This is a genomic window from Paraburkholderia sp. RL17-383-BIF-A, assembly GCF_046028015.1.
Classification (GTDB): domain Bacteria; phylum Pseudomonadota; class Gammaproteobacteria; order Burkholderiales; family Burkholderiaceae; genus Paraburkholderia.
The window spans coordinates 1-57671 of record NZ_JARESR010000039.1 but is presented as its reverse complement, the minus strand read 5'-3'; the positions used below and the strand labels follow the sequence as shown (position 1 = coordinate 57671).

Annotated in this window: 48 protein-coding genes (1 of these 48 running past the window's edge); 29 read left to right on the top strand and 19 right to left on the bottom strand. The window is 63.1% G+C overall.

What is annotated here, in order from left to right; genetic code table 11:
• From P0D71_RS31270 to P0D71_RS31195, 16 genes are all read left to right on the top strand, one after another.
• Positions 1 to 4, top strand: the end of a protein-coding gene (locus P0D71_RS31270; protein ID WP_408483437.1) for a fimbria/pilus outer membrane usher protein. 2096 nt of this gene lie to the left of the window's left edge; the window shows 4 of its 2100 coding nt (coding positions 2097-2100); its start codon lies off the left edge, out of view; it ends in the stop codon at positions 2 to 4.
• Positions 5 to 469: 465 nt separating this feature from the next.
• Complete coding sequence (locus P0D71_RS31265; protein ID WP_408483436.1) at positions 470 to 1423, top strand: lysophospholipid acyltransferase family protein; 954 nt, start codon at positions 470 to 472, stop codon at positions 1421 to 1423.
• 60 nt (positions 1424 to 1483) lie between these two features.
• On the top strand, positions 1484 to 2689 hold the full coding sequence (locus P0D71_RS31260) for an HlyD family secretion protein (RefSeq protein WP_408483435.1): 1206 nt from the start codon (positions 1484 to 1486) through the stop codon (positions 2687 to 2689).
• A gap of 12 nt (positions 2690 to 2701) precedes the next feature.
• The gene (locus tag P0D71_RS31255) at positions 2702 to 4819 is read left to right on the top strand and encodes a peptidase domain-containing ABC transporter (RefSeq protein WP_408483434.1); all 2118 of its coding nucleotides are present in this window, start codon (positions 2702 to 2704) and stop codon (positions 4817 to 4819) included.
• Entirely contained in the window at positions 4812 to 6116 is a 1305-nt protein-coding gene (locus P0D71_RS31250; protein WP_408483433.1) for a TolC family outer membrane protein, read from the top strand. The genes P0D71_RS31255 and P0D71_RS31250 overlap by 8 nt, the downstream gene beginning before the upstream one ends.
• A gap of 203 nt (positions 6117 to 6319) precedes the next feature.
• A complete protein-coding gene (locus P0D71_RS31245) occupies positions 6320 to 6742 on the top strand; it encodes a MarR family winged helix-turn-helix transcriptional regulator (RefSeq protein WP_091807027.1) in 423 nt (140 codons plus the stop codon).
• Positions 6743 to 6823: 81 nt separating this feature from the next.
• A complete protein-coding gene (locus tag P0D71_RS31240) occupies positions 6824 to 7240 on the top strand; it encodes a MarR family winged helix-turn-helix transcriptional regulator (RefSeq protein WP_091807029.1) in 417 nt (138 codons plus the stop codon).
• A gap of 91 nt (positions 7241 to 7331) precedes the next feature.
• Positions 7332 to 8441: an HlyD family secretion protein gene (locus P0D71_RS31235; RefSeq protein WP_408483432.1), complete on the top strand. Its 1110-nt coding sequence runs from the start codon at positions 7332 to 7334 to the stop codon at positions 8439 to 8441.
• Positions 8442 to 8448: 7 nt separating this feature from the next.
• Positions 8449 to 10020 (top strand): DHA2 family efflux MFS transporter permease subunit, encoded by a 1572-nt coding sequence (locus tag P0D71_RS31230; protein ID WP_091809163.1) that lies wholly within the window; start codon positions 8449 to 8451, stop codon positions 10018 to 10020.
• A gap of 10 nt (positions 10021 to 10030) precedes the next feature.
• Positions 10031 to 11464, top strand: a complete 1434-nt coding sequence (locus tag P0D71_RS31225; protein WP_408483431.1) for an efflux transporter outer membrane subunit — start codon at positions 10031 to 10033, stop codon at positions 11462 to 11464.
• Between the two features lie 46 nt (positions 11465 to 11510).
• Positions 11511 to 12698, top strand: coding sequence for a thiolase family protein (locus P0D71_RS31220; protein ID WP_408483430.1), 1188 nt, complete (start codon positions 11511 to 11513; stop codon positions 12696 to 12698).
• Positions 12699 to 12890: 192 nt separating this feature from the next.
• On the top strand, positions 12891 to 14168 hold the full coding sequence (locus P0D71_RS31215) for a NupC/NupG family nucleoside CNT transporter (protein ID WP_408342376.1): 1278 nt from the start codon (positions 12891 to 12893) through the stop codon (positions 14166 to 14168).
• A gap of 15 nt (positions 14169 to 14183) precedes the next feature.
• On the top strand, positions 14184 to 14573 hold the full coding sequence (locus P0D71_RS31210; protein ID WP_408483429.1) for a cytidine deaminase: 390 nt from the start codon (positions 14184 to 14186) through the stop codon (positions 14571 to 14573).
• Positions 14570 to 15535: a nucleoside hydrolase gene (locus tag P0D71_RS31205; RefSeq protein ID WP_091807041.1), complete on the top strand. Its 966-nt coding sequence runs from the start codon at positions 14570 to 14572 to the stop codon at positions 15533 to 15535. Before P0D71_RS31210 ends, P0D71_RS31205 begins: the two co-directional genes overlap by 4 nt.
• Before the next feature lie 223 nt (positions 15536 to 15758).
• Complete coding sequence (gene panE / locus P0D71_RS31200; RefSeq protein ID WP_408300040.1) at positions 15759 to 16694, top strand: 2-dehydropantoate 2-reductase; 936 nt, start codon at positions 15759 to 15761, stop codon at positions 16692 to 16694.
• Positions 16695 to 16757: 63 nt separating this feature from the next.
• Positions 16758 to 17057, top strand: coding sequence for a hypothetical protein (locus P0D71_RS31195; RefSeq protein WP_091807045.1), 300 nt, complete (start codon positions 16758 to 16760; stop codon positions 17055 to 17057).
• A gap of 85 nt (positions 17058 to 17142) precedes the next feature.
• Here the strand turns inward: P0D71_RS31195 and P0D71_RS31190 are convergent, their stop codons facing one another.
• Genes P0D71_RS31190 through P0D71_RS31160 form a run of 7 tightly spaced genes read right to left on the bottom strand, consistent with a single transcriptional unit; the run spans position 17143 to position 23996 of the window.
• Entirely contained in the window at positions 17143 to 18189 is a 1047-nt protein-coding gene (locus P0D71_RS31190; protein ID WP_091807047.1) for an ABC transporter substrate-binding protein, read from the bottom strand.
• Between the two features lie 20 nt (positions 18190 to 18209).
• Complete coding sequence (locus P0D71_RS31185; RefSeq protein ID WP_408300038.1) at positions 18210 to 19349, bottom strand: NAD(P)/FAD-dependent oxidoreductase; 1140 nt, start codon at positions 19347 to 19349, stop codon at positions 18210 to 18212.
• A complete protein-coding gene (locus P0D71_RS31180; protein WP_408483428.1) occupies positions 19342 to 20775 on the bottom strand; it encodes an FAD-dependent oxidoreductase in 1434 nt (477 codons plus the stop codon). Before P0D71_RS31180 ends, P0D71_RS31185 begins: the two co-directional genes overlap by 8 nt.
• A complete protein-coding gene (locus tag P0D71_RS31175) occupies positions 20772 to 21164 on the bottom strand; it encodes a (2Fe-2S)-binding protein (protein WP_408483427.1) in 393 nt (130 codons plus the stop codon). Before P0D71_RS31175 ends, P0D71_RS31180 begins: the two co-directional genes overlap by 4 nt.
• Positions 21164 to 21958: an ABC transporter permease gene (locus P0D71_RS31170; protein ID WP_091807057.1), complete on the bottom strand. Its 795-nt coding sequence runs from the start codon at positions 21956 to 21958 to the stop codon at positions 21164 to 21166. Before P0D71_RS31170 ends, P0D71_RS31175 begins: the two co-directional genes overlap by 1 nt.
• A gap of 39 nt (positions 21959 to 21997) precedes the next feature.
• Positions 21998 to 22912, bottom strand: coding sequence for an ABC transporter permease (locus P0D71_RS31165; RefSeq protein ID WP_408483426.1), 915 nt, complete (start codon positions 22910 to 22912; stop codon positions 21998 to 22000).
• Complete coding sequence (locus P0D71_RS31160) at positions 22905 to 23996, bottom strand: ABC transporter ATP-binding protein (protein ID WP_408185119.1); 1092 nt, start codon at positions 23994 to 23996, stop codon at positions 22905 to 22907. The genes P0D71_RS31165 and P0D71_RS31160 overlap by 8 nt, the downstream gene beginning before the upstream one ends.
• A 303-nt stretch (positions 23997 to 24299) precedes the next feature.
• Between P0D71_RS31160 and P0D71_RS31155 the strand changes: the two genes are divergently transcribed.
• Positions 24300 to 25175, top strand: coding sequence for an IclR family transcriptional regulator (locus P0D71_RS31155; protein WP_091809165.1), 876 nt, complete (start codon positions 24300 to 24302; stop codon positions 25173 to 25175).
• A gap of 97 nt (positions 25176 to 25272) precedes the next feature.
• Here the strand turns inward: P0D71_RS31155 and P0D71_RS31150 are convergent, their stop codons facing one another.
• From P0D71_RS31150 to P0D71_RS31120, 7 genes are all read right to left on the bottom strand, one after another.
• Positions 25273 to 26853, bottom strand: a complete 1581-nt coding sequence (locus P0D71_RS31150) for an OprD family outer membrane porin (protein ID WP_408483425.1) — start codon at positions 26851 to 26853, stop codon at positions 25273 to 25275.
• A 155-nt stretch (positions 26854 to 27008) separates the two neighbouring features.
• On the bottom strand, positions 27009 to 28055 hold the full coding sequence (locus P0D71_RS31145; protein ID WP_408483424.1) for an ABC transporter ATP-binding protein: 1047 nt from the start codon (positions 28053 to 28055) through the stop codon (positions 27009 to 27011).
• Complete coding sequence (locus tag P0D71_RS31140) at positions 28052 to 29050, bottom strand: ABC transporter ATP-binding protein (protein ID WP_091807068.1); 999 nt, start codon at positions 29048 to 29050, stop codon at positions 28052 to 28054. The genes P0D71_RS31145 and P0D71_RS31140 overlap by 4 nt, the downstream gene beginning before the upstream one ends.
• Position 29051: 1 nt before the next feature.
• On the bottom strand, positions 29052 to 29966 hold the full coding sequence (locus P0D71_RS31135) for an ABC transporter permease (RefSeq protein WP_408185123.1): 915 nt from the start codon (positions 29964 to 29966) through the stop codon (positions 29052 to 29054).
• Between the two features lie 3 nt (positions 29967 to 29969).
• A complete protein-coding gene (locus tag P0D71_RS31130; RefSeq protein WP_408483423.1) occupies positions 29970 to 30908 on the bottom strand; it encodes an ABC transporter permease subunit in 939 nt (312 codons plus the stop codon).
• A 16-nt stretch (positions 30909 to 30924) separates the two neighbouring features.
• Positions 30925 to 32541, bottom strand: a complete 1617-nt coding sequence (locus P0D71_RS31125; RefSeq protein WP_091807072.1) for a peptide ABC transporter substrate-binding protein — start codon at positions 32539 to 32541, stop codon at positions 30925 to 30927.
• Between the two features lie 181 nt (positions 32542 to 32722).
• Positions 32723 to 33295, bottom strand: coding sequence for a cupin domain-containing protein (locus P0D71_RS31120; RefSeq protein WP_007177972.1), 573 nt, complete (start codon positions 33293 to 33295; stop codon positions 32723 to 32725).
• A gap of 899 nt (positions 33296 to 34194) precedes the next feature.
• Between P0D71_RS31120 and P0D71_RS31115 the strand changes: the two genes are divergently transcribed.
• The 9 genes from P0D71_RS31115 (at position 34195) to P0D71_RS31075 (ending at position 46098) form a co-directional block, all read left to right on the top strand.
• Complete coding sequence (locus tag P0D71_RS31115) at positions 34195 to 35736, top strand: peptide MFS transporter (RefSeq protein ID WP_408483422.1); 1542 nt, start codon at positions 34195 to 34197, stop codon at positions 35734 to 35736.
• Positions 35737 to 35949: 213 nt separating this feature from the next.
• The gene (pdxR, locus tag P0D71_RS31110; protein ID WP_408483421.1) at positions 35950 to 37422 is read left to right on the top strand and encodes a MocR-like pyridoxine biosynthesis transcription factor PdxR; all 1473 of its coding nucleotides are present in this window, start codon (positions 35950 to 35952) and stop codon (positions 37420 to 37422) included.
• A 241-nt stretch (positions 37423 to 37663) separates the two neighbouring features.
• Positions 37664 to 39661, top strand: coding sequence for a bifunctional 2',3'-cyclic-nucleotide 2'-phosphodiesterase/3'-nucleotidase (locus P0D71_RS31105; RefSeq protein WP_408483442.1), 1998 nt, complete (start codon positions 37664 to 37666; stop codon positions 39659 to 39661).
• Positions 39658 to 40413, top strand: coding sequence for a tetratricopeptide repeat protein (locus P0D71_RS31100; protein WP_408483420.1), 756 nt, complete (start codon positions 39658 to 39660; stop codon positions 40411 to 40413). The genes P0D71_RS31105 and P0D71_RS31100 overlap by 4 nt, the downstream gene beginning before the upstream one ends.
• A gap of 430 nt (positions 40414 to 40843) precedes the next feature.
• Positions 40844 to 41296, top strand: a complete 453-nt coding sequence (locus P0D71_RS31095) for an HU family DNA-binding protein (protein ID WP_007177969.1) — start codon at positions 40844 to 40846, stop codon at positions 41294 to 41296.
• A 403-nt stretch (positions 41297 to 41699) separates the two neighbouring features.
• The gene (locus P0D71_RS31090) at positions 41700 to 43109 is read left to right on the top strand and encodes a circularly permuted type 2 ATP-grasp protein (RefSeq protein WP_091807082.1); all 1410 of its coding nucleotides are present in this window, start codon (positions 41700 to 41702) and stop codon (positions 43107 to 43109) included.
• Between the two features lie 174 nt (positions 43110 to 43283).
• Positions 43284 to 44234, top strand: coding sequence for an alpha-E domain-containing protein (locus P0D71_RS31085; RefSeq protein ID WP_091807083.1), 951 nt, complete (start codon positions 43284 to 43286; stop codon positions 44232 to 44234).
• 12 nt (positions 44235 to 44246) lie between these two features.
• On the top strand, positions 44247 to 45059 hold the full coding sequence (locus P0D71_RS31080) for a transglutaminase family protein (protein ID WP_408185128.1): 813 nt from the start codon (positions 44247 to 44249) through the stop codon (positions 45057 to 45059).
• A 166-nt stretch (positions 45060 to 45225) separates the two neighbouring features.
• The gene (locus P0D71_RS31075) at positions 45226 to 46098 is read left to right on the top strand and encodes a proteasome-type protease (RefSeq protein ID WP_091807085.1); all 873 of its coding nucleotides are present in this window, start codon (positions 45226 to 45228) and stop codon (positions 46096 to 46098) included.
• Positions 46099 to 46375: 277 nt separating this feature from the next.
• Here P0D71_RS31075 and P0D71_RS31070 read toward each other — a convergent pair whose 3' ends face one another.
• Together P0D71_RS31070 and P0D71_RS31065 are read right to left on the bottom strand one after the other, a co-directional pair.
• Positions 46376 to 47557 (bottom strand): porin, encoded by a 1182-nt coding sequence (locus P0D71_RS31070; RefSeq protein WP_408185129.1) that lies wholly within the window; start codon positions 47555 to 47557, stop codon positions 46376 to 46378.
• A 416-nt stretch (positions 47558 to 47973) separates the two neighbouring features.
• Positions 47974 to 49302 (bottom strand): YihY/virulence factor BrkB family protein, encoded by a 1329-nt coding sequence (locus P0D71_RS31065; protein WP_408483419.1) that lies wholly within the window; start codon positions 49300 to 49302, stop codon positions 47974 to 47976.
• A gap of 216 nt (positions 49303 to 49518) precedes the next feature.
• On the opposite strand from P0D71_RS31065, the gene P0D71_RS31060 reads away from it, so the two are divergent.
• Together P0D71_RS31060 and P0D71_RS31055 are read left to right on the top strand one after the other, a co-directional pair.
• Positions 49519 to 50058 (top strand): YbaK/EbsC family protein, encoded by a 540-nt coding sequence (locus P0D71_RS31060; RefSeq protein ID WP_408185169.1) that lies wholly within the window; start codon positions 49519 to 49521, stop codon positions 50056 to 50058.
• A 226-nt stretch (positions 50059 to 50284) separates the two neighbouring features.
• Positions 50285 to 51844: a methyl-accepting chemotaxis protein gene (locus tag P0D71_RS31055; protein WP_091807089.1), complete on the top strand. Its 1560-nt coding sequence runs from the start codon at positions 50285 to 50287 to the stop codon at positions 51842 to 51844.
• 35 nt (positions 51845 to 51879) lie between these two features.
• Here the strand turns inward: P0D71_RS31055 and P0D71_RS31050 are convergent, their stop codons facing one another.
• From P0D71_RS31050 to P0D71_RS31040, 3 genes are all read right to left on the bottom strand, one after another.
• Positions 51880 to 53367 (bottom strand): SulP family inorganic anion transporter, encoded by a 1488-nt coding sequence (locus tag P0D71_RS31050; RefSeq protein WP_408483418.1) that lies wholly within the window; start codon positions 53365 to 53367, stop codon positions 51880 to 51882.
• A gap of 260 nt (positions 53368 to 53627) precedes the next feature.
• A complete protein-coding gene (locus P0D71_RS31045; RefSeq protein WP_091807092.1) occupies positions 53628 to 54218 on the bottom strand; it encodes a BPSL1445 family SYLF domain-containing lipoprotein in 591 nt (196 codons plus the stop codon).
• A gap of 210 nt (positions 54219 to 54428) precedes the next feature.
• Positions 54429 to 55817 (bottom strand): FAD-binding oxidoreductase, encoded by a 1389-nt coding sequence (locus P0D71_RS31040; protein ID WP_408300012.1) that lies wholly within the window; start codon positions 55815 to 55817, stop codon positions 54429 to 54431.
• Positions 55818 to 57319: 1502 nt separating this feature from the next.
• Here P0D71_RS31040 and P0D71_RS31035 point away from each other — a divergent pair.
• Positions 57320 to 57671, top strand: a 352-nt coding sequence (locus P0D71_RS31035; protein WP_408483417.1) for a hypothetical protein, incomplete at its 3' end; no start/stop codon positions are given.

The window sequence follows — 57671 nt, the reverse complement described above, 5'->3', positions numbered from 1 at the left end:
CTAGTTTCACCCGGGGACGCGCCAACAGGAATGACCGGTAGCTGAAGAATTGAAGGATTGGCCGAGCTTCGCAAGAGGCAAAGCCATGTTTTGCAGGGCGTAGTTAGAAGTAGACGTAGAAGGTGTAGTTATCCTAATTTTAAATTTTTTATCTCAAGGCAAGAAAATGCAAAAGATCGATCGTAACGCACTGGCTCAATCGGAAATCGCCGGCGGCTGCTGCAAGTGCTGCTGTGCTCCGGCAAGCTCGGCGTCGAAGTCCGCAGCACCGACCGCGGCGCCGGCAGCAGCTCCGGCAGCCAAGCCGGTCGCGCGCAGCTAAGCAGCGTCGCAATGACGGTGTAAGGACGGGCTGATTGCCCGCTCACCGTCTCGCGAAGCCCGGTCGTTCGAGATCGGGCTTCGCGTCCGGACAACGAATCATGGCGTTCCCGTGGAACGGCTGTATCACCGTGACGAAGGAACGAGCATGCGGTTATTCATAGCGTTGCGTGGGTTGCCTGCCGCTTTCAGGCGCGGCGCGAGACAGAGCCGCGACCGCCTACAAGGCGCTTGCCTGTCGCGCATTCCTTTGCGCGCGATCGAGCCGCTTGCAATGACCGCCTGGTATGTGCGCAGTCGCTTCAATGCGAGGCTCCGCTGGAGCGGTATCGAGCGGCGGGAAGTCGGGCGCGACGTATTGAAGCTCGACCATCTCGACAATCGCCGGGTGCTGCCGGGCAGGATGCTCGAGAAACTGATCGATCAACGGCTTCATTTTGGCCGCCAGCGCAATCGCGCGGAAGCGTGGCCGGATTTGCAGCGTGCCGCGACCGTGCTGGCGCAGATCATCAGGAAGGTGAAGGCCGCGACGCCTGATCGGCCAGTCATCGTTTCGCCATTTCACTACGTCTCGCAATACGCCAATATCTACTTGGTCGACGAACTGCGCAAACAGCTCGGACTTGCGTCGATCGGCGTCGTATCGGGCGTGCCGCAGAATATCTACGGAAGCGATGAGGCGATGATTCCGCACATCGACATCCTCCACACCTATAGCGAAACGAATCGCAGCGGATTGGGTTTGCGCGCGGCGCGCTCGCTCAAACGCAACGGTGTCGTCGTGCTGTTTTCGGATGCGCCGCCGTTCACGCTGAGCGGGTATCCCATGGAGACCGTCGGCGTTTCCATTTTCGGCCGTCCGGCGCGGATTCATAACGGCGTATTTCGCATGGGCGCGCCGCTCGACGCGCTGCTGCTGCCGTTCTATCTGCGCTTTGAGCATGGGCGTTTTGGCGTTTTCGTATTCGATCCGCTCGAACTGGCGCAACGCGACGCGCCTCAACGTCTCGCCGATTGCATCGAGCAGGCGTTAAGAGACAACTATGCACGTGCGTTGGCCGCCGGACATCCTTCAATGTACGCATTCGCGCCAGTCAGATAACACACGCAGTCACCGCTAGAAAAAACAGCTCGTCTCCAGCAGAGAGGCGGCAGGACAGTCATGGACCCAACCAGTATCCCGCAGTACAAAGACATTTCCTGGCGATGGATCGCCTATGCCGCGTCGGCGATCGTGGTGGTTGCCGTCGGCTTCGGCTTCCTGCATGAAGTGGAACTCAAGCAGGACGTGCAGTGCGAAATCGTGTCGCCATCGGAAGTGAAGGTACGCGGTTTGAGCGGACTCGTGACCTCGGTATACGTGCGCCCGTCGGAGCGCGTGGCAGCCGGTGCGCCCTTGTTCACGCTGCAGCGTGACCTGTCGCTGTCGAGCGACGGCCGTCAGCGCACCGTGTTCGACTCGCAAATGCGCGACGAACAGATTCGCGTCGCAGACGAACAATACGCCCAACGCAAGGCGCAATTGACCGCACAGCGGGATGCTTCGTTGCTGACGGGTTCGAGCCGTAAAGCGGAGCTCATTGCGCTGGATGAACAGATTTCCCAGAACCGCCAGCTTTCCGACGAATCGCAGCAGAAACTCGTGCGGCTCAAGTCGGTGTCGGACTACGTCACCGCGGATCGTATCGAGCAGGCGAGTGCCGATGAGCACCAGGTCAAGGTTTCCATCGCCCAAGGTTTGGCGCGCCGCGAACAGTTGCGCGGCGAGATGTCGACGCTCAACGGCGCGCTGATCGACCTCAACGCGCAGCTGAAAGAGAACGACGCGCGGCACGAACAAGGCATTCAGGAAATCCGGATGCGCTTCGAACAGTCGCGCCAGGACGCGACGATCTCGGCGCCACAAGCGGGCGTCGTCACGTTTTCGAAACTCGTGACGGGCCACACGCTGGAGGCGTCCGACGTCGCGCTCGTGATTGCGACCGACGACAAGGGCGCATTGCGGGCGGCGCTGCGCATTCCGTCGCGCCGTCGCGGGTTTGTCGAAAAAGGCCAGATCGTGCGGCTCAAATTCGACGCGTTTCCTTACGCGAAATTCGGCAGCTACGAAGCACGCATCGACGCCATATCGGACACGACGATGCAGTCGTCCCCCTTGCTTCCGGGCATGCCCGGCTCGCTCGCCGCTCAAGGCGGCGGAGACGGCGACTACCTGGCGTGGGCGACGCTACGGGGCAAGACCTTCGACTACGGCAAGCAGCATTTCGACATCTTGCCCGGTATGCGGGCTACGGCGAGCATCGTCGTCGAGCGTAGAACGATTGCCGAATGGGTGTTGGCGCCGCTTTTCCGCATGATCAGAGGCTAATCAGGGGGCCCAGTGCGAACGATTTATCAGAACGAAGTCGCGGAATGCGGCTATGCCTGCCTGGCAATGGTGCTCTCGCATCTTGGCCGCGCAACCGAGGTGCGCGAATTGTCCGCCTTCAGGCCGATCTCGGCGAACGGTCTGTCCTTGATGGACCTGTACGACGTGGCGACCGAATTCGGCCTCGCCGTGCAGGCTTACCGGTTCGACGTGGCGGATCTGCCCTCGGTCAAGCGAGGGTCGATTCTTCACTTTGGCGGTGCGCATTTCGTGGTGTTCGAGAAATGCGGGCATGGCTATGTTCAGGTTGTCGATCCAGCCAGCGGCCGGCGGCGCGTCTCCATGGATACTTTCGTGGCGAGTGTGTCGGGCTATCTGCTCGAATGTTCCGCTACGCCTTCCATGCCGCGCATTCGCGCGAAGTCGCAGGTGCCCGGCGCGCTTGCCCGCGTACGGGCGTTGAACCCCGCACTGCGCAAGCAACTGGCGAAAGTGCTGTTCGTCGCACTGGGCAGCCAGTTCGCGATCCTCGCCATGCCCTATCTCGGCAACCTCGTGCTCGATTATGTGGTCTCGGCGGACAACATCAATCTGCTGAGCGTGCTTGTTCTGACGTTTGCCGGCATCTTCGCGGTCGGTGCGCTCAGCCAGTACGTGGAGACTCGTCTCGTCGAATTGCTGCATCAGCTTACGCAAATCAACATGACCGAAGGCTTGCTCGGTCATCTGTTGCGCAATCCGATGTCGTGGTTCGAGAAGCGCCACGTCGGCGACATCTTTGCGCGCATCAAGGCGCAGGACGAGATCAGCGTCCATGCGACCCGAACCGTGACGGCAATGTGCATCGATATCGCTGTGGGGACGCTCGCACTCGCGCTGATGCTCGTGCAAAGCCGGATGCTGACGGCCGTGGCTCTCGGCATGTTCATCGTCTATCTTGCGGTCGCATTGGGCATGTTCGCTCGCATGCGGGACAACCATGCACTCGTGCTCGAGACGTCGGCACGCTGCGACGATGCGTTGATCGAGACGATCCGGGCAGCGAGCCTGATCAAGCTTGCTCAGGGCGAAACGCGCCGCACGGCGCCCTTCATGATCAAGTACAAGGAATATGTCGCGGCGCTGCTGACGAGTAACCGGCTGACCAGCGCTCGCGACGCCATCCTCAAGTTGGTCCAGTATGCGGACACGATTGTGATCACCTGGTTTGCCGCGCGGCTGATGCTGGCCGGCACGGTATCCGTGGGCGTGTTCTATTCGTTTCTGATCTACAAGTCGCTCATGTCCGAGCGTCTTGCCCACGCCGTCAATGGTGCGTTTGCGTATTTCATGCTGAGCGTGCCGACCGCACGGGTGGCGGACATCGTCGAGTGTGAAGAAGAGCGCTACACGCCGCTTGCCGACTGCAACCGTGTGACCGAGATACGCATGTTCGAGCGTATTGAAGTGCGCCATGTCACGTTTCGCTACGGCGTGTCCGACCAGCCGGTGCTACGCGATGTGAGTATCGATATCCGGCACGGCGACAAGATTGCCATTACGGGGCCTTCGGGCGCCGGAAAATCGACGTTGTTCAAACTGCTGTCGGCCGCCGAGCCGCTCCAGGAAGGCCAGATCGCGCTCAACGGCATTGCGTGGCCCAATCTGACGGTCGACGAGATCCGGCGGCACGCCGCGCACATGCGTCAGGGGGATCTGATTCTGCACGGCTCGATCGCCGAAAACATCACGTTGTTTGCTGCGAGTATTGACGAAGATCGCGTGCATGCGCTCCTCGAAGACGTCGGCTTGTTGCAGGACGTCATGCGCCTGCCGATGCGCACACGCACGGTGATTAGCGACACGATTGCGAACATTTCGGCGGGCCAGCGGCAACGATTGCTGTTGGCGCGCGCGCTCTATCAGGGCCGCAGTCTCCTGCTGCTCGACGAGCCGACGTCCAATCTCGATCCGGCTTCGGTGCAGCACGTGGCCGCCTTGCTGCGCCGGCTGACCTGTACGGTCGTGGTGATTACACACGACCGGTCCCTCGCCGCCGCGTTCGATGTTCGATATCGACTGATGGACGGCGCGCTGGTGCCCGAGACGCCTGATCACGCGCACCGTTTGCCGGAGCCGACCTATGTTTGAGTTCCGCCTCGCGCGCCTGGCCGCCGGCCTGTTGTGTGCCATTGCGAGCCCCGCGTTCGCAACGGACCTTCTCACGGTCACGCAACAGACGCTAGGCCGCGACTCCACCCTTGCGCAGGCACGCGCCGGCTACGCGGCGGCACAGCAGGCCGTTCCCCGGGCGCGCGCCGGCCTGCTGCCGCAGATTTCGGCGGGTTGGGGACGCACTTATAACAGCATAGCGGCCGATGGTTTTCCGAAGACCACATACTGGCAGTCGGGATGGACCATCAATATTGCGCAGCCATTATTCGACTGGACGAAGTGGAGCACCTACAAGCAGGCGGATTATGTCGAAGCGCGCGGCACGGTCGAATTGAACGCTGCGCAACAGGCCGCGATTCTGCGGGCCGTGCGCGTGTATTTTGAAGCGCTGGTTGCCGAGGACGAACTGCGGCGCGTCAGCGAATACGCAAGCGCGGTCGATCAGCAACTTCAATTGATCAACCGGAGTAAAGCCGGTGGGGAAGCGACGCTGATCGATCTGCGCGACGCCCAGACCGCGCGCGAGAAGGTGGCGCTCGAACAGATGGATGCTGAAAATACGCTGGCAGCCAGGCGCCGGGCGTTCGAGCAAGCCACGGGCGTGCCGTTCGAGACGCTCGCGCGATTGCCTGACTCGTTGCCCATGCCGCGCCTGCAGCCTGAGGACATCGACGCGTGGGCCGGCCAGGCGAAAGATCACGCGTTTGAGGTCCAATTGAAGCAACTGGATTGGCAGATTGCCAGAATGGAGGTGAGCAAGGCCACCTCGGCGCATCTGCCGTCTGTTTACCTGACCGGAAGCTATACCCCGGCGGGCGCGGCATCCGGCTACTCGCGTCCCACGACGACAACCACAGGCATGCTCGCCATCTCGATACCGGTTTTTTCCGGCGGTGAGACGCAGGCAAAGGTACAGGCGTCATCTGCTCTGGAAGACAAGGCGCAAGAGGGTCTTGCAGGCGCCTCGCGTGACGCCGAGGCGGCGGCGCGTGACGATTACAGCCGCTATCAATATGGGCGCACGCGAATCGATCTGCTCACGCATCTCGTGGCGTCATCGCGAGAGGTGCTGGCGGCGACTCGGGTCGGCTTCCGGGTGGGTAGTCGAACAGCCAGCGACGTCCTCAGAGCGATCGATGCGCAGTATTCCTCGCAACGCGATTTGCTGGCCGCCCGCTATAGCGCCATCGTCGCGTTGATGCAACTCAAGGGCGACACGGCCGCGCTGAGTATCACCGACGTGGTCCAGATCAACGACATGCTGGTGCGCTGAACCCGAACGGCCTCGACACGAGACAAGCCTCACTGCACGAGCGCGCCGATCGGCACGCGCGCATGCCATGAGGCTTGCATCGACAATTCAACCCACGCCGGGCAGGCACACGCCTCGGAAGCCGAGGTTGACCGGATTGTGCAACACAGTGTTCAATCCAGCTAAACTTGACTCTGTGCGTATGCACATATAGACTGCCCTTCATGAACCGTCCTCTCTCTTACGACGAATGCAACTGTTTCGCGCTGCGCCAGGCGGCGCGCCACGTCACGCAAATCTATGAGCGCCATCTCGGCGCCGTTGGCCTGACGGCTGCGCAGTTCACGATTCTCGCCAAACTCGCGCGTACGCCGAATCTGCCCATGGTGGATCTGGCGGACGCCATGGTGATGGAACGCACCACGTTGGTCCGCGCCATGAAGCCTTTGCAGCGCGAGGGGCTGGTAGTGGCGGAATCGGCGGAGCATGACGGCCGCACGTTGCTGTTCAGCCTGACGGACAAGGGCGAAGCGACTTTCGACCAGGCCGCCATCGCGTGGCGTGCGGCGCAGGAAGAGTTTGAAACGAAGTTCGGCCATGCGCGTGCCAAAACGTTGCGCGCCGAGTTGTTCAGCATCACAGGATAGTTGAGGCGCACGCGCTCGTTGATACGAGCTTTAGCGCGCCTGCTTATGTGCATACGCACTCACAAACGAGGAAGTGCCGCAATGGAAGGCCTAATCGACGACGACTGCTTTGCGATCCGCCAGGCCGCGCGATATGTCTCGCAGATTTACGACCGGCACCTGGCGAATGTTGGACTAACCATTACGCAGTTTTCGCTGCTGGGACGGCTCAAACGCACCGGCCCCATGACGATGAGGCAAATGGCCGAGGCCATGCGCATGGAACGTACGACGCTGGTTCGCACGATTCAGCCGCTGCGCCGCAACGGTCTGGTGTCGAGCGAGGCACTCGGCGCCGACGCGCGGGCGCTGACGATCACGCTGACAGCCGCAGGGGAAGAGCGGTTGAAGGCAGGCCGTGAACATTGGTATGCCGCGCAGGCGGAATTCGAGCATCGTTTTGGCGAGCGGCGCGCGGCCGCTCTGCGTAGCGAGCTGTTCGCCATGACTCGGGATTGAATCCAAGGCCGCGAGTGCGGCACCGGCCCACCGGCGCAATCCAAGCGCCGTTTTTTTCACCTTAACGAGTGCATACGCACATATCGACATCATGTCCACTACTCCAGCGACTATCGCCCCGCCGAGCGCGGCGCAGACCGCCAAACCGGCACGGCGTATTCCGTGGATGTTGCTCGCGATTATCACGGTCCTCGTGGTGCTGGCGCTTGCTGCGTCGTATTGGTTCTTCGCCGGCCGCTTCGTCGAAACGACGGACGATGCATACGTGGGCGGAGATGTCACGGTAATGGCGCCGAAGGTGAACGGTTTCGTCACGGACGTGCTCGTGCATGACAACCAGTTCGTCCACGCGAACGACGTGCTGATCCGGCTCGACTCACGCGATTACGACGCGCGGCTCGCGCAGGCCACGGCGGAAGTGCAGAGCGCGCAAGCCGCGGTGACCGAACTGCAGGCGAAGAAATCCTTGCAGCTCGCCACCATCAACGAGCAGGCCGCGGAAGTCCGCGCGTCCGGCGCCGAATTGACCCGCAGCGCCGCGGACCAGACGCGTTACCGCGAACTGGTGAAGGACGAGGCGGTATCGAATCAGGTCGTCGAACGCGCGGATGCCGATCTGACCAAAGCACGCGCCGCGGTCGATCGCAGCGGCGCCGCGCTGATCGCGGCGCAACGCCAGATTGCCGTGCTCGACGCGCAGATCGGCGACGCCGAGGCGCGCATCGCCACGGCGCAGGCTGCCCAGCGTGTGGCGGCCCTGAACGTGGAGTACACGACGATTCGCTCGCCGATCGACGGGCATGTCGGCAATCGCACCGCGCGAGTCGGCTTGCTGGCGAACACCGGCGTGTCGCTGCTGACCGTGGTGCCTTCGAGCGGACTCTGGATCGACGCTAACTTCAAGGAGGACCAGTTGAAGAAAATGCGCGTCGGCGACAGCGTCGACGTCGATCTCGATGCGTCCAGCAAGCGCATTCACGGCGTCGTGGAAAGTCTGGCGCCGGCCACCGGTGCGACCTTCAGCGTGCTGCCCGCCGAAAACGCCACCGGCAACTTCACGAAGATCGTGCAGCGTGTGCCGGTGCGCGTGCGGCTCGAAGTGCCGAAGGACATGCAAGGCGTGCTGCGCCCGGGCCTCTCGGCAACCGTGAAAGTGCATGTCGATGCCGCTCCGGTCGGCAATACGCCGGCGCGCGGATGAGCCGATCATGACTCAAGTTCTCGCCAACCCCGCCGACCTGCCGACACGCACCAAAGTGGCGGCATTCACGTTGATGTGTCTAGGGTTCTTCATGGCGACGCTCGATATTCAGATCGTGGCGTCGTCGCTCAAGGATATCGGCGGCGGTTTGTCCGCGAGCCAGGACGAACTCTCGTGGGTGCAGACATCGTATCTGATTGCTGAAATTCTCGTTATTCCGATGTCCGGCTGGCTGACCCGCGTGTTCTCGACGCGTTGGGTGTTCGCGTTTTCCGCGCTCGGCTTCACGATCACCAGCATGTTGTGCGGTCTCGCGTGGGACATCAATTCGATGATTCTGTTTCGCGGTTTGCAGGGCGCGCTCGGCGCAGCGATGATCCCGACTGTGTTCACCACGGCGTTCGTGCTGTTTCCCGGCAAGCAGCGGCTGATTGCGTCCACCACCATCAGCGCGCTCGCCACGCTCGCGCCGACAATCGGCCCGGTGATCGGCGGCTGGATCACGTCGCAATGGTCGTGGCACTGGCTGTTCTATCTGAACCTCGTGCCCGGCGCCGTCGTCACGGTGATGGTGCCGAAATACGTGCACTTCGACGAGGTCGATCTGTCGCTGCTAAAAAAAGGCGACTACCTCGGCATTCTTCTGATGTCCGGGTTTCTCGGTTGCCTTGAATACGTGCTGGAGGAAGGGCCGCGCAAAAACTGGTTCGGCGACGACCTGATCCTCACGTGTACATGGGTGGCGGCGATCTGCGGATTCCTGTTCATCGTGCATGCGTTCACAGCGAAAGAGCCGATCGTCGACTTGCGCGCATTGGCGATCCGCAACTTCGGCATAGGCAGTCTGCTGTCGTTCATCACCGGGATCGGGATTTTCTGCGCGGTGTTCCTGACGCCGGTGTTTTTATCGCGTGTACGCGGGTTTGATTCGTTGCAGATCGGCGTGGCGTTGCTGTCGGTAGGCTGTTTCCAATTGGTCGCGATGGTGGCGTACTCGGTGGTCGCGCGCTTTGTCGATATGCGCGTGCTGCTGGTGTTCGGGCTGGTGCTGTTCGGTGTCGGCTGTTATCTGTATGTGCCGCTGACCAATCAGTGGGGCTGGCAGGAGTTGCTGATCCCGCAGGCGTTGCGAGGCATCGGCCAGCAGTTCTGCATTCCGCCCATCGTGACGATGGCGCTGGGTTCATTGCCGATGTCGCGGCTTCGTTCCGCCAGCGGCCTGTTCAATCTGATGCGCAACCTCGGCGGCGCGATCGGCATTGCGGTGAGCAGCACGATGCTCAACGACCGCCTGAACCTGCACTACGAGCGGCTCGACGAGCATCTGAACGTAGGCCGTCCGGTGGTCGAGTCAATCTTGCAGCAGCAGAGCGCGCACTTCGCGGCAGTGGGGGGCAACGTGCTGAATGCGGCAAACGCCGGGCTCGGCGAACTGCACGCGCTGCTGTTGCGCGAAGCACTCGTGCTCACGTTCTCCGACACCTTTTTCGCCCTGTCGCTGTGCTTCCTGGTCGGCCTGCTGAGCGTGCTGTTCTCGCGCCCGTTCGGCAACTCCGCGCCGCCGCCCGACGCTCACTGAGGAATTCACCATGAAACCGATCCTTCTCAAAGTACTGGCGAGCGCCGCAATGCTGACGCTTGCGGCGTGCGCGGTGCAACCGGAAACGCACGCGGATTTGCCGCAGACCGTGAAGACCGTTGCACCCGCTGCGTGGAATGTCGAAGCGCCGCAAGACAGCGTGAGCGCAAACGCGTGGTGGACGCAATTCGGCGACCCTGTCATGCATCAACTGGTCGAAACCGTGTTGACCGGTAACCTCGACGTGCAGGCGGCAGTGGAGCGCGTCAAGCAGGCGCAGGATCTGGCGACGCAAAACCGCGCGGCCTTGCTGCCCGAGTTGAATGCGAGCGCGACTGCCTCCGACTCGCGGCAGAACACGCCGCCGCCGCTCGGTTACGTGCGTCAGGCCGGTGTCGGCCTGACGGCCAGTTGGACGCCCGACGTATTCGGTGGCGAACGTCTCGCCGTGCTCGCGGCGCAGGCGCAGGTGTCAGGACGCCAGGCGGCACTGAACGAGGTGCGCCTCGCGCTTGCGGCGAATACCGCCGCAGCGTATATCGACCTGCGCTGGGCACAATCGCAATTGCAGATTCTGAGCGACAACGAGCAGATTCGCGCGCGCGCATTGAAGCTCACACAGCAGCGACTGCATTACGGGCTGTCGACACAACTGGATGTCGCACGCGCGCAGAACCAGTTGCAAGATTTGCAGGCGCAGATTCCGCGCGTGCAATCGGCGGTGCAGCACGAGTTGAGTCTGATCGCGGTGTATTCGGGGCGCACGCCGGAAAGCGTGGACGGGTTGCTGCTCGCCAATGCACGCGATATTCCGGTGCCCGCGCAAAGCGTGCCGCAGATGCTGCCCTCGCAAGCGCTGTTGCAGCGTCCCGACGTACGCACCGCGTACGCGACGGTCGAACAGCGCGCGGCCGAGGTGGGTGTATCGAAAGCGCAGCGCTATCCGCAGTTCAGGATCAATCTCGCCGACGGCCTGCTGGCCTCGTCCTATCTCGGCTTGCCCACGCTGACCGACAACCTTTTTAGCGCCGCCCTGAACGCGACGAGTCCGATCTTCAACGCAGGCCGCATTACCGCGAATATCGACGCGAGCGAAAGCCGCATGCGCGAATCGCAGCTCGGTTTGCAGCAAACCATGCTGCAAGCCCTCAAGGAGATCGAGGACAACCGCAGCGATCTGGTGAGCGGCGCAGTGCAGGTTCAACGGCTTGGCGGCGCGCTGGACGCGTCGGACCATGCGCTGCGTCTATCCACCGAACTGTACAAGGGCGGCGTGTCGAGCTTTCTCGATGTGCTCGCGGCGCAGGAAGCCTTTCTGCGCGATGCCGAATCGTTGAACCAGGCCAAACGCGAGCATGCGCTCTCGGCGGTCGCGTTGTACCGCTCGCTCGGCGGCGGCTGGGATGTGCCTGACGCGGTCACGGCGGTATCGGCGAATAACTGATGCATGCGTGTGACCAATGAGGTGTTGAACCAACAGGAGAGAAGCAATGGCGAAGCAGCGCGAAGTAGTGATCTGCAATCCGGTGAGAACGCCGATCGGCGCATTCGGCGGATCGTTGAAAGAGGTGCCTGCAACCGAACTCGGCGCAATCGCCGTGCGAGAGACCTTGCGGCGCAGTGGGCTCGACGCGGCGGCGCTGGCATCGGTCGTGATGGGTAACGTGATTCAGGCGGGCAACAAGATGAATCCGGCGCGCCAGGCGTCGATTGGCGGCGGCGTGCCGGTAAGCGTGCCGGCGTTGACGGTCAATCGTGTGTGCGGCTCGGGTGCTCAGGCGATCGCGTCCGCAGCGCAGGAGATCCTGCTGGGTCTCGGCGATGCCGCCGTGGCCGGTGGCATGGAGAACATGGACCGCGCGCCGTATCTGCTCGACGGCGGCCGCTGGGGCTACCGCATGGGCAACGCGCAAATCCACGACAGCCTGTTGCGCGACGGCCTGAACGACGCGTTCTCGGGCGAGCACTCCGGCTGGCACACCGAAGATCTCGTCGCGCAATTCGATATCACGCGCGAAACCCAGGATCGTTGGGCCGCGCGTTCGCAGCAGCAATTTGCGCAAGGCCAGGCGCGCGGCGATTTCGAGGCCGAACTGGTCGCGGTGGAAATAGCCGGGCGCAAAGGCCCACAACATTTCCCGCGCGATGAGCAGCCGCGCCCCGACACCACCGTGGAACCACTGGCGAAGCTGCGTCCGGCATTTCGCCCGGATGGCACGATTACGGCAGGCAACGCGCCCGGCTTGAACAGCGGGGCGGCCGCGATGCTGGTGGCCGAACGCGGCTTCGCGGAAGCACGCGGCATCGAGCCATTCGCGCGACTTGCGGCCTACGGCGTCGCCGCGGTGGAACCCGGCATGTTCGGCCTAGGTCCCGTGCCGGCGGTAGAGATGGCGTTGGCGCGAGCCGGGTGGCAACTGCACGATGTCGAGCGCTTCGAAATCAATGAGGCGTTCGCCGCCGTGCCGATCGCGGTCGCGCGCAGACTCGGCATTGCGGACGAACTGATCAACGTGCAAGGCGGCGCAATTGCGCATGGCCATCCGATCGGCGCGACCGGCGCCGTGCTGACCACGCGCCTGCTCCATTCAATGCGGCGCGACGGCCTCAAACGCGGCATCGTGACGCTGTGTATAGGCGGCGGACAGGGGATCGCACTGGCATTGGAAATGCTGTGATGCCGAGTCGATAACAGCGGGGTGCATCGGCGTGCGAACGAGTTCGATGCACCTTGCTGACATCGCGCAGATGCGCAGCGCATCAATCTTGACTGATTCTTCGGCAAAGGACGCGGGCCTCTATTTAAAGTTTTTTCTCCGGGTTCAGTTTCGTTTAGCATCGTTGCCACTTTCACAAGAACACGACGAGACATGGCACTGATTGTTCGAAACATTCTCGGTATTGCCGTACTGCTGCTCATTGCCTTTATCTTTTCCACCAACCGGCGTGCTATCCGCTTACGGACCGTAAGCAGCGCACTGCTTGCGCAGATCGGGATCGGCGCGTTCATTCTTTTCGTCCCGGTCGGCAAGTCGATCCTGTCGGGCGCGGCGTCCGCTGTGAATCATGTGCTGGGCTACGGCAACGCGGGAATCGAGTTCCTGTTCGGCGGCCTCGTGCAGTCGAAAATGTTCCAGGTGTTCGGCGACGGCGGCTTCGTATTCGCCGTGCGCGTGCTGCCGGCCATCATCTTCGTTACCGCGCTGATTTCGGTGCTGTACTACATCGGCGTGATGCGCTGGATCGTGATCGTGCTCGGCACGCTGTTTCAGAAACTGCTCGGCGTGTCGAAGCTCGAATCGTTTTCAGCCGTCACCACCATCTTTCTCGGTCAAAGCGAAATGCCCGCCGTGGTCAAACCGTTTACGCGCGCCATGACCGGCGCCGAATTGTTCGCGGTGATGTCGAGCGGCATGGCGGCCGTGGCCGGGTCGGTGCTGGCGGGGTATGCGGGCCTCGGCGTGCGTATCGAGTATCTGTTGGCCGCCTCCTTCATGGCGGTGCCGGGCGGCTTGCTGTTCGCGAAGATCATCCACCCCTCGACCGAAGCGAGCCGGGTTCATCTCGACAACCTCAACTTCGACGAGAAGCGTCCCGCCAATGTGATCGAAGCAGCCAGCTCCGGTGCGACCGTGGGCCTGAAGATCGCGGTAATGGTCGGCGCGATGCTGATCGCGTTCGTCGGGCTGATTGCGTTGCTCAACGGGATCGTGGGCGGCATTGGCGGCTGGTTCGGCCATCCGCAGTTGTCCATGCAATCGGTGCTTGGCATCGTATTCGCGCCGCTCGCCTATCTGATCGGCGTGCCGTGGAACGAGGCCACGATTGCCGGCAATTTCCTCGGGCAGAAGGTCATTCTGAATGAGTTCGTCGCCTATGCTTCGCTGTCGCCGTATCTGAAAGACGCCGCGAGCGTGACCGCGGCCGGTCTGCAGGCGCTCGATCCGCGTACCATTGCTATCCTGTCGTTCGCGTTGTGCGGCTTTGCGAACTTTTCGTCGATCGCGGTGCTGACGGGCGGCTTTAGCGCCGTCGCGCCCGAACGCCGTGCCGAAGTCGCGCGTTACGGCCTGCGTGTCGTGCTCGCCGCGACGCTCTCGAACCTGATGAGCGCCACGATTGCGGGCATGTTCATTACGCTGAATTGAATCGAGGATTGCTGGATGAATATGGAACAACTGCTGGAGCGCGCGGGTGCCGCGCGAGAAAAGGCCTATGCGCCGTATTCGAAATTCAAGGTCGGCGCGGCGCTGCTGACCAAAGACGGCCAGGTGTTCGACGGCTGCAACGTCGAAAATGCCTCGTACGGTTTGTGCAATTGCGCCGAACGTACCGCGTTTTTTAGCGCCATTGCGGCGGGCTATCAGCGCGACCAGTTTGCGGCGCTCGCCGTGATCGGCGACACGGACGGCCCGATCGCGCCGTGCGGCGCATGCCGCCAGGTGATCATCGAACTGGGCGGCCCTGAATTGCCGATTCGCCTCGGCAATCTGCACGGCGCGACGCGCGACACGACCGCGCGTGAACAATTGCCGGACGCGTTCTATCTATGAGCAGGCATAAAGTCATCTACGACACCGACCCAGGCGTGGACGACGCCATGGCGCTCGTGTTTCAGGCGCTGCATCCGGATATCGAACTGCTTGGCCTGACGAGCGTATTCGGCAACGCGACGATCGAAACGACCACGCGCAACGCGCGCTTTCTCGCCGGGCGATTCGCCAAGGGCGTGCCGGTCGCGCAGGGCGCGGCAGCGCCGCTCAAGCGCGCCGCGCCTGAGCCACTCGCATGGATTCACGGCGACAACGGGCTCGGCAATATCGCGTTGAATACAGCGGAGCAGGCCGCACTCGACACGCGCCCCGCGCACCGCTTCATCATCGACACGGTGCGCACGCATCCTGGTGAGGTGACGCTGCTTGCGGTAGGGCCGCTCACGAACCTCGCTCTCGCGCTCGCGGACGATCCGCAGATCGCCTCGCTTGTCAAACAGGTGGTGATCATGGGCGGCGCGTTCGGCACGGACGGCGTGCTCGGCAACGTGACGCCCGCAGCGGAGGCCAACATTCTGGGCGACCCGGATGCCGCCGACATCGTATTCGGCGCGGCGTGGCCGGTCGCGGTCGTCGGTCTCGACGTTACGCAGCGCAGCATCATGAGCCACGATTATCTGGCGTCGTTGCGCGTTCGCGGCGGCGCGGCAGGTCAGTTCGTGTGGGACGTGTCGCGCCATTACGAGGCGTTTCACGAGCAGAGCGCGCAGCTTGCGGGCATCTATGTGCACGATTCGTCGGCCGTGGCCTATGTATTGGCGCCGCATCTCTATACGACGCGCAGCGGTCCGGTGCGTGTGCTGACGGACGGTATCGCGGTAGGCCAGTCCATTCAGAAACCATCGACAATGCCCGTGCCCGCGCCGGCCTGGGATAGCCGGCCCGACTGCAAGGTGTGCATGGATGTGGATGTGCCGGGCATGCTGGCGCTATACGAGCGCACCATTTGCGGCACGTTTTAAGAGGGCGGCTGTCGTACAGTCGACACATCCAGCGCATGCGCGGCATGGCGTGGATTGATCCGACATAAGCCGCTGTGCAATGCAACACGCTGCGCACCGGCAATCGTGGCCGATGTCGATCTTCAATCTTTGCTACATTTCTGCACACGCGCTGCATAAGCGTCCCTGAAGCCCTCGCTCATCGGCGCGGCGCGCGTGACCGAAATCTATCAAGAGGCCAAAGATGCGAATTCTAGTAGTAGGGGCGGGCGCCGTGGGCGGCTATTTCGGTGGTCGTCTCGCCGCGGCGGGCCAGGACGTGACCTTCCTCGTGCGCCCCGGCCGGGCGGAAAAACTCAAGCGCGATGGACTCGTCATCAGAAGCGTGCGGGGCGATCTCACGCTGCGCGACCCGCAAACCATTCTCGCCGGCGTGAGCGCCGAGCCGTTCGATCTGGTGCTGCTGAGCTGCAAAGCCTACAGTCTGGACGACGCCATCGATTCCTTCGCGCCGCTCGTCGGCGAATCGACGCTGATTCTGCCGATGCTCAACGGCATGCGCCATATCGAAGTGCTCAACGAAAAATTCGGCGCCGCGCGCGTGCTGGGCGGTCAATGCGTGATCGCCGCTACGCTCAATGCCGAGCAGCACATCGTGCATCTGAACGATAGTCATGCGGTCACTTTCGGCGAACAGGGCGGCGGCACGTCGGAACGTGTCGCGGCGATCGCCGAGGCAATGGGCGGCGCGAATTTCGACGCGCTGGTCAGCGACAATATTTTGCTGCGCATGTGGGAGAAGTGGGTGTTCCTCGCCACATTGGCGGCCAGCACGTGCTTGCTGCGCGGATCGGTCGGCGATATTCTGGCTGCGCCGGACGGCAAACGCGTCATCGAAAATCTGCTGGGCGAGGCCCGCGCCGTGGCCGAACACAACGGTTTCACGATGGGCCCCGACTTCGACGCACGCGCCACGCAGACGCTCTTCACGCCTTCGCCGCTCACCGCTTCGATGCTGCGGGATGTGGAAAACCACTCGCACACCGAGGCGGATCACATTCTCGGCGATCTGATTTCGCGCGGCGGTGACGCGCAGAAGGGCGAGCACGGCTTATCGCTGCTGCGCATCGCCTATAGTCATCTGAAGACGTATGAAGCGAGGCAGACCCGCACGTCCTGAATGAAGCCGCAGCGCGGGACCTGGCAGGCACGGCCATAACAGCCTAAATATCTGAGGTGAAGCATGCCGAGTCCAACAGGATCAGTCCCTGCGCTGAGTGCCGCGTCGGCCACGATCTTCTCGATCGGGATCGTGTTTCTCGGTTACTGGGGCATGTACGAGCCGACCGGCTGGCGAGTCGCCGACATCTTCGTGTTCGCGTCCGCGCTAATCGGCTTTGCTTGTCTCGGGCTCGTGCCGTGGGTCGCGACGAGTCCGGTCGAACCCGAAACCAGCGACAGGCGGGTGCGCATTGCGCGGCATCTGTTTCTCGCCGGTGTGGTGGCGATCTGGCTGGCGGTGGCGACATCGGTGATTTTCTAACGCCGCACCTGTACGAACCCATAAAGAACGCGCGCCTTGCAGGTCTGCAAGGCGCGCGTTTTCGTTGCAGTTTCAACAGACCGGCTTAGCGCTCGATCTGCCGGTTCCAGCGCGTATCCCACTGTGCGCGGTGCGCGTTGATCGTGTCCCAATCCACCACTGTCACCTTGCGCACCAGATCTTCGACGTTGCCGAGGCTTTGCTGCATGGGCGGCGTCATCTTCGCGAGACGGTTGGTGGGAATCTGACGGCCGGCCTCGGCGGCTTTGGTTTGGGCCGGCGCGGACAGCAGGAATTGCGCGAGCTTCTGCGCCAGTTGCGGATCCGGGTTGTTGTTGACCACGCACAGGTCGACTAGCAGCAACACCGGACCTTCCTTCGGATTCACATAGCCGACCGGAATGCCCTTGTCGGCCAGATCGCCCACGGCGGTCGGCGTCAGCGGGAACAAGCCCGCTTCACCGGTCTGGACCATTTCGGAGATCTTCGCCGAATTCGGCACATATTCGACCACGTTCGGTCCCACCGTGCTCGCCCACTTGGTGAAGCCCGGCTCTACGTTCTGCTCGCTGCCGCCCATCAGGCGGTTGATGGCGAGAAAGCCGTGCAGGCCGAAAGTGCTGCTCGACGCCGACTGGAACACGACCTTGCCCTTGTATTTCGGATCGGCGAAATCCATCCACGAGGTCGGTGGTGCCCAGCCTTTCTCCGCAAACAGCTTCTTGTTGTAGGCAATCCCGGTCATGCCGAGCTGCACGCCCGCGCCCATGTCGTCCTTCATGCGCGCGAACGGATAGAGTTCCTTGAGCACTGGCGAGTCGTCGAGCTTCTTGCACACGCCCATGCTGACCGCGCGCGCCATCACGCCGTCGTCGAGAAACACTACATGGATCTGCGGGCTGGCCTTGTTGGCAAGCAGCTTGGCGAGAATGTCCGACGACGTGCCCGGCACCACGACCACTTTCACGTTGTTGGCTTTCTCGAAGTCCGGCAGCACCTGACTCGTATAGGCCTTTTCCATCGGCCCGCCGTTCATGCCGATATAGATTGTTTTCGTTTGCGACCACGCCGGCGCGGCCGCGCCGAATGCACACAATGCGGCCAGCGCCGCGAGCGTCTTGAACAGTTTCATTGATGGGCTCCAGGGGTTCACTAAACGTTGACTTGGGCGACCGCAGAGGTCGCAACAGCAGAAAAGCGGCCAATCGAAAAAGCGTCGAGCGGCGTGGCGGTGGCACCGTCGATGACGAGATCGGCGAGCACTTCGCCGACGCCCGGCGCGAGCAGAAAGCCGCCGCCTGAAAAACCGAACGCATGCAACAGGCGCGGCACGGTGCGGCTCGCACCGATGATCGGATTGCTGTCGGGCGTTTCGCCTTCCACACCGCTCCACGTGCGGATCAGCAACGCCTCGCGCAATGCCGGGAGCAGCGCGCACGCATCACGCATCACGGCGCGCGTGGTTTCCGTCGAGGGCTGGCCATACTCGCCGTCGCCATGTCCGCGTCCGCCGCCGATCACGCAATTGCCGCGCGCCACCTGCCGCGCGTAGATGCCGCCGCCATACACGCCCAGGTTGTGCGTGATGAAGAGCGGTAAAGGCTCGGTGACCCACATGTTCGGGTAGATCGGTTTCATCGGCACGGTCTCGCCGAAAAAGCCCGCAACCGTATTCGCCCATGCGCCAGCCGAGTTGATGAGCCAGTCGGCGCTGATGCGCATCTCACCGGCGCGCAATTGAAAGCGCGTGCCGTCGTAATGAATGTCGGTGAGTTCGGTGTGTTCGCGCACGTCCGCGCCCGCGGCCCGCGCGGCCCGCGCGAATGCGGGCGAGACCAGGCGCGGATTCGCGTGACCGTCCGTCGCGCACAGCGAACCGCCAATGGCCGATGCGCCGAGCCATGGATAGCGCTGGCGGAACGCCGCACCGCTGATCAACTGCGCGTGCAGTCCGTAGTCGCGCGCCATCTCGGCCCACGTTTGCAGCGCATCGAGCGCGCTTTCGCTACGGGCGAGCCGCAAATGGCCCGACACCGTGAATTCGCCGTCGATGCCGATCAACTCCGGCAAGCGGTCCCAGATACGCCGCGCGCGGATCGCGAGCGGCATCTGTTCAACCGGGCGGCCCTGGCAGCGTACGCCGCCGTAGTTCACGCCGCTCGCCTGCGCGCCGCAATAGCGCCGCTCGAACAGGCCCACGCGCAGGCCGCGCTGCGCCAGCGCCAAAGCCGCCGATGAACCGACGAGGCCGCCGCCCGCGATCGCGACGTCGTAGTGCAGGGTGTCACTCATCGCGCGCCTCCACGGGAATGTCAGCGACGTCGTCGGCATACATGGCCGGCGAGAGCGGAATGGGTTTGACGGGTGGCTGGCTGCGCAAGCGGCCTACCGCTTCGAGGGGTTTGCCGGTTTCCTCGGAGAGCAGGGTGAGCGCGGCTTCGCCGCACATGCGCCCCTGACAGCGACCCATGCCGACGCGCGTGAGTGCCTTCAGCCGGTTGATCTCATTCGCTTCGCCGCCGCGGATGCAGCGCCGTAAAGTGCCCGCATCGATTTCTTCGCAGCGGCACACGGTCATGTCGTCGGGCCATTGCGACGCGCATTTCGCCGGTGGCGCGAAAGCCGTTTCGATGCCCTCGCGAAATACCGCGATACGTTTCAGACTGCGCTCGATCGATGCGGCGTCGGGCATGCCCGGACCGCGTGGATGCGCGATGCCGAGATCGTCGAGCAGCGCCAGCGCTGCGCGGCGGCCGGCGAGTTCGGCGGCGTCCGCACCGGCGATGCCCGCGCCGTCGCCGGCGAGATAGAGGCCGCGCACGGAACTGCGTCCCGCTGTGTCCACTTCAGGGAGCCAGCAACGGTTGGTCGCGTCGAAACGGAAGCGGCAACCCGCGAGATCCGCGAGTTGCGTTTCGGGCCTCAGGCCGAAGCTGACGCCGACCGCATCGCATGCGATTGTCTCGGTTGCCGAACCGTTACGTGCTGCGCGCCATTCGAGCGACTCCACACCATCCACACCGCGAATGCCGAGCAGTCTCACATCGCGCTCGATGCGCACGCCGCGCGTTTTCAGCCAGCCGACGTAGTACAGGCCTTTGGCGAAAGTGGACGGCAGGCGCGCGAGTTTCGGCGCCGCGGCGATCTGCTGCGAAAGCGGACTCGTGTCGAGCACCGCCACGACTTGCGCGCCTGCCTTCACGTACTGGTACGCGACGAGATACAGCAGCGGCCCGGTGCCGGCCAGCACGACGCGTCGGCCGATCGCGCAGCCTTGGGCCTTCAATGCGACCTGGGCCGCGCCGAGCGTATAGACGCCGGGCAGCGTCCAGCCCGGCACCGGCAGCACGCGGTCCGCCGCACCGCTCGCGATGATCAGATGAGAGAACGGCACGCGAAGCTCGCGTCCTGCATGCAGGGTATCGAGGTGGCCCGCTTCGCACGCCCATGCGAGCGTGTCGGGACGATAGTCGAGATGGGGCAGCAGCGCGGCCATGGTCGAATGCAAGGCGTCGGCCTTGTGCGCTTCGAAACCGTAGAGCGTTTTTTTCGAGCGCTCGAATCCGCCGTTGGCGGGCGGTTGCCGGTAGATCTGGCCGCCCCAGCGCGCGTTTTCGTCGATCACGATTGGCTTCACGCCGGCCGCGACCAGCGTCTCGGCGGCTCGCACGCCCGCCGGCCCGGCGCCGACGATCACGATGCGGCGTTCGTCGTTCATCGGGCGTCTCCGTTCGCGTCCGCAGCGCTGGTCTCGATAGCGACGCTGCGCGTGAGCACCCGCATGCCCTCGCTCACGAGCGTCGAGCACGCGCGCACGCGCTTGCCGTCTTCGGTACGCATCCAGCAGTCCTGACATGCGCCGATCAGACAGAAACCCGCGCGCGGCGCGCCGCTGAATTCGCTTTCGCGCACGCGGCGTTGCTGCATCAGCACGGCCGTCAACAGCGTATCGCCTTGCAGCGCGGTGACTTCGCAGCCGTCGATAAAGAAGTGCAGCGGTTCACGCCGCGTTTCCGCAACGCGGATGAATTGCGGCTCGCCGCGCTCTGCGGCGGCATGAGTGGAGGGCAAGGTGGACGGCATGAGAGCGTGGGCGGAAGAAGACATCAGTGCTGGCCGATCAGAATGCGGTTCAGGCCATACACGCGGTCGAGCAGCAGCATCGCGCCGCCGGTAATGAAGATCACCAGCGCGGAGACGGAGGCCATCATCGGGTCGATGGATTCGGTGGCGTACATGTACATGCGCACCGGCAGCGTGACGGTTTGCGGCGAGGTGACGAAGATCGACATCGTCAATTCGTCGAAGCTGTTGATGAAGGCCAGCAGCCAGCCGCCGGTAATGCCCGGCAGAATCATCGGGAAAGTGATGCGGCGAAACGTGGTCCATGCATCGGCGCCGAGCGAGTGCGCGGCGTGTTCGACGCTGCGGTCCAGTCCGCTCACCGAAGCCAGCACGAGCCGCATGACGAACGGCGTGATGATGATCATGTGCGCGAGCACGAGCCAGGCGAACGAGCCGGTCGCGCCGATCAGCGCGAAAAAGCGCAGCAGGGCGATGCCGAGCACGAGACCGGGAATCACGAGCGGCGACAGCAACAGGCCGTTGAGAAATCCGCGGCCCGGAAAGCGCGCGCGGCCGATGGCGAGCGCGGCGGGCAGCGCCACGATCAGCGACAACGTGGCCGAAGCGAACGCCAGTTTCAGGCTGTTAAAAAAAGCGCCGATGAAATCCGGGTAATTGAGGATCGCGCGAAACCAGCGCAGCGAGACGCCGTGCGTGGGCAGCGTGAGCGTTTCGTCGGGCGTGAAGGCGACCAGCACGACGATCACGAGCGGCGCGAGCACGAACGCAATCACGAGCGTGTGGAAAATCAGCGCAATAGGGCCGTTCTTTCTCATGATGTTTTCACTGAGTGAGCTGATAGGTGCGCTGATGAATTAGCCGAGGCTTCTGGTGTACTTACGTTCGAGAACGCGGTAGTACGTGAGAATCACGATCAGATTCGCGACCAGCAGGAGCAGCGCGATGGTCGCGCCGAGCGGCCAGTTCAGCGAGCCGAGGAATTCGTCGTAGACGGCGGTGGCGGCAACTTTCAGGCGCCGTCCGCCGAGCAGGCCGGGAATCGCGAAGGCGCTCGCCGACAAACCGAACACCATCAGGCTGCCCGACAGAATGCCCGGCGTGAGTTGCGGCAGCACGATACGGCGCAACGTGGTGGCGGGCGACGCCATCAGCGAAAGCGCGGCGTTTTCCGTTTGCGGATCGAGCTTCTGCAACGCTGTCCATACCGGAATCACCATGAAAGGCAGCATGACGTGCACGAGTGCAATGACAATCGCGAAGGTGGTGTATTCGAGCTTGTAGGGCCCGAGTCCGATGAGGCCGAACGCCTGATTCACGAGTCCGTTGGTGTTGAGCAGCATGCTCCAGCCGAAGGCCCGCACCACCACCGATACCAGCAGCGGCGCAAGAATCACCAGCAGGAACATCGAGCGATAAGGATCGCGCATGCGCGACAGAACGTAGGCCTCAGGCGTGCCGATCACGACGCACAGCAGCGTGACCAGAAACGCAATGCCGAACGTGCGCAGAAAGATGGTGTGGTAATACAACGAGCTCAGTACTTCCGCGTAATTGCCGAACTGAAATGCGGCTATGGGCCCGCTGGCCGGATCGAAGCGATAGAAGGTCAGCACCAGCGTCATCAGCAGCGGCACCAGCACGAGCGCCACGAACAGCAGAAATGCCGGCGCGCACATCAGCCACAATGGCAAAAAAGCATGCCATGACACACGGCGCGGTTTAGCGGATTTCACGTCGCGGTCGTCGGTTGCGGGCAGCGTACTAGCCATGATGCGCGTCCCGTTGAACGAAGCGAATCGCGTCGCTGTTCCAATCCACGCCGACCGCCGCGCCTTCCGCCAGCGGCTCCGTGCCTTCGTTCTGGCAGCACACCAGCACTTCGCCGAGCCGGCTGTCCAGCCGGTACAACCACTGGCTGCCGAGGAAGAAGCGACTCGTCACGGTTGCCGGCACGCGTCCCGCGTCCGGCGCGCACAGCCGCAGTTTTTCCGGACGGATGCACAAGGTCACCGCGTCGCCGACACCCACCACGCGCTCGCGCGCCGGCAACTGCGCCATGTGCCCCGTTTCCGCCAGGTCGTGGCCGAGGTCGATGCGGATCGCGTCGCCCTCGCGCGCCACGACCGTGCCCGGCAGCATGTTGGCCTTGCCGATGAACTGCGAGACAAAGCGATTCTCGGGGCGCTCGTACGCTTCGTACGGCGTGTCGATCTGCGTGATGCGGCCGGCTTCCATCACCACGACGCGATCGCTGATCGACAACGCCTCGGATTGGTCGTGCGTCACCATGATGGTGGTCGTGCCGATCTTGCGTTGAATGCCGCGCAATTCGAACTGCATGTCTTCGCGCAACTTGGCGTCGAGATTCGACATCGGTTCGTCGAGCAGCAGCACGGGCGGCGCGATTACGATGGCACGCGCAATCGCCACACGCTGCCGTTGACCGCCGGAGAGTTCGCGCGGAAAGCGATGCGCGAGCGCGTCGAGGCGCACCAGCGCCAGCGCTTCACGGATGCGCTCCTTGCGCTCGGCCTTGTCGATGTTGCGCATTTCCAGCCCAAAGCCGACGTTCTCGGCGACGCTCATGTGCGGAAACAGCGCATAGCTCTGGAACACGATGCCGAGGCCGCGCTTGTTCGGTTTCATGTGCGTGATGTCGCGGCCGTCGAGCGTGATGCGGCCGCGCGTCGTTTCGACGAAGCCCGCGATCATCTGCAACGTGGTGGTCTTGCCGCAGCCGGACGGCCCGAGCAGCGAAACAAACTCGCCTTTTTCCACCGACAGGTTCACGTCCGCGACGGCGTGCAGATCGCCGAACGATTTCGTGACGTCGGTAAGTGTGAGGAACGACATGATCTGACCTTTGGATGGTTCGACACCGGTTCAATCGACTACTGCCTCGATGACGCCGACTCTAGCCAGCCAAATTACGGTCAGTCAATTTCAAATTCCGTTTGGCGATATAAAATTCACAAAAATTCCATCAAACGGAATGTATTTGTGGGAACATCGTGGAACTGTTCCGCTCCATGGCGTCCGGAAAATCCCTATGAATCATGACAAGATTGGCGCATGGCGGGAAAGCGTCCGGGATTCCATATGAGGATAAAACGCTTTATAGTGTTCCGGTCAATGAAATAATCGAGAGCCATGAAGATGAATGCTGCCGCCAAACGGGATACCGATACTGCAGCAGAGGCGGGCGCAGCGCCCGGCCCCGGCATGCTGGAACGCGCGTTCGCGGTGATCCGCGCCTTGTCCGAAGCTCAGCCCGATGGCGGTCGCGTCACGCGACTGGCGAAAGCGGTCGGTCTGACGCAGGGCACCGTGCACCGCATCCTGCATGCGTTGATCGCGGAGGGCATCGTTGAACAGGACGAAAGCTCCAAGCTGTACCGGCTGAGCGTGGATTTTTTCGCGCTCGCGGCGCAGGCCGGCAATCCGAGCGGCATGCGCACGCTGTGCCGTCCCGCGTTGTTGCGGTTGTGCGCCAGTCTCGGCGACACGATCTTTCTGCTCGTCAAGAGCAGCTTCGACGCGGTGTGCCTCGACATCTGCGAAGGGCCGTTTCCGATCCGTTCGTTCACCGGCGATATTGGCGGGCGTGTGGCGCTAGGTGTCGGGCAGGGCAGTCTGGCGATTCTCGCGTTTTTGCCGGAGGCGGAGCGTGAGGAGATCATCCGCTTCAACGTGCCGCGAATTCGTGGCTACGGCGTGCTCGACGAAGTCTATTTGCGCACCGAGATCGAACGCGTGCGTCAGTTGGGCTACGCGGGGCGCAATAGCGGCGTGCTCGACGGCATGGCGGGCGTGGCGGTGCCGATTCTGGATCGCACCGGCGTAGCGGTGGCGGCGTTGAGCGTCGGCACGCTGGCCGCGCGCCTGGGCGACGACCGCTTACCGATGGTGGTCGAACTGCTGCGGCGGCAGGCCGATGCGATTGGCCCGCAAACCAATCCGTTCGATGTCGCGTTGCGCAGGCCGATGCATGGCTTGTCGCGCGCCATGACCACCGAACGGATCACGGGATAAGCGCAGGCGAAGCAGCAGGCGTCACGCTCGAGCCACGAGCGTGACGCCCCTGTGCGGCAGCGCGAAAACCCGCGCGCCAGATGCCGCTGAAAACCGCTTAGAACACCTTCACCGGCACATTCACGACCAGCCGGTATTCCATGTTGTTGCCATCCGAGTAGTGGTACTGACTGTTGTGCCACATCGCGATGAACGTGACCTTCGTATCCTTGAAGCGCCCGCTTTGCAGCGTATAGCTTGGAATGAAACCGAACTCGTGATGGTGGCCGTGCACCGGCTCGCCGTTCTTCCAGTAGAGATCATGCAGCGGCGCCGACGGCGAAGCATTCTCCGCCGCACCCGCGGATGCGTCCGCGCCCCATCCGTATTGCCCCCAGAACATCGCCTTGAGTCCCGGCACACCGGCGTACTTGCCGTCGAACGTATAGCGCAATTGCAGCGACTGCTCGTGCGGCGCGTTGTAGTCCACGTCCATCGAGTTGGTCAGGTAAATGCCGTTGGTCTCGTTGACGTAGTCGAAGAACTGGTCGCCGAGCACCTGCTGGTAACCGAGCAGCAACGCATGCGGGCCGTGCTGCGCGGAAACCGACACGCTGTAGGCGTTGCTGTTGATGTGCCCCTGACGTGACGCGCCGGTGTCGTGCGTCGAGTAGATGTTCGCGAGCCCGCTCCACTTGATGGTGGTCGGATCGCCGAACGACTGCGCGACCGAGCCGTAGTACTGACGCCAGACGTCGTCGGCCTGATCGACATACAGGGCCATTTCGCCGTTCTTCGCGTAGTGCCAGGTGCCGCCCACATACGTGAGCCGATCGATCCGCGTGCCGCCGTACGAGGTGGTGAGATTGGTCAGGTTCGTGTGGCCGCGCGCGTCGACCTTCGTGAAGCTGCCGGCCTCGAGCGTGGTGTGCACGAGATCGTTGCTGACCATGGAAACGCCGAGGAACGTCGGCGGCAGCGCGCGATTGTCGTGTGGTTCGAGGAACGGGTTGGTGACGATCTGCAGACCATACTTCACGACCGTTTCCGAAATGCGCCCCTTGATGTCGTACATGCCGGGGTAGGCCCACGCGAGTTGTTCCGAACCGCCACCGTCCTTTCCCACGTGCACCATGTTGCCCGCGCCGTTGCCGCCGTCGAGCTTGAGCGCGCCGAACAGCGAGGCATCCACACCGAAGCCGACCATTCCTTGCGTGTAGCCGGATTCATAATTGGCCTGCACGCCCTGAACCCACGCGTGACGGTAGAGGGTGTCAGGCGCCTGGAAGTAATCGGAGTAGTTGCGAAACAGCAGATTCAGATGGCTGTCGGCGATAAACCCTTTGCTCGCCGCCTGGCTCGACAGCGGTGCGGGCGGCGTGACCGACTGATTGGCTTCGGCGTTGACGATGGCGTTGGTGGTGTCCGGCTGGTCGTTACGCACCTGGCCGCCCTGGTCCGCGCGGCGCTTGCCGGATGGACTGCTTTGCGCGACCGAAGGTTCCGGTGCATGTTGCGTAGGGGACGACAACGTTTGCGCTAGCGCTTGAGCTTTAGACGTTTCGGAGGTGGGCTCCGAAACACCGTCGTCGGCATACGCGTTCGCGGCGAGGGTCAACGCGGGAAGCGTGAATGCGCAGTAGAAGAAAGTTGCAGCTCCGGTTTTTTTTGACCGGTTTTTTGATCGGGTATCTTTCATGGAATACGTCTCTGATTATTGTGGTGAACCTTTGGCCGGCGCGTAGCCAGTCCAAGCGAATCGCTCAGTCCTGCTGATGACAGGACGAGCGAATCCAACGGCGCGACGGCCCGCCGCGCCGGAGAATACGGTTTTAACTTCTTGGGTTTGCTGCTCTAGCGGTGTTCCAGCGGCGCTTCCTTCGGGACGTCCCCCACGCGAATGCATGCGACGCGTGTCGCTTTGGCGCCGTGCGTGACAGGCTGCGGAATCTCCCGCGCGCAGGCTTCGATCGCATCCGGGCAGCGCGTGCGAAACGCGCAACCGGACGGCGGACTGAGCGGCGAGGCAATCTCGCCGCGTAACAGCAGATGACGGCGCGCGCGCTCCACCACTGGATCGGGGACCGGCACGGCAGAGAGCAATGCCCGCGTGTACGGATGACGTGGCGTGCCGTACACCTCGCGCTTGTCGCCAAACTCCATCACTCGTCCCAGATACATCACCAGCACGCGGTGGCTGATCGCTTTGACGACGGCCAGATCGTGCGCGACGAACAGCAGGGAGAGCGACAGTTCGCGTTGCAGATCACGCAGCAGATTGACGATCTGCGCCTGGATCGACACGTCGAGTGCGGATACGGGCTCGTCGCAGATCACCAGTTGCGGCTCGCCGATCAGCGCGCGCGCAATGCCTACGCGCTGGCACTGGCCGCCGGAGAACTCGTGCGGATAACGGCGCAGATGCTGGGCGTTGAGGCCGACGCGTTCGAGCATGGTCAGCACGCGGCGTTGCACGTCGGCGCGCGCAATGTCCTGGCCGTGCGTCGTCAATGGTTCGGCGACGATCTGTTCGATCGTCATGCGCGGATCGAGCGAAGCGAGCGGGTCCTGGAAAATCATCTGCACGTCGCGGCGCAAACGCGACGTATCGCGTTGCGCGCCGGGCACCACGGTTTCGTCGCCGAGCCAGCGCACGCTGCCGCTCGCCACGGGAGCGAGCCCGATGATCGCGCGCGCAAGCGTGGATTTGCCGCAACCCGATTCGCCGACGAGCCCCACGGTTTCGCCGCGCCGCACGGTAAATGACACGCCGTCCACCGCGCGCAGCGTCGCTTTGCCGGACCACGGAAAGCCGCCGCGCGGCACGCCGAATTGCACCTTGAGATTGTCGACGCGCAAGAGCGTTGCCGCGTCCTGGTTTGCAGGAGGAGTGGTGTTCATACGTGTTGGGCCTCGAGAATTTCCGCTACCGGCCGATGGCACGCGCGCAGGGCGTCGGCGTGACCTTCCGCGGAAGTGAGACGCGGGCGCGACTCACGGCAGCGATCGGTGCAATATCCGCAGCGCGGCGCGAATGCGCAGCCCGCGCCGACTTCGCCGGGCAGCGGCGGATTGCCGGGGATGGTTTGCAGGGGGCGCTCGTCATCATCGTCGGTCAGGCGCGGCAGCGCGTTCAGCAGCCCGAGCGTGTACGGATGCGTCGGCGCGGCGAACAGCGCGGCGGCGCTCGCCTGCTCGACGGTCTGGCCGGCGTACATCACCATCACGTCGTCGCACAAACCGGCCACCACGCCCATGTCGTGCGTGATCAGAATGATAGCCGTGCCGCGTTCCTGATTCAGTTCGCGCAACAGTTCGATGATCTGCGCCTGCACGGTCACGTCGAGCGCGGTGGTCGGCTCGTCGGCGATCAGGATTTCGGGCTCGGAGAGCAGCGCCATCGCGATCATCACGCGCTGGCGCATGCCGCCGGAAAACTCGTGCGGATACATGTTGATGCGCCGCGCGGCATCGGGAATGCGCACCGATTCCAGCGTTTCAATCGCGCGGCGGCGCGCTTCGCGGCGCGACATCTTGCGGTGCAGTTGCAACGTCTCGGTCATTTGCCGTTCGATCGTCAGGAACGGATTGAGCGAGGTCATCGGATCCTGAAAGATCATGCCGATGCGGTCGCCGCGAATCCGGTTCAAGGCCGCTTCGTTCATGGTCAGCAGGTTTTCGCCGCGATAGGTCGCGGCGCCCGACACCTTACCGTTGCCGGCCAGGAGGCCCAGCAGCGCCATCACGGTCTGGCTCTTGCCGGAGCCGGATTCGCCGACGATACCGAGCGTGCGGCCCGCCTCCAGCGAAAACGACACGCCTTGCACCGCGTCGACGGGTGCGCCTTCGCGGCGCGTAAAGCGCACGCTGAGGTCTTTGACTTCGAGTAGCGGCATGTCAACGGTCCTTCGGATCGAATGCGTCGCGCAAGCCATCGCCGACGAAATTCACGCAATACAGCGTCACGCACAGCATCACGGCGGGGCACAGCAGCAGCCAGGGCATCGATTCGAGCTTCTGCGCGCCGTCCTGAATCAGCACGCCCCAACTCGTCATCGGCTCCTGCACGCCGAGGCCGAGAAACGACAGCACCGATTCCGTCAGCACGATGTTCGGCACCGTCACGCTCGCATACACCACGACCACGCCGAACAGATTCGGCACGATATGGCGCGCGATGATCGAACGCGAACTCACGCCGATCGCCTTCGCGGCGTCGATGAATTCGCGCGAGCGCAGCGACAGCGTCTGGCCGCGCACCACGCGAGCCATGTCGAGCCACGAAAACGCGCTGATGGTGAGCACGACCAGATAGAACGCGCGGCCGAACATGGTCATCATCAGAATCGCGATCAGCATGTAGGGGATCGCGTACATCATGTCGACGATCCGCATCATCACCGCGTCGACGCGTCCGCCCAGATAACCCGCGGTCGCGCCGTACGCGACGCCGATCAGCCCGGACACCAGCGTGCCGAGCAGGCCGACTTCGAGCGACACGCGCCCGCCTTGCAGCGTGCGCGCGAGCAGATCGCGGCCGAGTTCGTCGGTGCCGAACCAGTGCATGTTCTGCAACGTGGGCGCGAGGCTGATCGCGCTCCAGTCGCTATCGATCGGGTTATTCGGCAACAGCCACGGACCGGCCACGCAGGCGATCACGATCAGCATCAGCAGGACGAAACTGGCGAAGGCGGCGCGATTGCGCACGAAGCGCCACGTGGCGGTGGCGAGCGGGCCGCGCGAACGCGGCGCCCTTGCTATGGCCGCGAGCGGATCGAGCGCCGCGGCAGTCGATTGAAGAGAGCGGGGCATGGATCAGTACCGGATGCGCGGATCGAGCCACGCATAGGCGAGGTCGACCAGCAGATTGAACAGCACGGCGATAGCGGTCGTCAGCACGACGAGGCCGAGCACAAGGGTGTAGTCGCGATTGATCGCACCGTTGACGACCAGCTGGCCGAGGCCCGGCAGCGCGAACACCGATTCGGTGACCACGGCCGCGGTGATCGACGAGATGCAGATCGAACCGAGCAGCGAGACGACCGGCATCAGTGCCGGCTTCATCGCGTGGCGCAACACGATCGTGCGGCCCGGCAAACCTTTGGCGCGCGCCGTGCGGATGAAGTTGCCCGACAGCACTTCGATCATGCTGCCGCGCATCACGCGGGCAATCGCGGCGACGTTGATGATGGTGAGCAGCACGATCGGCAGCACGCGATAGCGCCATTCGCCTTCGCCCCAGCCGCCGGCCGGCAGCCAGCCGTGCCCTTCGGAGGTCTTCAGCAGGATCGCGAAGATCCACACGAGTACCGGGCCGAGCACGAAAGGCGGCACCACGTTGCCGATATTGCCGAGCACCATCACGAGGTGATCGACAAAGCGGTCGCGCCGCACCGCGGCCACCGTGCCGAGCGCGACGCCGATCACGAGCGCGATCGGCACCGAGACGCCGCCCACGCCGAGGCTCACCGGCAACGCCTTCCACACCAGATCGTTGACGGTCCAGTCGGCATAGCGGAACGACGGCCCGAGATCGCCGTGCAGCAGCGAACCGAGATAGTGGAGGTACTGCAACCACAACGGTTCGTCGAGGTGGTACTTGGCGTTGAGGTTCGCGAGGACGGCCGCCGAGAGTTGCTTCTCGGTGTCGAACGGTCCGCCCGGGGTGAGATGCAGCAGCAGATAGCACGCGGTGATCACGGCGAGAATCGTCGGGATCGCCCAGAGCGTGCGGCGCAGCGTATAGGCCAGCATGACGGTGCTCCCGCGCTTAGTGCTTGATCAGATACATGTCTTGCGTGGCGCGCTGGTCGACGTAGTTGGTCGACGTATAGCCGCCCACATACGGTTTCACCAGCCGGTCCGCCGAGTACTGGAAGAGCGGCACCAGCGGATAGTCGTTCATCGCCAGATCGTGCGCCTGCGTGAGCAGAGCGGTGCGCTTCGCGTCGTCGAGCTGCTGGTTGGCCTGATCGACCAGTTTGTCGACTTGCGGGTTGCAGTAGCGCTGATCGTTCTGCACGCTGTTGCAGCGGATCAGATCGAAATACGACATGGCGTCGTTGTAGTCGACGAACCAGCCGTCGCGCGAGGCCTGCACCTTGCCGTCGTGGCGCTGCTTGAGCAGCACCTTGTATTCGACGTTTTCGAGCTTGGCGTTCACGCCGAGCTTGGTGCGCCATTCGGAAGTCGCGAACAGTGCGACTTTCTTGTGCAGGTCGTTGGTGTTGTAGGTGAGCGTGAACGTGAGCGGCTTGGCGTCCGAATAGCCCGCCTGCTTCAGCAGATTGCGGGCATAGTCCACGCGCTTGGGCATCGGCCAGGTGGACCACTCAGGCTTGAAAACGGCCGCGCCTTGCGTGCCCTTGGAAATCAGGCCGTACATGGGCAGTTCGCCGTCCGCGGTGAGGCGCTGGGTCAGCAGGTCGCGATCGAGCACCATCGAGAGGGCCTGGCGCACGCGCTTGTCCTTGAACAGCGGGTCGTCGTTGTTCAGGCTGTAGTAATAAGTGGCGATCTGCAGGCCGGTTTTCAGTTCGGAGCCGAACTGCTTGCTCACCTGCGCATAGATGCCCGAGGGGACTGAATACGTATAGTCGAACTGACCGGCCTGATACATGCGCATGGCCGTTTCGTCGTTTTCAATCGGCAGGTAGGTCACTTTCGTGATCACGACCTTGCTGGCGTTCCAGTACGTCTTGCTCTTCGTCCCCACCAGGCGGTTGCTCGGCTGCCAGTCGGTCAGCGCATAAGGTCCGTTGCCGACGAAGTTGCCCGGCCGGGTCCAGTCGCCGCCGAACTTCGTCACGACATCACGGTTGACCGGCGCCATGGTCGGCATGGCGGCCAGTTGCGGGAAGAAGGCGGCGGGAACTTCGGTGGTGACTTCGAGCGTGTACGGATCGACGGCGCGCGCGGCGAGGCTCGTGAGCGGCGCCTTGCCGGCGAGAATCGCCTTGGCGTTCTTCACGAATTCGACCAGCACGGTGTACTTCGAGCCGGTTTTCGGATCGAGCACGCGCTGCCATGCGTAGATGAAGTCCGCCGCCGTGACCGGCTGACCGTTGCTCCAGCGCGCATCGTGGCGCAGCTTGAACACCCACGTGTCCGGCCCGGTGCGCGTCCACGATTGCGCGACGCCCGGCACCACCGCGCCGGCTGCGTCGATGCGCGTCAGGCCTTCGAACAGGTCGAGCGCAATCGTATTGCCGGTCCACGATTCGATATGCGCGGGGTCGAGCGATTCGGTTTCAGCCGGCACCTGGCGGGTGATTTCCTGGCTCGCGGCGAGCGTGACGCCGGCAGGTACGTTGACAGCAAAAGCGGATGGGGCAAACGAGAGGACGAGCGCGGTCAGCGCCGTCGCGTAGACGAACGGGGTTTTCATCGATTGAGATCGCAGGAAAGGTCGGGAGAGAAACGCGCTGGCGCCAGGGCGCCCGTTTAGCTGCGTTGCTCGGGCCAGGGCGGCCCTTGTTGCTCGTATTGATAGCGCGACATGCAGGATTCCTTACATTGCGTAATGCAGGCAATCCCTGGCCGGTCCGACCGGATGAGGTGCCTGCTCTTTAGAACAGTCTTGGTGTGCCCACCCAGACGACCACCGACTCGATGCGCGCGGTGTTCACCCAACTGTGCGGCACCGTCGATTCGTAATGCGCGCTGTCTCCCGCGTGCAACACGAACGTCTTGCCTTCCAGTGTCAACGACACTTCGCCGTCGATCACATACATAAACTCTTCTCCGGCATGCGTGGTGACTTCGGAGCGCTTCTGCCCGGGTGGCATTCTCACCAGGATCGCCTCGAGCTGGCGGCCGCCCGTCACATTGGTCAGCCGCGCAAACAGATTGGCCGAGTCCGCAAAACCGAAAAACCTCAACTGATCGCCGCGGCTCACGCAGCGTTCTTCGCTGGGTGTGTCGACGAAATACTGCACTGTGACCCCGAGTGCGTTTGCGATCCCCGCCAACGACGTGATGGACGGTGACGCGAGGCCACGTTCCACCTGCGACAGAAACGGCTTGGAAATGCCCGCCGCGGTTGCCGTGTCATCCAGCGTGCGCTTGAGCCGTTGCCGCAGCGCGCGGATCTTGCTGCCGATTTCTAGTGCCGGATTGCTCTTTTGAATTGTCGTGACCATAGCAGGAGGAAATTAGCCCGTCAAAATTTGTTTGATATATGTAAATATGGTTTGATTGCGGTCCGGGCGCGGCATCGGGCCTTGGCGACGCCGGGTGAAGCAAGCGACCACAATCTGAGATAACACTCTATGTTGCCAGAATCGAAACTAAACCCCGCCAAAATGACTGTTTATTTCGGAAAACAGCAAACAAAGGCGGTAATGCCTGGAGTATGCACGCTCGCCGGCGCGTTTATGCAATTCGAGTATCAGCAGGATTAACGGCATGACATTACAGATTATTTTTGGCCGCGGGTGCGGATGCGGCAAAGACGCAAGGCGCAATCGACCCATGTCATCAACGCGGGATCGGTGAAATCCCTGAGTGACTCAGCATGTTTCTATTTGCAGAATCAGCCCCGCTGTTTCTCATTCCGCGCGCAGCGATCCTGTGCGGCGGAGCACTGTCCGGCCCGTTCCAACCGAACGCCCGCCGGCGTAAGGATATGACCATCACTGCCGATCTTTCCCGCCGCGGGCTCGCCGCCCGTCGCCGACTGGCACCGACGCCATCGGCCGGCCTCAGAATTTCCATTCGCCGCGATGCTTTATCATTGAGCCCGCTCCGCATGCCGGAGCGCGAGCCCGATATGACCTCGCGTGCCCCGGCAACGCGTTGCGCAGGGCGCTCGCCAACGGGACTTGCTTCGGGGCCTATCGCGAGACGGGCCTTCGCCACCCTTCCTGGTTTATCTGCTGGTTTGGCGCATTGGCGCGCGAATGCGCGCGTTCGCGCCAGGGCCCATGCGTCCGCGTGTGCGTAACGGCACAGGCTGCGCCGACTGTCTTTCCAGATTCCGTCTCATGCGCCGCGCGGCCAGTTCGCGCGACGCCGTAACCGTTTGAACAAGAGGTACACGATGAATTCATCCAATCCGCCGGGCGCGCGCGTGTCGCAGACCCGTTCGTTTTCGACGGTCTTTCTGATCGAGATGTGGGAGCGCTTCGGCTACTACGGCATGGCCGCGCTGCTGGTCCTGTTCATGATCGACAAGCTGCAGTTCACCGACAGCCACGCCACCCTCACGTGGGGCGCGTTCACGGCGCTGGTGTATGCGTCGCCCTCGATCGGCGGCTGGATCGGCGACAAGATTCTCGGCGCGCGCCGCACGATGATCTTCGGCGCCGGCGTGCTGTCGGTCGGCTATTTCATGCTGGCGCTGCCCAATGACCAGCTTGCCTATATGTACGCGTCGCTCGGCGTGATCGTGGTGGGCAATGGTCTCTTCAAGGCCAATGCCGCGAATCTCGTGCGCCGTATTTATGAAGGCGACGACGCGCGCATCGACAGTGCGTTCACGATCTATTACATGGCGGTCAACATCGGCTCGACCGTGTCGATGCTCGCCACGCCGTGGATCAAGGACCATTGGGGCTGGCACACGGCGTTCGCCGTCTGCTGTGCGGGGATGCTGTTGTCGGTGCTGAACTATTTCGTCATGTTCCGCACGCTCGCGCATATTGGCTCCGCGCCGGATGCCGAACCGGTGCGCTGGAAGCGCGTCGGCGCGGTCGCGCTGGGCGGCCTCGCGCTCGGCGCGGCGACCATGTTCGTGCTGCAGCACAAGGCGATCGCGGTGGCCTGTGTGTACACGGCGGGCGTCGCGATTCTGGCGATCTTCGGCTACATGCTGATGAAGTGCGAACGCTCGGAGCGCTCGGGTCTGGTGGCCGCGCTGATTCTGACCGCGCAGGTGATCCTGTTCTTCGTGTTCTACGTGCAGATGTCGACCTCGCTCACGCTCTTCGCGCTGCGCAACGTCGATCCGCGTTTCATTCTGTTCGGCCAGACGTGGTTCACGTGGAGCGCCGCGCAGTTCCAGGCGCTCAATCCTATCTGGATCATGTTGCTGAGCCCTGTGCTTGCGCTGCTTTACACCAAGCTCGCGAAAAGCGGCAAGGACGTTCCTGTGGCGGTGAAGTACGCGTTCGGTTTCGCTGTGGTGGCGGCCGGCTTTTTCGTCTATGCGGCGAGTGGCAATTACGCGGTGAACGGACGCGTGTCGTCGTGGTTCATGGTGGGCGGCTACGGGCTGTATTCGCTCGGCGAACTGCTGGTGAGCGGTCTCGGGCTCGCCATGATCGCGCGTTACGTACCGGCACGCATGAGCGGCTTCATGATGGGCGCCTACTTCGTCGCGACCGGTGTGTCGCAATATCTGGGCAGCGTGGTGGCGAATTTCGCGCAGATGCCGGCCGGCGACATGGATCCACTCGAATCACTGCCGCTCTACACCAAGCTGTTCACCGGCCTCGGCTGGCTCGCGGCGGTGGGCGCGCTGGTGGCGGTTCTGCTGTTGCCGTTGATGCGCAAGCTGTCGCGCGAACATCAGCGCTGCAGCGACGAAGCGCGTGAGAGCGCGCGGCAAATCGCGGCACTGAACGGCGTGGTGGCGGAGTAATCCGCTGCACCATCGGCAGCGGTGCGAATGCGCCGCTTGCAGGCCGCCTTCACCTTGAGTGCCGAATTGAGTCCAGCACTCAATCCGGCACTTTCCGCATCAGGCCTTCCTGATCGTCAATGTCCGCTCAAATGCCGGCGACGGGGGTAAGCTTAGGACCGACATCGGTCTTTCGACTTAACCCTCTTCCGGATAGTTGAGGTAGCCACCCGGATGGAAATCCATATCGCGGTCCAAGGGCATCACGATCTGTCTGGACAGATCTATCGCCAGTTGCGCGCCGGCATCCTAGAAGGGCGCCTTGCCGGCGGCACGCGCCTGCCGTCCACGCGAGAACTCGCCACGCAACTGGGGGTGTCGCGCAAGACGACGCTCGACGTATTCGAGCGGCTACTTTCCGAGGGTTATCTCAGCGCCCGTGCCGGCTCGGGCACCTTCGTCGCCGACGGCCTGGAGCGTTTGCCGGTGGAGCGCTCCTCGCATGCGCGCGCGGCGGCTGTGTCGCGCGAGCGGGCCAAGGCGAAGGCCGCCGCGCGCGCCCAGCCGCTGTGGGAGGAGATGCCCGAGCGCCTCGCGTTGCCGCGTCCTTCGGTAATGTCGCCGCAGGACTTCATGGGCGGCGCGACCGACAAGACGCTGTTCCCCTTCGACGTGTGGCGCCGCTGCGTGAATCGTGCGTTGCGTGCGCAAGCGCGCGGCCCCGGCACGTATCGCGACGCGGCCGGCGAGCAGGAGTTGCGTCTCGCGATCTCGCGCTATCTGGCCTTTAACCGCGCCGTGGCGAGCAACTGGGAAGACGTGATCGTGACGCAAGGCGCGCAGCACGCGCTCGATCTGCTGGCTCGCGTCACCTTGCGGGCCGGCGACGTCGCAGCTATCGAAGACCCCGGTTATTCGCCCGCCCATGCCTGCCTGAAGGCCACCGGCGCGCGTGTGGTGCCCGTGCCGGTGGATGCGCAAGGGCTGATCGTGAGCAAGCTGCCGGACAAGGCGCGGCTCGTCTATCTGACGCCTTCGCACCAGTTTCCGCTCGGCATGCCGATGAGTCTCGAGCGCCGCGTCGAGTTGCTCGAATGGGCGCAGAAGCGCGGCGCGGTGATCATCGAGGACGACTACGACTGCGAGTACCGTTTCGAAGGCCGGCCGATGGAGCCGCTCAAAAGCCTCGATCGCGCCGGACTCGTGGCCTACGTGGGCACGTTTTCGAAGACGATCTTTCCGGAGCTGCGGGTCGGTTACGTGGTGCCGCCGGCCTCGCTCTACAGTCCGCTCCTCAAGGCGCGCCAGATCGCCGACTGGCACGGCTGCACGCTCACGCAAACCGCGCTCGCGGCCTTCCTGCTCAACGGCGATTTCGCCAAGCACCTGCGGCGCATGCACAAGACCTATGCGGCGCGCCGTGCGGTGCTGCTCGATCATCTGCACGGCGGCCTCGCGCCCTGGTTCGAACCGATCGTGCCCACGGCCGGCATCCACATGGCGGCGCACCTGAAAGCGCCGCTGACGGAGGAGGCCGTGGTTGGCGCGGCGCGTGAAGCCTCGATCGGATTGTATGGACTCGCACCGTTTTATTTGCGTGTGAAGGCGCGGCCCGGTCTGATTTTCGGCTACGGCAATATCGCGGTCGAGCATATCGACGCGGCGCTCACCAAGCTAGCCGGCATCCTGCCGCGGCTCGCGCAATAGGCACGCGAACCGCGCATACGGTTTACTCAAACCTATCTAATGCCCTACAAATCAGTGTCATAAACCCACCGTACGCTTGCGCCTCTGTAATTGTTTGTAATGCAAAGCCGGCCAGATGTGCCGGCATGACACGACGACAAACCGGAGGGCGGTAAGGATGCGAGTGACGTTCATGGCAGGCAAGCGGCTGCGCGCGCGAGGCGCGTTTGGCGCATGGGGAACCTCGGGGGCGCTGGGCGCAATGGGAATCGCCGCGGGTATCACGGCGTGCAGCAGCAGTGTCGACACGCCCGCGCCGCAAGTGGCGAACGGCACGACCGCGACGCTTGCGTTGCTGGAAACCACCGACATCCATACCAATCTGCTGAGTTACGACTACTACAAGCTGGCGGAAGACAAGTCGCTCGGTCTGGAGCGTACGGCGACGCTGATCGCGGCGGCGCGCAAGGAATTTCCCAATACCATGTTGCTCGACGACGGCGACACGATCCAGGGCACCGCGCTCGCCGACTATCAGGCGCAAGTCGCGCCGATCGATTGCAAGACCACGCTCGGTGTCTACAAGGTCATGAACCTGCTGAAGTACGACGCGGGCACGATCGGCAATCACGAATTCAACTACGGCCTGCCGTTTCTCGCGCAAGTGACGGGCAGCGCGTTCGACGTGCCGAACATGAGTCCGGTCGCCGCGCAGCCGGCATGCGCGGGGCCGAACTTTCCGCTGGTGCTCTCCAACGTGCTCGGCGCGAAATCGCAGCAGCCGATCTTCAAGCCGTACACGATTCTCGAGCGCACGATCACGGCCACGACGCCCGACGGCAAGACCGTCAGCGCGCCGGTGAAGATCGGCGTGATCGGCTTCACGCCGCCCGCTATCATGGCGTGGGACAAGCGCTGGCTCGACGGCAACGTCTACACGCAAGGTCTTGTCGAAAGCGCGTCGAAGTACGTGCCGGAAATGAAGGCGAAGGGCGCGCAGATCATCGTGGCGATGTCGCACGGCGGGCTCGACAACTCGACTTATTCGCCTTCGATGGAAAACGGCAGCTACTACCTGTCCAAAGTGCCTGGCATCGACGCCATGTTGATTGGCCATTCGCATCAGGTTTTCCCCGATAAAAACAGCACGGTCACGCAATTCAATCTGCCGGGTGTGGACAAGGTGAAAGGCACCGTCAACGGCGTGCCGACCGTGATGGCGAATTTCTGGGGCAAACATCTCGGCGTGATCAAGCTCGCGCTGAACTTCACGAACGGCACGTGGACAGTGGACCGAAACGCGAGCACCGCGGAAGCCCGCTCGATCCAGAACGCGGATAAAAGCTACGTCGCCGTCGATCCGGCGGTCTCGCAGGCGATCGCCGCCGAGCACGCCGCGACCATCAACTACGTGAAAACACCGATCGGCACGACCGACTTTCGCATGACCACGTACTTTGCCGACGTGGGCGACGTGTCGGCTATCGAAATCGTCAACCAGGCGCAGGCGGCCTACACGCAGGACTACATCAACGCGAATCTGCCGCAATATGCGGGCATTCCGGTGTTGTCGGTGAGCGCGCCGTTCAAGAGCGGCTTCGGCGGCGGCAACGATTTCACCGACGTCGCGCAAGGCAACGTGGCGATCAACAATGCCGCCGACCTCTATCTGTATCCGAACACCATCTACGCGGTGAAGGTGACGGGCGCCGACCTGAAGGCCTGGCTCGAAACCGCGGCGAAGCGCTTCAACAAGATCGATCCGGCCAACACCGCGCCGCAGGCACTCGTCAGCACGTATCCCGGCTATAACTTCGACATGATCACGTCGAAGGATTTCAGCTACGAAATCGACGTGACGCAGGCTGTCGGCAGCCGCATTCGCAACCTGAAATATCAGGGCGCGGCGATCTCGGACACGCAGTCGTTCATCGTCGCGACCAACAACTATCGCGCGAGCGGTGGCGGAAATTTCCCTGGGCTCGACGGCAGCAAGACGATTTACGCGTCGCCGGATGCGAGCCGCGACGTGCTGATCGCCTATATCAAGAAAGTGCAGGCCATCAAGGCGGCGAGCAACGGCAGCGATCGCAGCTGGCGCTTTACGAAGGTGGCAACGGCCGGCCCGGTGACCTTCCTGTCTGCGCCGAACCTGGCGGCGCTCGCGCAGGCCAACGGCATTGCCAACGTCGCCCAGATTCAGGCCGACGACGGCACGGGCAAGGGACTCGCGGTCTACACCGTGAACCTCAACCAATGAACGCAAGGCTTTCTTTGGCGCTGGCGGCGGCCGTCGCCATCACAGCCGGTACGTTCGTCGCGGTGGCCACGGTGGCCGCCACGCGCGTGTCCAACGTGCAGATCGACGACTGGCAGATGCAGGGCACGGCGACGCACGCGGCCTGGCCGCTGTGGCAGTTGCGCGTGACCTCGGCATTTGGCAACGCGACGGCGCGCGAAGCGCTCGCGGACGTGCTCGTGAATTCCGCCCGGCTCGACGAACGTCGCGAAGGCGTCGAGCTTTACCGGCAACTTGCGCTCGACGGCGCGCCGAGCGCACAGGCGACGCTCGGGCATTTGCTATTGCGCGGGCTGCCCGGCATCGCGCCGGACTATGTGGAAAGCCGCCATTGGCTGACGCTGGCGGCATCGCACGATTCGCGCGACGCCCAGGTGGCCTACGATCTTGCAACGCTTTATCGCAATGGTTACGGCATGGTGCGTGACGCAAGCCTGGCGATTCGCTGGCTCGAACAGGCGGCGCAAGCGGGCCTGCCGCTCGCGCAGTTCCAGCTTGCCAACGAGTATCGCTTTGGCACGAGCTTGCCGCACGACGACGCGTTGGCGCTGCAATGGCTCACGCGCGCGGCCAATGCGGAGTTACCCGAAGCCAACCTCGCGCTGGCAATGGCCTATCGCAATGGCGAGCTTGGCCTCGCGCGCGACGAAAGCGAGTACTGGGCTCACGTGAAGGAAAGCGAACACGATCTGAAACACGTCAGCCGGCAGTAACCGTGCGCTGAAACCGGCCCGCGATTTTCTGTCGCAGGGCGAGATTGGTCGCCCCCTGCAATGTTTTTCGCTGCAGGGGGCGCGTTTTTTCCGCCGCGTGAAAGAGCATGGCGTGCGAGCCGCGACGTCTTTTTTGCGATGACCGGACGATCCACCTTCTACTCTCCGATGCAGAAAGTGCCGTTATTCATGCATCGAAATGACTTGTAACGTACGTTACGTGTTCGTGTTGCCGAGCCCGCCTACGCACGTTTACCCGCTAAAACAAGCATCAAAATGTGTTGCGCAGTCTGCGCCGCGCAACAAACCTTCGCTGTTATACATAAAAGAGTCGCGCAAATCGTATTAGCGCTTGTAGAATCCGGCGTTGAAGCGTGCACATGTCGTGTGCGCTTCGTGCAATTCACTGACCACAACAGGTAGGAGAAACATGCCGACTTCCGCAAAAAAGGTGGCCAAGAAGGCTGCTGCCCCGGTACCGACCAAGAAGGTTGCTGCAAAGAAAGTTCCTGCGAAGAAGGCCGTCGCAGCTAAGAAGGTCGCCGTGAAGGCGTCCAGCGCTCCGTCGCCGATCAAGGACACCTTCACGAAGGCCTCGCTGGCTGCACACGTCGCTGAACGCGCTGCTGTGGAACCGAAGACCGCCAAGGCTGTTCTGGCCGCGCTCGAAGACACGATCCTCGGCGCCGTGCATAAGAAGGGTGCTGGCGAATTCACGCTGTCGGGTCTTCTGAAGATCGTCGTGCAAGCTGTGCCGGCGAAGAAGAAGCGCTTCGGCAAAGACCCGTTCTCGGGCGAAGAGCGTTGGTTCCCGGCCAAGCCGGCTAGCGTGCGCATCAAGGCACGTCCGCTGAAGAAGCTGAAGGACGCTGCTGCAGGCTGATCGCGTTTCACGCGTTGGCGTTGTATTTAACAATGGCTGACGCTTGAGACACCCGGCGGAAATTTCCGTCGGGACGATCCGCAGTGCATGTAGTCTGAAATCCCCGTGGGTGCGAATCCACGGGGATTTTTTATGCGCGTTCATGGCGTAGGCGAAGCCGGGCGAGAGCCCGAGGACTGTCCTGAGCGCGCACCGCGGTGCTGCGTATGCACCGTACTAGCGCATCATGGGCCGCCGCAGTACGATGACAGCGGAGCCTTGCCGGCCGGGATGCGCTGTTCGCGTGCATGCACCGTGTTTAGTACGCGAAAAGCTCAATGGCATAGCGCTTGCTTGATCGATTGTCGAACACCGAATGCGCAGCGCATTCGCCTTCTATCCGACAACAAGAGCGGGGCGTGACATGCGATGCTATGACGAGATGCGTCATCATGACGATGCCGTGCGACCACACTACGCGCGCTTTGAGCGATGGCTGGTGGAGCAGGGCAACGAGGCGATCGCACGCAAGCGTGCGGAAGCCGATCTGCTGTTTCGCCGGGTCGGCATCACCTTCGCGGTGAACGGGGACTTGTCCGGCACCGAGCGGCTGATCCCATTCGACCTGATTCCGCGCATCATTCCGCGCGGCGAATGGCAGACGCTGGAGGCCGGTTTGCGCCAGCGGGTGCAGGCGCTCAATCTGTTCATCCACGACGTCTATCACGATCGCAATATCGTGCGTGCCGGTATCGTGCCGGCCGAGCAGGTCTATACCAACGCGCAATATCGGCCTGAAATGCAGGGCGTGAATGTGCCGCTCGGTGTTTACGCGCATATCGCCGGTGTCGACGTGGTGCGCGCGGGCGACGAAGGCGAGTTCTACGTACTCGAAGACAACCTGCGAGTCCCGTCGGGCGTGTCCTATATGCTCGAAAACCGCAAGATGATGATGCGGCTTTTCCCTGAGCTCTTCGTGCAGAACCGCATTGCGCCGGTCGCGCATTATCCTGATCTGCTGCTCGATACGCTGCGCTCGGTCGCGCCCGAAGGCGTCGACGATCCGGTCGTGGTGGTGCTCACGCCGGGCATGTACAACTCCGCGTATTTCGAGCACACCTTCCTCGCGCAGCAGATGGGCGTGGAACTGGTGGAAGGCAAGGATCTCTTCGTCGACGATAACTATGTGTTCATGCGAACCACGCAAGGGCCGAAGCGCGTCGATGTGATCTACCGCCGCGTCGACGACGATTTTCTCGATCCGCTCGCCTTCCGCAACGACTCGGCGCTCGGCGTACCGGGCCTGCTGACCGCGTATCGCGCCGGGCGCGTGGCGCTCGCGAACGCCATGGGCACCGGTATCGCCGACGACAAATCGATCTACCCGTACGTGCCGGAAATGATCGAGTTTTACCTCGGCGAGAAGCCGATCCTCAATAACGTACCCACGTTCCAGTGCCGCAAGCCCGACGATCTGGCCTATACGCTCGCGCATTTGCCGGAACTGGTGGTCAAGGAAGTGCATGGCGCGGGCGGCTACGGCATGCTCGTCGGACCGGCTTCGACGAAAGCCGAAATCGAGGCGTTCCGTGAGCGTCTGATTGCGCGTCCGGCCGGCTATATCGCGCAGCCCACGTTGGCGCTTTCCGCGTGTCCGACGTTCGTCGAAAGCGGTATCGCGCCGCGCCATATCGACTTGCGCCCGTTCGTGCTGTCCGGCAAGACCGTCACGATGGTGGCCGGCGGACTCACGCGCGTGGCGTTGCAGGAGGGTTCGCTCGTCGTCAATTCGTCGCAGGGAGGCGGGACCAAAGATACATGGATGGTCGACTGACGCGGTTGCCGCTCGCGGTTGCAGATGTTTTCACGCAACCGCGCCTGCAACCCAGCGCGCCGGGGCGGCACGCAATACGCAATACGCAATACGCACGCCGCCGGCGCATACGGATAACCAGCGCGAGCCTTTTACTTCGACAAGGTCTCGCGTCATCAGATACGGAACGCCGTCATGCTAAGCCGAACCGCCGATCACCTTTTCTGGATGGCCCGCTACATGGAGCGCGCGGAGAACACCGCCCGCATGCTCGACATCAACCTGAAGGCGCTGCTGTTGCCGCAGACGCCCGAACAGGAGGCGCGCGCGCAACGCTCGGTGCTGCGCATTTCCGAACTCGAAACCGCGTTCGCGCAGCGCTACGACGAACCGACCCGAGAACACGTGCTCGATTTCATGGTGGCGGATTCGACCAATCCGTCGAGCATTCATTCGTGTTTGCAGGCCGCGCGCGAAAACGCCCGCGCGGTGCGCGGCACGTTGACGACCGAGTGGTGGGAAACCATCAACGACACGTGGCTCGAATTCAACGAGCGCATTTCGTCCGGTCAGGCGGCGAACAATCCCGGCGCCTTGTTCGAATGGGTGAAGTTCCGTTCGCACCTCTCGCGTGGCGTGACGATCGGCACCGCGCTACAGGACGACGCGTTCTTCTTCACGCAGCTCGGCACTTATCTGGAGCGCGCCGACAACACCGCGCGGATTCTCGACGTGCGCTTTGCCGACGTCGAACCGAATTCACGCGACGCCGCGCGCCAGCTCGAAGATTTCTACTACTGGACGTCGATTCTGAGTTCGGTGTCGGCGCTGGAGATTTATCGCAAGGTGTATCGCGACGTCGTCACGCCGGCACGCGTGGTCGAACTGATGATCCTGAATCAGCAGATGCCGCGTTCGCTGCTGGCGTCGCTCGAAGGCGTCTGTGCGAACCTCGCGATGCTGCGCACCTCGGGTTCGAACCAGTGCGAACGGTTCGCCGGCAAGCTGCGCGCCGAACTCGTGTACTCCGACATCCGGCAGATTTTCGAAGCCGGCCTGCACGCCTATCTGACGCAGTTCCTCGCTCGCGTATTCGAGCTTGGCAATCTGGTTGCGCGTACCTACCTGATGCTGCCAGTCGCCTGACGGAGTTTTTTTATGTACCTGACGATCCGCCACGACACGTCCTATCGCTACGAAGCGACTGTCCATTATTCGATCCAGCAACTGCGGCTGACGCCGTCGAGCGGCGCCTCGCAGGTCGTGCGGCGTTGGAGCATCGACGCGCCGGGCAAGCTCGACGCGACCTTCGACGCTTACGGCAACGTGCTGCATACGCTGGTCATCAACAAGCCGCATAGCGAGATCCGTCTGCACGTGGCCGGCGAAGTGGACACGATCCCGCTGGTCGATGGCTATCTGCCCGACGCTGTCGGCCCGATTCCGCTCGAACATTTCACCTGCTCGACGCGGCTGACCGAGGTCGATGCCGCGGTGCGTGAACTGGCCGAATCGGTGCCGAACCTGGCAAACTCGGCGAACCTGATCGCGCTGTCCGAACAGATCGTGCAGCGCGTGAAGTACAACCCGGGCGTCACGGAAGTTACCAGCACGGCTGCCCAGGCGCTCGCGCTTGGCAACGGCGTGTGCCAGGACCACGCGCATCTGATGCTGGCGTGCTGCCGCGCGCGTGGCATCCCCGCGCGCTACGTGAGCGGCTATATCGAGCCGGGTGATGTGGAGCATGCCGCGAGCCACGCGTGGGTAGACGTCTGGCTCGAAGGCAAGGGCTGGATTTCCATCGACGTCACGCATGCCGCGTTTGCCAGCGAAATCTACTGCCGCCTCGCCGTCGCGCGCGACTATGAGTCGGCTGCGCCGGTTCGCGGCCGCCGTATCGGCGGGCTGGAGGAACAGCTCAAAGTGTCCGTCATGGTCAGTGCGCAACAGCCGCAGCAACAGCCGCAATAGCGGGAAGAACGGGGCGACGACCCGAGAGGCCGCTAGAGGCTCTGGTGAGCGCCAGGCCTCATAACCATTCAGATTGGGCCCCCAAGGCCGTTATACGGAATGGCGGCGCATGCGAGCCGCATTACAATAGCGCCGTTCAGTCGTTTTTTTGCGGGTACCTTTTCTTATGACCTATTGTGTCGCGATGTCCGTCGACGAAGGTCTCGTGTTCCTCTCGGACACGCGCACCAATGCGGGCGTCGATCACATCAGCACCGCGCGCAAGATGTCGGTGTTCGAGCAGCCCGGCGAGCGCATGCTCGTGCTGCTGGGCGCCGGCAATCTGTCGCTCACCCAGGCGGTTTTGCACGAGCTGTCGGAGCCTGCGGATCCGTCGCTGCCCACGCTCTGGAACGCGCCAACCATGGCCGACGCGGCCCGTGTGATCGGCCGCGCGGTGCGGTGCGTGCATCAGCGCGAGGCCGAGGCGCTGCAGGAATTCGGCGTCGACTTCAATTGCAGCTTCATTCTCGGCGGGCAGATCGCGGGCAACCGGCCGCGCCTGTTCATGATTTACGCCGCGGGCAATTTCATCGAGGCGTCGGCGGTGAACCCGTATTTCCAGATTGGCGAGGCCAAGTACGGCAAGCCGATCATCGACCGCGTGCTCACGCCCTCCACGCCGCTCGACGAAGCCGCCAAGTGCGCGCTCGTCTCCATGGACTCGACGCTGCGCTCGAACCTGTCGGTCGGATTGCCGCTCGATCTGCTGGTCTACCAGAAGGACGCGTTGCGCGTCACGCGCTTCGTCTCGATCGATCAGGACAACGCGTACTTCGAGATGATTCACCGCACCTGGGGCGAGCGATTGCGCCAGGTGTTCGGCGAGATTCCCGACCCGGACTGGCAGGATTCGCCGAACGTGCCGCTGCTGCAACGCGAGCGGGCACTGGTGCTGTATCGCGCGCCGGTCGGCGCGGATGGCATAGAGCATGAACTCGACGCGAGGCCCGCGCAGACGTTGGCGCAGGCCGAGAAGGGCAAGTCGCAGCGCAAATAGGCTGCTGGCGTATGACCCGCTTCCGCTGGCTTGGGCGGGAGACGCAACATGGCGAGGCCGCCAGCAGCCCCAACCGGCTGCTGGCGGCCTTTTTTGCTTCAACCTGCGTAATGGCCGCGCATCTGACGAGCGGGGCATCCACGAGTATGTGATCGATCGCGCTGACGCGGCACGCGTGCCGGCATCACCGGGGCCAGGGCGAAAAAAAACCAGCCACAGGCTTTCGCCTGTGGCTGGTCTTCAACTGCGTGCTGCTTCAGCAGTCCGTCAAGTTCGATTAGAACTTGTGGCGGATGCCCAGGCTGACCAGCTCTTGCGAGCTGGAAGCCGAGTTGTAGCCGTACGAACCGATTGCAGCGCCTGCGTCGACCAGCGTGCCGGCCGAGGTGCGTTGCTGGCCGCTTGCGTGCTGATATGCGCCAACCAGGTAGATGTCCGTGCGCTTCGACAGGTTGTAGTCGCCGCCCAGGGAAACCTGGTGATACGTTGCGCTCGAATCGCCGCTAGCCTTCGTGTAGGTGTAGCCCACGCCAACCAGCATGGCCGGCGTTGCCTGGTAACCCAGGTATGCGCCACCGACGTTGTACTTCTCGGTCGAACCGAAGCCCGAGTTTGCGTCCGGCTTGTACTGTGCGTTGCTGTAACGCAGGTTAGCCGTGAACGGGCCTGCGACGTATTGCACAGCGACCGAAGCGATGCCGATCGACTTGGCTGCCGCGTACGCGCCGTTGACCTGGTTGTCGAACGTGCCGTCCGACGTGCTGCCATTCCAGCCCACCGAGCCTGCCGACGTGCGGCTAGCCAGCGTGTTGCCGTTGTCCATGCGGAAGTAGCCAGCAGCAACGCTGAACGGGCCCGTTGCGTACGTTGCAGCGCCCGACCACGATTGACCCGAACCCGTTGCACCAGCCACGCCGCCCAGAGCGTACATGCCTTCGAACTGGAAGCCGCCCCACACCGGCGAGGTGTACTTGATGGCGCTGCTCGTGCGCGAGGAGTTGTCGTTGTTGTCGACGTCGCCCGGCGTGGTGAAGGTCGAACCGAAGTAGTTGTCAGCCGTCAGCGGCTGAACCAGGTCGACGAGCGGGTCGTATTGACGACCCAGCGTGAACGTACCCCATTGGTCGCCCGTCAGGCCGACGTAGGCTTGACGACCGAACATCTTGCCACCTTGACCCAGCTTGCCGTTGTTGATGTCAAAGCCGTTTTCCAATTGGAAAATCGCCTTCAGACCGCCGCCGAGATCTTCGGTGCCTTTCAAGCCGAAGCGATTGCCTTGCAGGTTGCCGCCAACCAGGCCGACCTGGTTCGAGTTCTTGCCCGAAGCGTCAACCGTGTTGTGTGCGTACTGGATCGATTCATCGATCAAACCGTACAGGGTCACGCTGCTTTGAGCATGAGCGACGCCAGTGACGCTCAGGAGCGCCAGCGAGAGGGTAGACAGCGCGATTCGTTTCATCCATTTCTCCACGCAGATGATTAGTTTGTTGTTGCGGGAAGGAGAATAGCGCAGGAGGTCTACCGGCTAGAACTGGAAAAAAAAGACTGTCTCCAAAAACTGACAACTCGCGCAAAGCCTTGTATTTAAAGCGCGTTAACGATTATTTCCGTTTCAGCAACATTTAATCGTTGACCAAGCATTATTGTTGTTTTGTTGACAGTGACGGCTCTGGCACCTTCACTTTCGACACTTATTTGAAGGTCTGTCGTAAGAAACTCGTCTACTTTTTTGGGGCGCTTTGTAGGAAACACGTAAAAATTTCGATGCATTTCGCTTGACGCACGCGCTGGACAGGTCTCTCCCGCTGTGGTCAGGCGCACCACGCTGGCGCATAGGCGGAGCACGCGGCGCGGGGCGGATTGCAACCGCGTGGCCTAGGGATTCGGGTCGCGTTCGCCGTTGCTGCGCCGCGCGACCGTTGCCGCAGTCAGCCCGGCAGCGGCGGCGAACAGCACCGAAGTCCACGGGTGCCGCCTCACGTAGCGATCCGCCGCAACGGCTTTGCGACCGGCCTCGATCAGCGCGACGGCGGCGATGCGAGTGGCTTGCGCCTCGGCCGATACGACAGTCCTGCCGAGTTTGACCGCCGTCGCGCGTGCCGACTTCTTGTTACTCGCTCGAGCTCGAAGCGCCGCTGCCGGCGTCGCGCCGGTCAGCGTGCCGGATGTCGCGTCAGACTGGACGCACGCGAGCGCGGCGTCGCTCGAAGCGGTGCGCTCACGCGCGACTTGCGGCGCGGCTTGCGCGGCGACCGTCGATGCCGCCAGCACCGACGCCAGCTTGGCGCGGCTGCCGGGCGGCGTGTCGTCCTGCATGCCCCAGCCTCCGCGCGGATCGAGCATACGCCCGCGCGCCGCAGAAAACTCCGCGCCGAGCAGCAGCACGGCGGCGGAGAAATACAGCCACATCAGCAACACGGCGAGGGAGCCGGCCGCGCCGAACGAACTGGCCATCCCGGCGTGCGCGATATAGAGCGCGAACAGCTTTTTGCCCGCCGAAAACAGCACCGCGGCAACGATCCCGCCCACGAACGCATCGCGCCAGCGCACGCGAGCGTCCGGCAGGAACTTGAGCAGGCCGGCGAACGCAAAGGCCAGCACCAGCAGGCCGACGCCGAGTTGCAGCAGGTTGCCGATCACCACATACGGCGAGTCGCCCCACAGCCACTTGCCGATGAAGGTAATGACCGTGTCGAGCACCAGCGAAACGATCAGCAGGAACGCGACGCCGAGCACCAGGCCGAACGAGATCAGGCGCACACGCACCAGCGCGATCACGCTCGATGACCGTGGCCCCGTATACGGCCACACTATATTGAGCGCGCTATTGAGCGACGAAAAGGTGGCCGAAGCGCCGATCGCCAGCATCGTGAACGAAATGATGGCCGCAATGCCGCCGGCGCTGCCGCTGTGATGGGCATTTTCGACGATGGTTTGCACGCCCGCGGCGGCCTGGTCGCCGAGCAATCCGTGAATGTGGTCGAACAATTCGCCGCGCGCGGCTTCCGCGCCGAAGAACCAGCCGGCCACGGCGATCACCATCACCAGAGTGGGCGCAAGCGAAAACGCGGCATAGAAGGCGATGCTTGCCGCCATGGCCGCGCAGCGGTCTTCGGCAAACTGTTTGAAGGCGCCGATGGCCCAGTTGGCCTGCTTGCGGGCCACCAATTGCAGGTTCTCGGCGGAAAGCGTGTCGATGTCCATGGTCGTGTTTCTCAAAAGGTACAGGCGCCGCGCGCGTCAGGCGGTTGGGCGGGGGCGAACCGTTGAGGCAGCCTTGACGCAGTCTTCGCGTGAAAGCCTTCCGCAAACCTTGTGCCTGTCACTATAACAAGCGGCCGCGGCATGCGCGGACCCCGCGCACCTCGGGCGGGGCGTGCCGTTAGAATGCCGAGGGATCCCCATACACTTTTGCTCGCTATGCACTCGCACGAACTCGTACAGCAGTTGGACATTATTCCCGCCGAACAATTGGGCGCGCATCTACCTGCGCATGTCGTAGAGCAATTGCCGGCCCAAGGCGTGACGGTTTTCTCCGTCACCGACGACGCTTCGGATACCGCCGAATTCAGCGCGCGTTACGGCTTCGGCCTGGAAGACTGCGCGAACACGATCGTGATCCGCTACAAGAAAGAGGGCGCCGAACATTACGCCGCGCTGGTCTCGCTGGGTTCGCTGCGCCTCGACATCAACGGCGCGGTGAAGGCGGCGTTGGGCGCGCAGCGGCTTTCGTTCGCCAAGCGGGAAGCGGCGGTCGAGCATAGCGGCATGGAGTTTGGCGGTATCACGGCCTTCGGCTTGCCGGCCGACTGGCGCGTTCTCGTCGACGCCGCCGTCATGGAGCGAACCCAAGTCGTCATGGGCGCTGGCGTGCGGGCCGCCAAGCTGTTGCTGGCGCCCGATGTATTGCGTCAGTGGCCGCGCTGCGAAGTCGCCGCGCTGACGCTGCCGGCGGAGTAACGCCTCACCTGGCCCGCGTGCACGAAATCGGATCGGCAGACGGCGCCGCCGCGTCGAGCATGTCGTGAGCAGCGCCGGCAAAGTGCGTGCGTGGGCCCGGCGACTGCCGCCGATCGGCAAAGCCTGAAGTTTTCCCTCGCTCCGCCGTTAATCCTGAAGATGGACATGAATCGCCGGGGCGTCCGCCCTGGCGGCGCGTCGACAAACAAGTACAAGGGATACGGAGATGGAACGGTTTCGCCTGAAGGTGCGGCTTTGGCTCGCACTAGCGGTAATGTGCATGGGTATTCTGGCAATCGGCCTGTGGGGCGCGTTCAAGACACGCGACACGATGATCGCCGACCGCCAGGCCGAACTGAAGAGCGTGGTCAGCGTCGCGTACAGCGTGCTGGACCGCTATAACGGTCTGGTCGCCTCAGGCGCCATGCCGCTCGCCGACGCGCAACGCTCGGCGATGGCCGATCTGCGCGCGATGCGCTACGACGGCGCCGGTGGCTATCTCGTGATTGAAGACGCGCAGGCCCGTGTGCTCATGCACGGCGTGCGTGCCGACCTCGAAGGCAAGGACATGAGCGGCTTCACCGACCCGCAAGGGCGCCACGTGTTCAAGGACGGCTCCGATCTCGCCCAGCGCGAAGGCGAAGGCTTCATCCACCTGCAGTTCCTGAAGCCCGGCTCCAACCAGATGGCGCCGAAGGTCAACTACGTGCGCCTCTACAAACCATGGGCCTGGACGATCGTCACCGGCGTATTCACCGACGATATCGACGCCGCGTTCTACACGACGCTGATCCAGTACGTGGGCGCCGCGCTGATGCTGTGTCTGGTGGTGTCGCTCGTGATCGGCGTGATCCTGCGCAGTATCTTGCGGCAACTCGGCGGCGAACCGGCCTACGCGGCGCAGATCGCCGCGCGCATCGCCGACGGCGAGCTCGACCTGGTCGTCGAAACGAAGGCGGGCGACGAAGCCAGCCTGCTCGCCGCCATGCGGCGCATGCAGCAGCGCCTCGCGCAAGCGATCGCGCAGATTCGCGGCGGCGCGACGCTGATCTCGACGGTGTCCAACGAAATTGCCGCCGGCAACGCGGATCTGTCGCGCCGGACCGAACAGCAGGCCACGGCGCTCGGCGAAACCGCGTCGAGCATGGAGCAGATCACCGCGACCGTGAAGCAGAACGCCGACAACGCGAAGCAAGCGAGCCAGCTCGCGCATAACGCATCGGAGACAGCAGCGCGCGGCGGCGAAGTGGTCGGTCAGGTAGTCGAGACGATGCGCGGCATTTCGCAGTCGTCGCATCGGATTGGCGACATCATCGGCGTGATCGAAGGCATTGCGTTTCAGACCAACATTCTCGCGTTGAACGCGGCCGTCGAAGCGGCGCGCGCCGGTGAGGAAGGGCGTGGCTTCGCGGTGGTGGCGGGCGAAGTGCGCAGCCTCGCGCAACGCAGCGCGGCGGCGGCCAAGGAGATCAAGGCGCTGATCGAAGAGTCGGCCGCGCAGATCGAAGGCGGCTCGCAGTACGTGAGCCGCGCTGGCGAAACCATGCAGGAAGTCGTGCAGGCGGTGCGTCGCGTGACGGACATCATGGGCGAGATCAGCGCGGCTTCGGTGGAGCAAAGCTCGGGCATCGAGCAGGTCAACATCGCGGTGGCGAGCATGGATCAGACGACCCAGCAAAACGCGGCGCTGGTGGAGGAGGCGAGTGCGTCCGCGGATGTGCTCAAAGCGCAGACCGGCCAGCTTAGCGCGGCAATCGCCGTATTCACGCTACCGGAAGGCCGCTGACCGAAAGCCCGCCGTTGGGCGAGGCGGGCACGTCGTCACGCCAATGCGATACCGGCGCGGCTCAGCAGACGCTGGTTGCGCTCGGACAGATTCTTCATGCGCAATTGTTTGCCGGCTTTTCGATAGCGCTCGACGAGGCCTTGCAGCGCCGCGAGCGCGGAATGGTCGGCCAGCAGCAGATCGCGGCAGTCGACCGTGACGCGCTCGGGATCTTGCAGCGGGTCGAACAGCTCATGAAAACGGGCGGTCGACGCGAAAAACAGCGTGCCGCGCGGCGCGTAGATCTTGTCACCGGCGCGATCTTCGACATGCGCATGAATTTCGCGGGCGTGCTGCCACGCGAAATTGAGCGCGGCGATCACGATGCCGCACAGCACGGCGATCGCCAGATCGGAAAACACGGTGATGATGGTGACCGCCACGATCACCAGCGCGTCGTTGCGCGGCACCTTGCCCAGCACCCGCAGCGAGCCCCACGCGAAAGTGTGCTGCGCCACCACGAACATCACGCCGACCAGCGCCGCCAGCGGAATGCGCTCGATCAACGGCGACAGGAACAGGATGTACATCAGGATCATCACGCCGCTGACGATCCCCGACAGACGCGAACGGCCGCCCGAATTGAGATTGATCATCGTCTGGCCGATCATCGCGCAGCCGCCCATGCCGCCGAACAGACCCGAGGCGATATTCGCGGCACCGAGCGCGAGGCATTCACGGTTCGGCTGGCCGCGCGTTTCGGTGATCTCGTCGGTCAGATTGAACGTGAGCAGCGTTTCCAGCAGACCGACGATCGCCATCAGCACCGCGTAGGGCAGCACCACATGCAGTGTCTCAAGATTCAGCGGGACCTCCGGCATGCGCAAAAGCGGCAGGCCGCCCGCAATATGCGCCATGTCGCCGAGCGTGCGCGTGGGCAGGTGCAGCAACTGCGTGAACAGGCCGACGCCGACGATCGCCACCAAAGCAGGCGGGGCCGCACGCGTGAGCCGCGGCAGCAGATAGACGATCGCCATGGTCAGCGCGACGAGTCCGCTCATCATCAGCAACGCGCTGCCGTGCAGCCATTGTTCGCCTTCTGGCGTGCTTTGCCTGAAATGCGCGAGCTGCGCGGTCGCGATGACGATCGCGAGCCCGTTCACGAAACCGAGCATGACCGGATGCGGCACCATGCGGATCAGTTTGCCGAGCCGCAGCGCGCCGAACAGCACCATCAGGATGCCGCTGAGGATCACGGTGGCGAGCAGATATTGCGCACCGTGCTGCACGACGAGCGCCACGATGACTACCGCCATCGAACCGGCGGCACCGGAAATCATGCCGGGCCGTCCGCCGAACAGGGCCGTGATGGTGCAGATGAAGAACGCGCCGTACAGACCCATCAAGGGATTGAGGTGGGCGACCAGCGCGAAGGCGATGCATTCCGGCACCAGCGCGAAAGACGAGGTCAGTCCTGCGAGGACATTGCTTTTGATATCGGGCAGCGCGGCAAGCCGGCCGTGAGTGGGACGAGCGGTGTTCATCTTCAGCGAGGAGGGAGTCCTGGCAAGCGGCGTGCGTGGACGCGAAACGCGCGAATTCGGACAGGTGAATGTCTCGGCCTGAAGCGCAGCAATGGCCGGGCAAGATGGCGAAAAGGCTGGATTTTACAGCAGGGCAGTCAAACTCACCGGTGAGGGGCGCCGTGAGGTGAGCGGCGGCGCGCAGGGGTGGTCGCGCGTCTAGCCCAAAGAAAAACGCCACGCAGCCGGCGAGATGGCTGCGTGGCGTTTTGGCCGCGCGCTTAAATCATCAGGCGCGAGACTTTAGTGCCTTCGAGCGATACGCCGGCCATCAAACCGCCGTTCGTCAGTACAAAGGCTTCGACCGGGCTGGTGGCGGTCGACGTGTCGACCGCGCCGTTCGCGCCAACTTTCAGCACGGCAACCGTTGCGTCCGCGCCGGCGGCCCAGCCCTGGCTGCCGAGGAATTTGTCGAGCGCCTCTTGCGTCATGAACAGGAACACGAGCGCCTTGGACTGCGCGCCGATCTGCAAACCGAACGAGCCCGCAGCGGTGCTGTAGTAGCCGGCCGTGCGGCCTGCCACGCGCAGCGCGCCTTCGCCGTATTGGCCGCCAACCCAGAAGCCTGCCGAGATCACGGACGGGAACACCAGTACACCGCGCGCTTTCGCCACCAGTTCGCGCGAACCGGTGACGTTCGCGTACAGACGCGAAAGCGTCGAATCGATCCCCGCGTTGATGGTGTCGCGCTTGCCGGCGTTGGCGGCAGGCGATGCGCTCGAGGACGGCGACGTCGTCGTGCAGCCGGCGAGGCCAAGGCCCGCCGAGGCAAGAGCGGCGCTGGTCGTCATGATGAATTGTCGTCTGCGCATGATTGTTTTCCTTATGCGTTATTTACGTTATGGAGGCTGCGTTCTCGTTTCCAGTCGAGTGGTCGTATCGTGACGCAGGGCGTGCCGTGCGTCGGTTAGTAACCAGCATTTAGCGTGCCTGCCCCCGTGGTTTAGCAGGCGCGGCGTGCCGGACCCGCACGCACGCGGATCGGCACGCGATTCGCGCGCCGTTTCCCCGTGCTGCTATGACTACGCCGATGGCCGGATGTTCTGATTGCAGCGGAACAGGTTGCGCGGATCGTAGCGGTTTTTTACAGTCACCAGCCGTTCGTAGTTCGCTCCGTACGCCTCGGCGACGCGGCCGCCTTCTTCCTGCGTCATGAAATTGACGTAGACGCTGCCCAGCGCAAACGGCGCCGCCGCGTCGAAGAACGCGCGAGCCCAGGCGATGCAGCGCTCGTCGTCGCTCGCATCGTCCCAGCGGCCGTGCACGTTCATCGCGTACAGCGTGTCGCGGCTCGAATAGGCGGTGGCTTCGACAGGAACGCGCTGGGTCTGCGCGCCGATCTGTCCGAAGAAAATCTCGCATTGCGGCGACGGCAGGTTGTCGATCGCGCCGAGCAGCGCGTCGATGAGCCCGTCCTGGATCTCGCCGAGGTTGTGCGATTTCCAGTAGTTGCGCGCGCCCGGCGTGAGCAGCGGGTCGAACGCCTGTTGCCACGCGACATACGGCATCGGGCCGAGATGTTCGCCGAGCGGCGTTCCGAATGCGCGGACCGATTCCACCGCGGATGGCCCGTTTTCAACAGGGCCGTTGTAGCACATCGCGAACACGATCACCGGCTTGCCGTGTACTTCGGGCGGCAGAAACGGCAGCGGCGGCGCGAGTCGCAGCACTGCCCACACGCTCAGTTCCTCCGGCATGCCGGCATTCGCCGCGCGGTACTTGAGCAGGGCGTCCCGCGCCTGGGCGAGCGGCAGGACGACAAGGCCGCCGTAGACCAGCGGTCCGACCGGATGCAACGCGAACTCGAACCGCGTGACGACGCCGAAATTGCCGCCGCCGCCGCGAATGGCCCAGAACAGATCTTCATGCGAAGCGGCGCTCGCAGTGAGGAATTCGCCCTCCGCGGTCACGACGTCAGCCGAAACCAGATTGTCCACCGTCATGCCATATCTGCGGCTCAGCCAGCCGAAACCGCCGCCGAGCGTCAGGCCCGCGACGCCGGTGGTCGAGTTGATGCCGAGCGGAGTGGCGAGCCCGAACGCCTGCGCTTCATGGTCGAAATCGTGCAGCGTCGCGCCCGGTTCAACAGACGCGCGCCGTGCCGCGGGATCGATGCGCACCGATTTCATCTGCGTCAGGTCGAGCACTACACCGTCGTCGCACAATGCGCTGCCGCCAATGTTGTGGCCGCCGCCGCGAATCGCGAGCGGCAGACCGTTGTCGCGCGCGAAGGCCACGCCCTGGCGAACGTCGGCTACGCCTGCGCAACGCAAGATGATTGCCGGATGCCGGTCGATCATCGCATTCCAGATGCTGCGCGCCTGATCGAAGTTCGGGTCGCCGGGCAGCAGCACCTGGCCCCGGATGGCGGTTTTCAATTCGTCGACGGCGCTGCTGGACACATTAACCATGGCTCATCTCCTGAGATAGTGGAAGACGCTCGCAGAACACTATTCAGCTGCCGAGAGCAAATCGGAAGTGTCCTGAAAGGTTGTTTTGCGTCCAGTAAACGAGCCTGCCCCCTGAAGTCAAACAAAGGTAAACCCGCGTTTCTTACCGATTGTCCGCGAGGGCTCGCGCGACAGGCATCCGCGGGAGCCGCCGGCGATGATGCCCGGTTCGATCCCGTGGATGGTGGAAATGCTTCGGAAAAAGATGCTGCCAGGAAGTGTTGGTTATGCGGTGGCGTGGTGGTTGCGCAGCGACACTTTCTGGATTGGCACTCATCGCGATGAGCTGGCATTTCGTTCTCTTGGCGGTTTGCGACCAGGGGCACGGTTTTTAATCTGATGTTTTTAGTGCCTCGCTGAATCGCCAGGCAGCCGTTCCGCCGATTAAAAAACACGGGGTGTGTTGTCTGTGTGATTGCCCTCACACCCACCTCGACAGTCGCTCTTTTATGTTCGGGGAAGTTCGGGGACTCACATAGCATTTCTTTTCGGCGTTCTGAGGCAACGATCGTGTCGCTTTAATTCGTCCTGTGAGTATGCCAGCGCTGGTGAGAATAATAGTTGGGAGTGCGTATCGGATGACATGATTTCCCGGGCCTTAATAAAAAGCGGTAATTGACGATCTTTGACAATCCGGCCGCGCAATTAATCGCAAATGCGCCGTAGATGTCGCATTGCGTGGTCTAGCGCACGGTGACTGAACAGTGCTCCGCATAACTTCAACGTCCATCAGACCCAGCTGTGTCATATGAAAAATCAGTGCGTACACAGCCAATCGTTTTTCTCGAAACACGTTGAATCGGACCGGGGTTTTCCGCGAGAGAAATGCCGGACGTCATGCGGTTTCAGCGTGACGCGAGGTAATGGCGAGTGGGTTTTGAAGTTTCATTTTTAACAGTGACAGAGATTCACTCGTTATCTAGGCCGGTCTTTCAAGGGATATAGTTAGGAAAATGAAATGAAAAAGCAAAACGGGGACGTGCTGGCGTTGGGGACGCGCCGGGCTGTATTTGCAGTTGCCGTGAGTTTGTATGCGGCGATGGCGGGTGCGCAGACGAATCAGGCGGTGACTGCGGCACCGTCGGCCGGTCCGGGGAAGATCATGATTGCGCAAGCGTTGCCGATTGATTGTTCGTCGTTCGACACACTTGGCTGCAAGGAGGAAAGCGCTGACCTCGTAACCTCTGGCGGAATTGGAATCGCCGCGGCCGCGGAAGGGTTCGGATCGCTATCGGCTGCGGGCTTGCAAGGCGGCGGAAATGGGAACTCGTCGGGAGGGGCTGCGGCTGCGGGCAATGGCGGCGGGAATGGTGGCAATGCGGCGAGCGGCGGGAATGGCGGGACTAACTCCGGCGCGGCGGGGCTTGGTGCTGGGAGTACGGGTAGCGGCAGCGGTGGGAAGGGAGGCGCGGGATCGGGAGGCGGGACTAATAGTGGTGGGACGGGTAGCGGCGGAACCGGGAGTGGTGGAACTGGGAGCGGTGGGACTGGTAGCGGCGGAACCGGGAGTGGTGGAACTGGTAGCGGCGGAACTGGCGGTGGTGGGACCGGTAGTGGCGGAACTGGCAGTGGTGGGACCGGTAGCGGCGGAACTGGCAGTGGTGGGACGGGAAGCGGCGGAACTGGCAGTGGTGGGACCGGTAGTGGCGGAACTGGCAGTGGTGGAACTGGTGGCGGAGGAGCCGGTAGCGGTGGAACTGGAAGCGGCGGAACCGGCACAGGCGGTGACGGCGGAAATGGTGGCGGCACCGGTGGCCATGGTGACGGCGGCCACGGCGATGGCGGCCATGGTGACGGTGGTCATGGCGATGGCGG

Coding starts and splice junctions, on each gene's coding strand:
- P0D71_RS31265 (WP_408483436.1), top strand. CDS start 470: ATGCGGTTATTCATAGCGTTGCGTGGGTTGCCTGCCGCTTTCAGGCGC.
- P0D71_RS31260 (WP_408483435.1), top strand. CDS start 1,484: ATGGACCCAACCAGTATCCCGCAGTACAAAGACATTTCCTGGCGATGG.
- P0D71_RS31250 (WP_408483433.1), top strand. CDS start 4,812: ATGTTTGAGTTCCGCCTCGCGCGCCTGGCCGCCGGCCTGTTGTGTGCC.
- P0D71_RS31245 (WP_091807027.1), top strand. CDS start 6,320: ATGAACCGTCCTCTCTCTTACGACGAATGCAACTGTTTCGCGCTGCGC.
- P0D71_RS31240 (WP_091807029.1), top strand. CDS start 6,824: ATGGAAGGCCTAATCGACGACGACTGCTTTGCGATCCGCCAGGCCGCG.
- P0D71_RS31235 (WP_408483432.1), top strand. CDS start 7,332: ATGTCCACTACTCCAGCGACTATCGCCCCGCCGAGCGCGGCGCAGACC.
- P0D71_RS31230 (WP_091809163.1), top strand. CDS start 8,449: ATGACTCAAGTTCTCGCCAACCCCGCCGACCTGCCGACACGCACCAAA.
- P0D71_RS31225 (WP_408483431.1), top strand. CDS start 10,031: ATGAAACCGATCCTTCTCAAAGTACTGGCGAGCGCCGCAATGCTGACG.
- P0D71_RS31220 (WP_408483430.1), top strand. CDS start 11,511: ATGGCGAAGCAGCGCGAAGTAGTGATCTGCAATCCGGTGAGAACGCCG.
- P0D71_RS31215 (WP_408342376.1), top strand. CDS start 12,891: ATGGCACTGATTGTTCGAAACATTCTCGGTATTGCCGTACTGCTGCTC.
- P0D71_RS31210 (WP_408483429.1), top strand. CDS start 14,184: ATGAATATGGAACAACTGCTGGAGCGCGCGGGTGCCGCGCGAGAAAAG.
- P0D71_RS31205 (WP_091807041.1), top strand. CDS start 14,570: ATGAGCAGGCATAAAGTCATCTACGACACCGACCCAGGCGTGGACGAC.
- panE (WP_408300040.1), top strand. CDS start 15,759: ATGCGAATTCTAGTAGTAGGGGCGGGCGCCGTGGGCGGCTATTTCGGT.
- P0D71_RS31195 (WP_091807045.1), top strand. CDS start 16,758: ATGCCGAGTCCAACAGGATCAGTCCCTGCGCTGAGTGCCGCGTCGGCC.
- P0D71_RS31190 (WP_091807047.1), bottom strand. CDS start 18,189: ATGAAACTGTTCAAGACGCTCGCGGCGCTGGCCGCATTGTGTGCATTC.
- P0D71_RS31185 (WP_408300038.1), bottom strand. CDS start 19,349: ATGAGTGACACCCTGCACTACGACGTCGCGATCGCGGGCGGCGGCCTC.
- P0D71_RS31180 (WP_408483428.1), bottom strand. CDS start 20,775: ATGAACGACGAACGCCGCATCGTGATCGTCGGCGCCGGGCCGGCGGGC.
- P0D71_RS31175 (WP_408483427.1), bottom strand. CDS start 21,164: ATGTCTTCTTCCGCCCACGCTCTCATGCCGTCCACCTTGCCCTCCACT.
- P0D71_RS31170 (WP_091807057.1), bottom strand. CDS start 21,958: ATGAGAAAGAACGGCCCTATTGCGCTGATTTTCCACACGCTCGTGATT.
- P0D71_RS31165 (WP_408483426.1), bottom strand. CDS start 22,912: ATGGCTAGTACGCTGCCCGCAACCGACGACCGCGACGTGAAATCCGCT.
- P0D71_RS31160 (WP_408185119.1), bottom strand. CDS start 23,996: ATGTCGTTCCTCACACTTACCGACGTCACGAAATCGTTCGGCGATCTG.
- P0D71_RS31155 (WP_091809165.1), top strand. CDS start 24,300: ATGAATGCTGCCGCCAAACGGGATACCGATACTGCAGCAGAGGCGGGC.
- P0D71_RS31150 (WP_408483425.1), bottom strand. CDS start 26,853: ATGAAAGATACCCGATCAAAAAACCGGTCAAAAAAAACCGGAGCTGCA.
- P0D71_RS31145 (WP_408483424.1), bottom strand. CDS start 28,055: ATGAACACCACTCCTCCTGCAAACCAGGACGCGGCAACGCTCTTGCGC.
- P0D71_RS31140 (WP_091807068.1), bottom strand. CDS start 29,050: ATGCCGCTACTCGAAGTCAAAGACCTCAGCGTGCGCTTTACGCGCCGC.
- P0D71_RS31135 (WP_408185123.1), bottom strand. CDS start 29,966: ATGCCCCGCTCTCTTCAATCGACTGCCGCGGCGCTCGATCCGCTCGCG.
- P0D71_RS31130 (WP_408483423.1), bottom strand. CDS start 30,908: ATGCTGGCCTATACGCTGCGCCGCACGCTCTGGGCGATCCCGACGATT.
- P0D71_RS31125 (WP_091807072.1), bottom strand. CDS start 32,541: ATGAAAACCCCGTTCGTCTACGCGACGGCGCTGACCGCGCTCGTCCTC.
- P0D71_RS31120 (WP_007177972.1), bottom strand. CDS start 33,295: ATGGTCACGACAATTCAAAAGAGCAATCCGGCACTAGAAATCGGCAGC.
- P0D71_RS31115 (WP_408483422.1), top strand. CDS start 34,195: ATGAATTCATCCAATCCGCCGGGCGCGCGCGTGTCGCAGACCCGTTCG.
- pdxR (WP_408483421.1), top strand. CDS start 35,950: ATGGAAATCCATATCGCGGTCCAAGGGCATCACGATCTGTCTGGACAG.
- P0D71_RS31105 (WP_408483442.1), top strand. CDS start 37,664: ATGGGAATCGCCGCGGGTATCACGGCGTGCAGCAGCAGTGTCGACACG.
- P0D71_RS31100 (WP_408483420.1), top strand. CDS start 39,658: ATGAACGCAAGGCTTTCTTTGGCGCTGGCGGCGGCCGTCGCCATCACA.
- P0D71_RS31095 (WP_007177969.1), top strand. CDS start 40,844: ATGCCGACTTCCGCAAAAAAGGTGGCCAAGAAGGCTGCTGCCCCGGTA.
- P0D71_RS31090 (WP_091807082.1), top strand. CDS start 41,700: ATGCGATGCTATGACGAGATGCGTCATCATGACGATGCCGTGCGACCA.
- P0D71_RS31085 (WP_091807083.1), top strand. CDS start 43,284: ATGCTAAGCCGAACCGCCGATCACCTTTTCTGGATGGCCCGCTACATG.
- P0D71_RS31080 (WP_408185128.1), top strand. CDS start 44,247: ATGTACCTGACGATCCGCCACGACACGTCCTATCGCTACGAAGCGACT.
- P0D71_RS31075 (WP_091807085.1), top strand. CDS start 45,226: ATGACCTATTGTGTCGCGATGTCCGTCGACGAAGGTCTCGTGTTCCTC.
- P0D71_RS31070 (WP_408185129.1), bottom strand. CDS start 47,557: ATGAAACGAATCGCGCTGTCTACCCTCTCGCTGGCGCTCCTGAGCGTC.
- P0D71_RS31065 (WP_408483419.1), bottom strand. CDS start 49,302: ATGGACATCGACACGCTTTCCGCCGAGAACCTGCAATTGGTGGCCCGC.
- P0D71_RS31060 (WP_408185169.1), top strand. CDS start 49,519: ATGCACTCGCACGAACTCGTACAGCAGTTGGACATTATTCCCGCCGAA.
- P0D71_RS31055 (WP_091807089.1), top strand. CDS start 50,285: ATGGAACGGTTTCGCCTGAAGGTGCGGCTTTGGCTCGCACTAGCGGTA.
- P0D71_RS31050 (WP_408483418.1), bottom strand. CDS start 53,367: ATGAACACCGCTCGTCCCACTCACGGCCGGCTTGCCGCGCTGCCCGAT.
- P0D71_RS31045 (WP_091807092.1), bottom strand. CDS start 54,218: ATGCGCAGACGACAATTCATCATGACGACCAGCGCCGCTCTTGCCTCG.
- P0D71_RS31040 (WP_408300012.1), bottom strand. CDS start 55,817: ATGGTTAATGTGTCCAGCAGCGCCGTCGACGAATTGAAAACCGCCATC.